The organism is Pontibacter chinhatensis (assembly GCF_900113285.1).
Taxonomy (GTDB): Bacteria; Bacteroidota; Bacteroidia; order Cytophagales; family Hymenobacteraceae; genus Pontibacter; species Pontibacter chinhatensis.
Genome location: NZ_FOOT01000001.1, coordinates 749,730 through 807,400, shown reverse-complemented (window position 1 = coordinate 807,400; position 57,671 = coordinate 749,730). Strand labels below are relative to the sequence as shown.

Below are 57,671 nucleotides of genomic sequence, written 5' to 3'. Positions count from 1 at the left end.
GTTCGCCACGTACCCCATGCTGGCCGGCGTGGAGCAGGCGGGGATGATTTTTAACATCGTGTTCTTCATCGTGCTGATATCGGTAATGTTGCAGGGCACCACCCTGAAAGTGGTAGCCGAATGGCTGGGGCTGAGTGAGGAGGACAATGCACCAAAGCGCCTGCAACTGGGGGAGGAACTGGGCTATAACGCCAAAAACGAACTGGTGGAGTTGCAGTTAGGCCCGGGAGCCTCGGGTGTCGGGAAGTCGCTGGTACAGTTGCAGATGCCCAGAAATTCGCTTATCGTCCTCATCGACAGGGGAGGTAAATTCGTGACGCCCAATGGAGCCACCGTGCTGGAACCCTACGACAAACTGATGGTGATGATTGACAACGAGGAGGAGCTAAAGCATGTGCGGGAAGTGCTGCTATAAGTTATACTTTGGCCACCGCTACAGAGCACGATTTATACTTTGGTCTTGTTAGGCAGGTATGAAGCATTTCGTGCAGCCAAACTCGGTGGTGCGCCAAATCTGGGGCAAGAGCGATACCATTCTTTTCATATTTGCCGGGGCCTCCGCAGAGTTCGCCCTCAACAAGGCAGTGGACTGGCTATACTTTACCGGCCGCCTTCCCGCCGATCCGCTGGGCAGGCTTTTCTCCACGGTTGGCTACGCCCGCCGCATTGTTTTCTCGGATGAGGCCGGTGCCCACCGCGCCATCGACGGCATGGCCGCTATCCATGCCGGGGTGGAGGCCAAGCGCGGCTACTCCATACCCGACTGGGCCTACCGGGACGTCCTTTTTATGCTCATTGATTATTCTATCCGGGCTTATGAACTGCTGGAGCGCCGCTTGACAACAGCTCAAAAGGCCGAGGTGTTTGAGGTATTTAACCGTGTAGGTACCCGCATGGGCATAAAAGGCCTGCCGGAAACCTACCCGGCGTGGCTTAAAGCTAGGGAAGAGCACCTGCAGCAGAACCTGCAACGGAGTAAGTATACTTCTGATCTGTACCGCCAGTACAGGACGCACCTGGGTAACCTGCGCTACTGGCTGCTGTTGCAGGCGCAGGTGCTGGTAGTGCCCGAACTGGTGCGTAGACAGCTGAACCTCTGGCGTGTGCCCATCCTTAAACCCGTGCTGGTGGCCTACAAACTAAGCAGGGCATTCAACGGCGACCGCCTTCTGAAAGAGCTTATCCTTCCGCCTGCCTACAAACGGGAAATAAAAGAGCTCGATGTGGATAGGTTGTAGTTGGTTTGTTATGTTAAATACAAAGTATAAGTAGCTGCTTGTGATTCCCCTGTCATATTAGGGGATGTTGTTAACAAGAATTCTCAGTTGAGTAGGAACTAACGTTATTAGAAGTATAACGATAGTTGCCTTTGTTGAGAAAACTGGTTGAAAAAGAGGACCGCTTCATACTAGAGATTAAGCCTATGCAACTGGCCCACAAGATCCTTTCAGGATGACAAAATGAAAAGGAACTTTCTGTTGAGTGCTTCTCGCAAATAAAGAATTCCCGTTCTCACTTGTCCTCAAGGGGGCAGTTTATACTTCATACTTTCCTTGTCATATCGGGCTGCGCAAGAGATCTATTTGAACTTCTAGTTAGATCTCTCACAGCTACGCTGGCTCTCTTCGGCTCTCGCCTCAAGTGTGGTCGAAATGACAGCAGGGGCCGTAGCTATCGATTCTATTCCCAGCCTTTGGGTTGAGCGCCTTGTGAGATCCGGTGCCCGTCAAGGGCATGCCGAGCGCGAGCGAGGCAAGGAGGGAACACCGCGCGATGCCCGAAGGCGAGGCCTCCCGGCCTGGGAGGGCAGAAAGCAGGAGGTGCAACGAGACGTTTGTGCGAACTAGAGGTGGAACGGTCGCTAGTAAGAATAGCTTGTGTCCATTTGCAGGAAGCGACGGCTATGGAAGTATAACCAGCAAGTATAGGTGTCATTTAAAGTTCGCGCTTCCCATCCTGAAACCCCTCGTTCAATACACTACCAAAGTAAAAACCATACTAATAACAATTGTACTTGCCACCAATCTCCCAAAGTATAAATCCGCAAACAAATTCCAGTGGTTAAAGTATAACCGTTGTACAAATTACAGATGATGCCGCTGAAAAGTATAGCTACTCATTTCCGTGCTTTTATAACCTGCAGCATCACCACCTACTAACCACTGATAATTTATGGATATAAAAAGTTACCCCGGCAGGCCGTTCCCGCTGGGCGCCACCTGGGATGGTGAGGGCGTGAACTTTGCACTTTATTCAGAGAATGCCACTAAAGTAGAGCTCTGTCTCTTTGACAAGGACGAATCTGAAGTTGCCCGTCTGGAGGTGCCGGAGCGAACCCACAACATCTGGCATGTGTACCTGCCTGACCTGAAGCCTGGCCAACTTTACGGGTACCGTGTGCATGGGCCGTATGAGCCGCAGAATGGCCACCGGTTTAACCCCAACAAGGTTCTGCTCGACCCGTACGCCAAAGCCATCTCGCGCACCATTGAGTGGCACGACTCGCTTTTTGGATATGAGCTGGGGCATGCGGAGGAGGATCTGAGCTTCAGCAAAACAGACAGCGCGCCCTATATCCCTAAATCCGTGGTGATAGACACGGCCTTCGACTGGGAGAGTGATAAAAAGCCCCGCATCCCGTACCATAAGTCTATCATTTACGAGACACATGTAAAAGGCTTTACCCAGCTGCACCCCGACATACCGGAGGAAATCAGGGGCACTTACGCGGCACTGGCACACCCGGTAACGATTCAGTACCTGAAGGATTTAGGTATAACAGCGGTGGAACTGATGCCGGTGCACCACTTCATCAACGACAGGCACCTGGTAGAGAAAGGGCTCTCAAACTACTGGGGCTATAACACGATTGGCTATTTTGCCCCTGATGTGCGCTACTCCAGCAGTAGCACCCACGGCGAGCAGGTGGTGGAGTTTAAGCAGATGGTGAAGGAACTGCACAAGGCAGGCATCGAGGTGATTCTGGACGTGGTGTATAACCACACAGCAGAAGGGAACCAGATGGGGCCGACGCTCTCTTTCCGGGGTATTGACAATGCGGCGTACTACCGCCTGACGGAGGACAAGCGCTACTACATGGATTATACCGGCACGGGCAACACGCTGAATGCCAACCTGCCCAACGTGCTGCGCCTGATCATGGACAGCCTGCGCTACTGGATTCTGGAGATGCGGGTGGACGGCTTCCGCTTTGACCTGGCAGCCACTCTGGCCCGCGAACTGCATGAGGTGGACCGTCTGAGCGCCTTCTTCGACATCATCCACCAGGATCCGGTAATCTCGCAGGTAAAGCTGATTGCTGAACCCTGGGACATTGGCGAGGGCGGCTACCAGGTAGGGGAGTTTCCGCAGGACTGGGCCGAGTGGAACGGCAAGTACCGCGACTGCATCCGCGATTACTGGCGTGGGGCCGACAGCATGTTGGCCGAGTTTGCGGAGCGCTTTACGGGCAGCTCCGACCTGTATAAGAACGACAACCGCCGACCGACGGCAAGCATCAATTTTATTACTGCCCACGATGGCTTTACCCTGCACGACCTGGTGGCCTATAACGAGAAGCACAACGAGGCTAACGGGGAGGATAACAACGACGGCGAGAGCCACAACCGGTCCTGGAACTGCGGCGCGGAAGGGCCGACGGATGAGCCGGAGGTGCAGGCGCTGCGGGCGCAGCAGAAACGCAACTTTCTCACTACTTTATTCCTGTCGCAGGGGGTGCCGATGCTGGTGGCCGGCGACGAGTTGAGCCGCAGTCAGCAGGGCAACAACAATGCCTATTGCCAGGATAACGAAATCTCATGGCTTAATTGGCAGGAGGCCGACAAGGAATTGCTGGACTTTACCAAGCGCCTGATCCGTTTCAGCAGGAAGCACCCGGTGTTTAACCGTCGTGGCTGGTTTCAGGGCAGGCCGATTAAAGGCAACGACCTGAAGGATATTGCCTGGTTTCTGCCAGAGGGCCGCGAAATGACGGAGGAGAACTGGAGCCACGACTTTGCCAAGTCGCTGGGAGTGTACCTGAACGGCAAGGGCCTGCACTCCAGAGGTCCCAAGGGCGAGCTAATAACCGATGACAGTTTCTATGTCATTTTCAACGCGCACCATGAGCCGCTGAAGTATAAACTGCCGCCCAAGAAGTACGGCGAAACCTGGCGCAAGGTGATTGACACGGCCACCGGAACAATGGATGAGCAGGGAGAGGAGTTTGTCTACAGCAAAACCCTGGAGGTAGCGGCCCGCTCGGTAGTGGTGCTGCAGCAGCCTCAGTAATACAAGTATAAGAAGTATAAAGGCCGGTTCTCACCGGCCTTTATACTTTGCAGGGCGCTAAACGGCCACCGCTTTCTCCAGTTTCTGAAACTGGAGTTGGTCCTCGACCGCCAGCAGTTCGTCGAGCATGATGGCTTGCTTTTCCAACTGATCTTTAAGCATGGCCGGAATGAGCTGTTTGTAGTAGCTGATGCCTTGCAGCAGGTTATCGCGGAAGGTTTGCAGGTACTTCAGTTGCTTGTCCGTCAGCTCTTCCAGCTGCTCTTCCTTCTTCTTTGTCCAGTAGTCTACATACATCGCCAGCTCGTTGATGAACATGTGCGGGCGGTAGGTGTGGTTCAGCGCGTTAAACCGGCCGTAGATGTGGCCCACCATTTCGTGCAGCTTAAAGATACCCGAGAAGTATGCCAGGTTCGGGCCAGGGCAGATGGTGACTGCCTTCGTCGCAGCCTTTTTGGTCATGTTGAAGAGCAGCAGGGCCGAGGTGGCCAGGCCATCGCAGAGGCATTCTTTGGCCAGTACCTTGGCTTCTTCGGCCTGGTATACTTCGGGCGCCAGTTGCTGCGACTTCAGCTGCTCCAGCTTGCGGCGTTGGTACTTGCGGGAGGCCGTGCAAATGGGCTCAGCCGTGAACTCGGTGTTAGAAACCAGGTGCTTTTTCTCGCATGGGCTGCCGGGCTTGCCGCGGTCTATGCGGTCTAATTTCTGCTGCTCGCTGGAGGTGCCACGCATGGCGTTAAAGGGCACGCCGAGTGGCGAAATAGGGCTTAGGTACAAATCATCTGAGGTGGCCTTTACCAGTTGCTGCAGCGTTGGCTCATCCACCGTGGTCGCCTCGGGCACCAGCAGGAACGGTGTTCCCCAACCGGTGGCGTCCACCCCATAGTGTTGCCTTAAGAAGGCGTCTTCCTCTGCCGTGCCGATGCCGCCCTGCACGGTCAGGCGCTGCGCCGGAATGGTAGCAGGAACGTGGATTCCCCTGGAGGCTAGGGCCGAGCTGAAGAGGCTGTAAAGCTCCTCGCGCAGGGCCTCGCGGCTCTGCCTGAACTCCTCCAGGATGGGGCCGAGCAGGTAGCCGTCGGTGGCAAAGGCGTGGCCGCCGCAGTTCAGCCCCGACTCGATCCGGAACTCCGATACCCAGACGCCTTTCTTGGCCAGTATCTTGCCCTGCACCATTGCCGAGCGGTAGTCGCTGACCTTAATTATCACTTTCTTCCGGAAATTGCCGGCTGCATCCGGCAAAAAGCAGGAAAACTGCTCCAAATACCCATAGAGGCGCATGTTCATACCCGCCGAGAACACAATGGACGACCTGACGGTGCTTTTGGCAAACCCACGCAGGGCGGCCAGTGCATCGGTATACTCCTGCGGCAGCGGCTCCCCGTTTTTGCTGTAGTTCACGCGGTCCAGCTTCGTCATGATGTTCACATCTATACTTCCGGGTACCACAGCGCTGCGGAGCTGCTGCTGCAGCGCTTCTTTCTGCTGCGCATCTTCGGTTTGCAGCATCTGCTCATAGGTCGCCTTTAGCGGAGAGGCATCGGGCAGCAGGGTAAAGTACTTATCAAGCTCTGTGTCGGCACCGAACTCCTGCTGGCGAAGCTCCTCCACCTGCTGTGCCACCAGCTCCTCTGCCAGGTTCAGAAAAGCCTCCACACGGCGGGCCCTGTAATCCTCCTCTTTCTGGGTGATAGGCAAGTATGGCCTGTTGTAGAGCTTGCTGTAATGCTCGCGGGTGTATTCCAGCAGGGCATCGTCGCTGAGTGAGGCAACAGAGGATATGCCATAGCGGGCTACCTTAAGCGCAGTGTCAATGGAGAAAGCAAGTCCCATTACGGGGATGTGAAATGTGTGCGGAGAAGTTTGAACCATGGTGGTTGAGTAGAACTAAGTATAAAATGAAGAATTATCGTATGTTTAAGTGTTTTCCTGCTTGGCCAAAGTATAAACGCCGTGGCAGGCATGTGCAAAAGCAGGCCCCAAGGCATCGGGAAAACGGTTTCACAAGGTAGGCACATGCCGTGCAGGCTTAAATGAGTAGCGTCAGCAGCATGAATGACATACGTCATTTTATATGTATATTTATTAATGTATGCGCTTTTGCAGGATGTCGCATTTGTCTTTATCTTTAGAGTAAAAACACACCCCTTTGGAAGAAAAACAGCATCAGAAGGACCATAGCTTAGAAAGCAGGAGCAGGCTGAAGGCCATTATCGAAACCGCCGTGGATGGTATCATTACCATAGACACACGCGGTATAATGGAGAGTGCGAACCCGGCAGCGGCCCGCATCTTTGGCTATGAGCCGGAGGAGATGATTGGCAGAAACGTGAGTATGCTAATGCCCGAGCCCGACCACAGCCTGCACGATGGCTACATTACCCGCTACATGCGTACCGGCGTGGGACAGATAATCGGGAAAGGGCGCGAAGTGCTGGGCAAGAAAAAGACCGGCAAGCTGTTCCCCTTCTTCCTGAGCATTGCTGAGGTAAAGCTTGAGGACCGCATCATCTTCACCGGCATCGTGCACGACATCACCGCCCTGAAGAAAACCGAGGCTGCCCTGCGCGAGAGCGAGAGCCGCATCAACTCCATCATCCAAACAGCGGTGGACGGCATCATCACCATTGATACACGGGGGGTAATTGAGATGGTGAACCCGGCTGCCGCCAAGCTCTTCCAGTACGAGGAGCGCGAGCTGATTGGGCAGAAGATAAACATGCTGATGCCCGAGCCGGACCGCAGCCTGCACGACAACTACATGCAGCACTACCACGAGACCGGCGAAAGGCGCATCATCGGCATCGGCCGCGAAGTATCGGGCCTCAAGAAGAACGGCATCGTTTTTCCGCTTTACCTAAGTATAAGCGAGGTGCAGCTAACCGACCGCAAAGTATACACCGGTTTTATCCACGACATAACGCAGCAGAAGCTGAGTGAGGAACGCCTGCGCCGCTACGCTGCCGAGCTGGAACGCAGCAACCGCGAGCTGCAGGATTTTGCCTATGTCTCGTCGCATGACCTGCAGGAGCCGCTCCGTAAAATACAGGCCTTCGGCGACAGGCTGAAGACGAAGGAATACGAAAAGCTAAGCGACCAGGGCAAGGATTACGTGGACCGGATGCTGAACGCAGCCATGCGCATGCAGAACCTGATCAACGACCTGCTGGACTTCTCCAGGGTTACCTCTAAAGCCAAGCCTTATGTGCAGGTGGACCTGGAGCAGGTGCTGCGCGAGGTGCTCTCCGACCTGGAAATCATGATCGAAAACACCAAGGCCAGCATAGAGCACACGCCGCTGCCCTTCATCGATGCCGACCCTACCCAGATGCGCCAGCTGTTCCAAAACCTGATTAGCAACGCCATTAAGTTCCGGAAGGAAGGCCAGGCGCCGCAGATACACATCAGCTCCCGCGACCTGCAGCTAAAGGAGCGTTTAACCTCTACACCTGGCGATGAGCTGGTGGAGATCCGGATTCAGGACAACGGCATTGGTTTCGACGAGAAGTACCTGGACCGCATCTTCAATATTTTCCAGCGCCTGGAGGGGCAAAAGTATGAGGGCTCCGGCATAGGGCTGGCCATTTGCCGTAAAATTGCCATCCGGCACGGGGGCGATATTACCGCCCGCAGCAAGCCTGGAGAGGGGACCACGTTTATTATAACCTTAGCGAAGAAGCACTTCAATAACTAGTTATGATTCCAAATAACAGAAGAACTATAGTGATACTTATTGCTGACGACGACGCAGAAGACCGCATGCTGGTTAAAGAGGCACTCGATGAGAGCCGCCTGAAGAACCAGGTGCAGTTTGTAGAAAACGGGGAAGACCTGCTGGATTACCTGCACAACCGCGGAAAGTATGCCGACAAAGAGCAGTACCCTACTCCGGGGCTGATTCTGCTGGACCTGAACATGCCCAAAAAAGACGGGCGCGAGGCGCTGAAGGAAATAAAGTCCGACGAGCGCCTGCGGGTGATTCCGGTGGTGGTGCTCACCACCTCCAAGGCCGAGGAAGACATCCTCCGCACCTACGACTTGGGCGTGAGCTCCTTCATTACCAAACCCGTAACCTTTGCCTCGCTGGTAGACGTGATGCGAACCCTGAGCAAGTACTGGTTCGAAATTGTTGAATTGCCAAAACCCTAAGAAGTTTAGGAGTTTAAGAGTTTAAGAGGTATAGTTTGAGTTGAATTCGCGGCTCAGCTGGTAAACATATTCTATGTTTCAAAAACCCTTACTTCCCAAACTCCTAAACTCTCTAACTCCCCAACTCTCTAACTCAAACTATGCCTGATAAAATCAAAGTACTGCTGGTTGATGACGACGAGGACGATTATATCATCACCCGTGATATAATGGACGACATTCCCGGCCGTCTTTACCAGCTCGCCTGGACCTCCTCGTTTGATGAGGCGCTGGAACTGATACGGCAGGAGAAGTATGATGTATACCTGGTGGATTTTTTCCTGGGAGCCCACAACGGCCTGGAGCTGATTGAGAAAGCGGTGGAGGAAGGTTCCAAAGCCCCTTTTATACTTCTGACCGGCCAAAGCGACCGCGAAACGGATGAGCGGGCCATGCGGGTCGGGGCGATGGATTGCCTGGTAAAAGGCACTTTCAACCCCTTTGACCTGGAGCGATCCATACGTTATAGCCTGGAGCACGCCAAAAGCCTGGCCGAAATACAGAAGCTGAACGAGGAGTTGGAGCAGCGCGTGGAGGAACGCACGCAGGAACTGGCGGAGGCTATCAAGGAACTGGAGTATACCAACCGCAGCCTGGAGGAGGCCCAGCATGAGATACAGAAGGCACTGCAGAAGGAGCGGGAGCTGAACGAACTCAAGTCACGGTTCGTGACCATTGCCTCGCACGAGTTCCGCACGCCACTGAGTACGGTACTGTCGTCGGCCTCGCTGCTGAGCAAGTATAAAACCGAGCAGGAAGACGAGAAAAGGCAAAAGCACGTGGACAGGATAAAGTCAGCGGTGAGCAATCTCACCACTATCCTCAACGACTTCCTCTCCATCAGCCGCATTGAGGAAGGCCGTATCTACAACGTGCCAAGCACCTTTCACCTGGAGCCCTTTACCCTCGAAACAGTGGAGGAGATGAACGGCTACCTGAAAAAAGGCCAGCACATAGCCTACCACCACAGCGGCTCTAAGGACACCGTAACCATAGACAAGCAGCTGCTCAAGAACATATTTTTAAACCTGCTCTCCAATGGCAGCAAGTACTCTGCCGAAGGCAAAACGGTTTTCCTGGAGACGACCCTGAACGACGATACGCTTACGGTAAAGGTACGGGACGAGGGTATTGGTATTCCGAAAGCCGACCAGGCGCACCTCTTCACGCCATTTTTCCGCGCCCAGAACGTGACCAATATTCAGGGAACGGGGCTGGGCCTGAATATCGTTAAAAAGTATGTAGAGATACTGAGCGGGACGCTTACCTATGAAAGCGAGCTTGACAAGGGTACCACATTCACCATCACATTTCCAAACATTGCTGAAGCATGAGAAAGATCTTATTGATAGAAGACAACCCTGAAATCAGGGAGAACACGGCTGAAATTCTGGAACTGGCTAACTACAACGTACTGCAGGCCGAGAACGGCAGAGTAGGCGTAGACCTGGCCCGGAAAGAACAGCCCGACCTGATTATCTGTGATATCATGATGCCGCAGCTCGATGGCTATGGTGTGCTGCACCTGCTCAGCAAAGAACCCGCCACGGCCAGTATCCCATTCATTTTCCTGACGGCTAAAACAGAGAAAGAGGACTTCCGCAAGGGCATGAACCTGGGCGCCGACGATTACCTGACCAAGCCCTTCGATGATGTAGAGTTGCTGGACGCAATTGAAATGCGCCTGAAGAAGAACGACATCCTGAAGACCAACTTCCGGAAGACGGCAGAAGGCATGGAGGAGTTTATAGAGGAAGCCAAAGGCTATGAGGAGCTGGAGAAACTTATTTCCTCTGAGCGGCGCACTTCTATACTTAAGAAAAAGCAATACCTGTTTATGGAAGGCAACAGGCCCAACTCGCTCTTCCTGCTCAACAAAGGCCGCATCAAAACCTTTAAATCTAACGAGGAGGGCAGGGAGTACATCACCCACCTTTACAAGGAAGGCGAGTTTATAGGCTACCTGGATCTGCTGGAGGAAACCAACTACCGCGAGTCGGCCATGGCCCTGGAGGATTCCGAAGTATACGTAATTCCGAAAGACGATTTCTTCTCGCTCCTGCACCGCAACCGCGATGTGGCTGCCAAGTTCATCAAAATCCTATCCGACAACCTGGCCGACCGGGAGGAACGCCTGCTGAAGCTGGCCTATAACTCGGTGCGCAAGCGCGTGGCCGAGGCGCTGCTGCTTGTAGAGAAGCAGTACCAGCGCGAGCAGGGCAGCGTGCAGCAGATCACCATCTCCCGCGACGACCTGGCCAGCATCGTGGGCGCCTCTAAGGAGACCGTTATCCGCACCCTTGCCGACTTCAAAGACGAAAAACTGATAGACAGCCAGGGCAGCCGCATCACCATCCTGAACCAGACGAAGCTGGAGCGTATGCGGAATTAGGATTCTGCACGATTTTCATACAGCAAACAGAGACGCAATGGAATGCGTCTCTGTTTGTTTTTAGAGCGTTTTGGGTCCCGCCCTTTGCTTTAAACTGTACACAATTTTCGAGCTTGTATACTCGCTTAAAGTTGAAGGCCTCGCGGTGTCCGCAGGTCCCGCGAGTGTCTGGCGTTGGCTATACTTTATACTTATTCTGTATCAGGATTTACAGGATTTGTGGATAAGCAGGATTTCTGTAGTACCGGGTCCAACCACCCCTGCCCCTCCTTATCCAAGGAGGGGAGTCTGTCTTTACTTTGGCTGAAGTATAAGCTTCGTTGCTGCCATTCTCGCGCGGACAGGTCGCGACCTGTCCCTACAAAGTATAAACCCAGTAGGCGATTACACCCCTATTGAGCGAAGCTCGCAAGTTTCGAACTCCCGTTCTCACTTGTCCTCGAGGGGACAGCTTATACTTGCTACTTCTATCGTCATCTCGAACTCAGTGAGAGATCTATCCCGAATTCTATTCAGATCTCTCATTTCATTCGAGATGACAGCAGAGGTAGCGGCTATCGATTCTATCCCAGCCTTCGGGTGGAGCGCCTTCTAGATTTCCGGTTTCGCTTCAGCGAAATTGCGACCGAAGGGTAGCAAAGGAAATGTAGACAGCGCGATGCCCGAAGGGGAGGCCTCCCGGCCTGGGAGGGAGCCAAGTTGGAGGTGCAACGAGGCATTTGTGGGAACTATAGGATGAACGGCAGCTAGTAAAGATAGCTTGGTTCAAGTTATGAGAAGCGGCGGCTCAGGAAAGTACAAAATGGCAAGTATAAAGTATAGCCAAAGTATAAAATCCCATTCAGCGTAAGAATCCTGATCTAAACAAGCATACAAAACCGACTAAAACTGTAACCAAAGTATAAAACCAGCATCTTATACTTTAAACTGACATAAAACGCCTGATAGGTTGACAAATGTCATGTTGTTGAACGGACGGATTGTAGAAATTTGCAACGTTAATAATGAGACACGACACCATGCAGCAAACATTCAGGGCCCTTACACTATCTTATAAAGTAGCTCCCATTGCCGTACGCGAGGCAGTATCGCTTAATGAAATAGCCTGTAAGAACCTGCTCGACAAGATTGGCGAGTTTACCGATGCCCGCGATGTGCTGGTGCTCTCTACCTGCAACCGCACTGAAGTGTATTATGCTTCAGAGAAGGATCTCTCCAAAGAGCTGATAAAACTTATCGCTATAGAGAAGGGCTTTATTGCCACAAAGGATGTGTCGCCATACTTTAAAAGTATAAGCGGCCACGAGGAGGCTGTACAGCACCTGTTTTATGTGGCGCTGGGCCTGGAGTCACAGGTGGTGGGCGATATGCAGATTATGAACCAGGTGAAGAAAGCCTACCAGTGGGCAGCGGATGCCAACATGGCCGGACCGTTTCTGCACCGCCTGATGCACACCATCTTCGCCGCCAACAAGCAGGTGGTAAACGAAACCGCTTTCCGCGACGGGGCTGCCTCTGTATCTTATGCCACCGTAGAGCTGGTAGAGGAACTAACCAGAGGGATGGAAAACCCGCGCGTGCTCATGATTGGGGTAGGAGAGATAGGTGCCGACGTGTGCGACAACTTCCGCAAGTCTTCTATCCGCAATGTGGTTATCGCTAACAGAACGCACCATAAGGCGCTGGAACTGGCCCAGAAAACAGAGGCCACTGCCGTTTACTGGGAGCAAGTATGGGAAGAGGTGCAGAAGGCTGACGTGGTGGTTTCTTCCGTTCCAGGCGATTGTTTCTTCATCAGTAAAAGCGCCCTGCAAAACCACGAAGCAGGCAAGGCGAAGTTCTTTATCGATCTGTCCATGCCGCGAAGTATAGACGCAGCGCTGGAAACGCTGGAGGGCGTGCGTGTGATCAACATCGACAACATCCGCAACCGCTCTACCGCTGCTCTGGAAAGGCGCATTGCCTCCATTCCTTCGGTTAAAGAGATTGTGGTGGACGCGATGGCAGAATTCCAGACCTGGACCAAGGAAATGGCCATGTCGCCGGCGCTGCAGCAGTTTAAGAGCCGCCTGGAGGAAATACGCCAGCAGGAACTGGCCCGCTACCTCAAAAACCTGGGCGAGGCGGAGAGAGCGGCTGTTGAGGCCATCACCAAAAGTATGCTGAACAAAATCGTGAAGCTGCCCGCCATAGAACTGAAGGCTGCCTGCATGCGCGGCGAATCCGAAGAATTACTTAATGGGCTGAGCACGCTGTTTCAACTGGAGAAACAGGAAGCCTAAAATTATACTTACATACTTGCCTAAGAAGCCAGGTTATACTTTATTCAGTAGGCCTGGCTTCTGTGTTTTCACGCAGTTGTTTGGCGTGTTCCTGAAAAAGCTTCAGCGCTTCCTCGTTGCCCTGCTGAATGGCCAGGTCGAAGGCGGTAAGGCCGCGTATGTCGCGCAGGGTGGCATCGGCTCCGCTATCCAGCAAAGTTTTCACGAGCACGTTTCGGCCAAACAAAGAGGCGAACATCAGGGCCGTGCCGCCATTGCCGGTCTGCAGGTTCAGGTTGGCATCTTTGGAGATCAGCATCCTTGCAATTTCATCATAGCCTTTAAAGCTAACTCCCATCAGGGCCGTGTTCCCGCCTGCATCAGCGGCATTTACGTCGGCACCGGCCTCCAGCAGTACTTTTACCGCTTCCAGGTTGCCGTTGTAGGCGGCCAGTATCAGGGCCGTGTAGCCGCGTGCGTCGCGGGCCTCCACGTTCATACCCGATGCGATTGCTTGCTTCAGGTACGCAACATCGCCTTTGCGGGCAGCATCCAGGAAAATATCTTCGGGGTGGGTTGAGTAGAAAGTCATACGCGCGTTTGGTTAAGGGTTTCCAGCTAAGTACGGGAACAGGCGCAAAAAGGTAAACCGGGCGTTTTTTTTCTCAGAAAGCAAGTATCCTCAAAGTATAGTTTTACTGTGGCAACAGGCCAAAATGAGTTGAAAGGATGCGGTAAAAGTCTTGTTCGTTCTGGAGCCAGGGGAAGTGGCTGCTCCGGGCTATAGTCGGGTAATTGGCATAGGGGTAGCGCTCCTGCACATACTTTTTGCTCTCGCCGTAGATGTCGTCATCTCCGTAGGTGATGGTAAACGGAAATCCCTGGTCTATCATGGGGTCCTGCTCCGGCTCTTTAAGTATGGCCCGGCGGGTGCGGTTAACGGCTTTGGCGCTGATGTGGTCTACCATTACAGGAATAGGTGTGCTGACGTTGTAGCCTTTGTTGCAATTGTTACAGAACTGCGTGAATAGCCTCTCGTAGGCCTCGTCTTTGCCCAGGAAACCAAGTATGGCATCTTTCACCATGTTCATCCACTCGTTGCCGGCACATTTGTTTTTATTGTAGTGGGCTGCCTCTTTCATCATCTGGGCCCATTGCTTGCCAGTGCCGGAGGCGGGGCTGCAGAGGAACAGGCTCAGGATGCGGTGGGCATTTTGGTAAGCGTACAACTGGGCATAGAGACCGCCCCAGGAGTGGCCCAGCAAATGGAATCGCTCTGCCTTGAACCGCTCTGCTACTTTATCAATGTCAGATAGGAGGGCGGCGATGGAGTAGTTGCTGTTGTAGCAGGGAGAGCTCAGGGTGCCGCGCTGGTGAAAAGTGAGCACCTGGAAATGGGGTTGCAGAAACTCGGCCACTGGGCCCAGCCCATCAGGCACGCCGGGTCCGCCATGCAGCAGGATTACGGTTTCCTTTCCCGGGTTGGGGTAGGCCACGGTATACAACCTCGTCTCCTCGTTTTTGACTAAGATCTCCATCGTTTTTTCCATGGTAGTCTCTTACGTAAGTTGCTGGCTTAGAGTGGCTTCTAAAGTATAACTTAGGAAACGTAGGAAGTATAAGGATAGGTGTTGCTAACTGTCAGATGCCTCAGCCACAAAGTATAAATGGGGCTTGAAAGTTGGGCAGGTTCATAAATAAGCTGCGCGACTCCTGTGTTCGTAAGGCTAGGTTTCAGAAATGGCCTACGAGAAGCCTTTGTTATCCCTCTTTCAGCTCGTTTGCCCTTCTTTTTGGTTTTCAGGGTCAGGCCAAATCCAATTGCAAGAAAAGCCGCGAAGGTTGGATAGATAGTGTAAAAAGCTGTATGTGCGGAAGTGACCGACAATCCTAAAGCCAGAAACATATGCAGGAGAGAGGTTACAATCATTCCTACTGCTCCGATAACGAAGAATGTATGGAGGTTTTTCATACTGTTTTATTTAATCGTTGATGGATAAGCTGTTGGTAAACTGTACAGTAGTATAGGTAAGGTTGAGGTTGGTAGTAATGTGCTGGGCTAATGCACGACTTGGTGTGGTTTAGGTTGTATTCTGTGAAACATTTATTTTCTCTTGGCCTATATGATTCTACAGTACAGCTTCCTGTTTTTTTATTTGCCGAAACTTAAGAAATGTTGCTATTGCTCCAGCTGCTGCAAATGCCATGAAAATCTTGTTTACTATACCTTCTGGCTCTACATAAAGTAGCTCAAAGTGATTAGGGTTAGTGCTTCTGATTATTTCTACAGTTATGCTGAATAGTGCCAATGCCAAGAAATAAAAGAGAGTCCCATAGTATACCTTCTCTTTTCTTATTTCATCCTTCGCTGACATAAACCATATTGTTAAGACGATTAGAATCAGAGCGAAGGATATTCCCATTAGTTGTCCCCCATGCCCATAGGCTGTCCAGATGTAGCCGAAGCGAAGACAATAGAGTACCGATAGTATGGTAAAGATTGATAAGGTGAATCCCTTCATTCTATAATTTTCACTTTCGTTAACGTTTCGCGTGTAGCAGAATGGCGAAGCGTCAGCAAGCCGTACTGCTACACTTTGTTATGGTACGTTATTCTTCTTCTCAATAAAGCCCCTGCTGCTAATACCGCAGATGAGCTTAACCAAAGCCAGTAACCTGCTTGATAGCCTACAATCTTATTGTAATGACCTGCTTCATTATCAATAACTTCATCAAACATTAAAAATGATAACATTAATGCAAGAGAAAGTATAGAGAATACGTGGGAAGTAGTTCTACTCTCCTTATAAGTCAGCCAGGCGATGAGCAAAGCTGGATTAGCCAACCAGCTGAAGGTTGCGCCAATTGCATAGTCTACTTCACCAATCGTTTTGATGTCAAGATACTTGTCCGTTAAGGCTCCGATTTCAAAGAGAACTCCAAGCCCGCCTACAAGGAAAACTGCTAAAGAGTCACCACATTGATTGGTACAATATGACTCCTGTGTCAGAGAAATAATAAACAGTGCAAATGAAGTATAAAAGATATAGCTATCTACTTTTTTATTGTCCATTATCCTTTTACTTCATCTCCTTTAATGCCCCACAACTCCCAGCTACACGAAAACATACGCATATCTGCACTATGTGCGTAGTAGGTTAGCCTGAAAAGCTATTGCCCCTGGTACAGGATTATATCGTCGGAGTATACCACGTTGCTCTTGTTCAGGGCGCGATCGTAGATGAAGACCTCGAAGCGGACGGTGTCGCGGAAGGGGTAGCTTTCGGTGGTGAAGCTGGTAATGGTGTAGCGGATCTCGCCCTCCAGCGCCTCCGGCTTTTCGTCGCCGGACAGCCTCGGGAAACGGCCGTTGAAGTTGACAAAGCTAGGCTCGTAGGTATTGCCACGCTTCACCTGTAGGTTTACGATGAAGTTATCGAAGTATTGGGAGCCGGGGTTGAATGGAGGTTCAAAGTCGGGGCCGGTTTGCGAGCCGTTATCGCCGCGGCTCAGGCCTAGGTCGCCGTCGCCATCCTGATAATCCACCACTACCACCAGCGAATCGAAAACCACCCGGTTCTTAGTATAAGTATACTGTTCCACCCTGTCGAACGTAATGGCAGGTATGTCGCTGTAGTTCGGTTCTTCGCGGCAGCTGCTCAGGGCAAATGCCAACACCAGCAGCAGGAGGCTATACTTTAGCATGTATTTCATGTGGAGTATCAGAAAATGAAGCTAAATTTACTAAATCAAACGCAGGAAATATAGCAATTGTTGTATTCAATGGAATTTAAGACCCAGCACGCCAGTTTATTGACTCAGCCGCAACCGTTCGACTTTCTTTCTACGGCTTTGGCGCTGTTCCGTTTCCAGGCGCAGCACAACCTTATCTACAAAAATTACCTGCAAAACCTGCACGTAAACCCGGAGGAGGTACAGGCGCTGGAGCAGATTCCGTTTCTGCCGATTGAGTTCTTTAAAGAGCAGGAAGTGGTGACCGGTACCTTCACACCTGAGACCGTTTTCTACAGCAGCGGCACCACCCTGCAGGCGCGTAGCCGCCATCTTGTCTCCAGCCTGGAGCTGTACCACCGGGTTTCAGAACGCATCTTCGAAAGCTTTTACGGTCCGTTGCAGGACTATGTGGTGCTGGCTTTACTGCCCTCTTACCTGGAGCAGGGCGGTTCCTCGCTGGTGGCCATGGTAGACCATTTTATAAAACGGACCGGGCAGGAGGAGGAAGGCTTTTACCTGCGTAACCATGCCCAACTGCTGCAGGCGCTGCGGCAGGCCAAGACAAAAGGCAAAAAGGTGCTGCTGATGGGCGTGTCTTATGCGCTGCTGGATTTGGCGGAGGAGCTGAAAGGGCAGGAGGATTTTGCAGGCGTCACCGTGATGGAAACCGGTGGCATGAAGGGGCGCCGTCGCGAGATGATTCGGGAGGAGCTGCATGCCCAGCTTACGAAGGGTCTTAACGTGCCTTCCATCCACTCTGAGTATGGCATGACGGAGTTGCTCTCACAGGGCTACTCCAAAGGCAAGGGTATTTTCTGGCCCGGCTATACCATGCGCATCCTGCTCCGCGACCTCAACGACCCCTTCGACATGAGCAACAGCACCCGCAGCAGCGGCGGCATAAACGTCGTAGATCTGGCCAACGTAGATTCCTGTGCTTTTATCGAGACAAAGGACATCGGCCGATTGCACCCGGACGGTAGCTTCGAGGTGCTGGGCCGCTTCGACAACTCCGATATCCGGGGCTGTAACCTGCTCGTGAGCTAAGTATAAAGTATAAACTGCACCCATGGGATATCTTGCCTTCATACTTTTCGTGGCCGTGGTTGGGTTCGTTTTTTACCGCTGGGCCACCCGGAGCAAACGGCACCGTAGGAAGGTGCTGGCAACAGCGTTTCCGGTGGAGTGGCGAAACATCCTGCAAAACCGCGTAGGCTTTTACCATACTTTGAAGTCCGACGAGGAGAAGCAGCGCTTTGAAAAAATGGTTCAGCTTTTCCTCTCAGAAAAGCGCATCACGGGTATCGATGTGGAGATTGACGACCTGACGAAAGTGTTGGTTGCCGCCAGCGCCATCATCCCCATATTCGGCTTCCGCGATTGGGAGTACCGCAACCTGGGCGAGGTGCTGGTGTTTCCGGGAAGTATACAAAGGTATAAAGATGAGAAAAGCGAGGTTGTTAGTGAGGTGCTGGGCCGCGTAAATCCTTTTCAGAACGACCACTACGTTACCCTCTCCAAGCCGGCCCTGGAGCAAGGCTTCCGGGACATGGCTGACCGCAAGAATGTGGGCATCCACGAGTTTGCGCACATGCTTGACCAGGCCGATGGCGAGATAGACGGCACGCCCGCCGCCTACCTGCCGGAGGAACTGGTGCAGCCATGGCAGGAACTGATGTACCGCAAAATTCAGAAGATCCGCCAGGGCAAATCGGATATAGACAATTACGGTGCCACCAGCGAGGCCGAGTTCTTTGCCGTAGTTACAGAATACTTTTTCGAAAAACCAGGCCAGCTGGCTGAGAAGCACCCGCGGCTGTATGAGCTACTCACGCAAATCTTTCAGCAAAACCCGAAACGCCGCTTCCGCATCAATTTCAGGGAGCTGCTAAACCCGAACGGCAAGCGCCTCGGCCGCAACGAGCCTTGCCCGTGTGGCAGCGGCGAAAAGTATAAGAACTGCTGTATGCTGAAGCGGAAGTAGGTGTTGCTTACCGCAAGTGTACATTTACCTGCGGGGTTATACTTTGGCTATACTTGATATCATCATCTCCAATTGCTGGTGCGGGTTTGCAACCCGTGCCTACTATGATGTTGGGTTTGTAACCCAACTGGCTTGAAAAGCCATACTTTATACTTCGGCTATACTTTATATTTTTCTGTTTATACTTGCCGGTTTATACTTTCGTAGCCGCTGCTTACTACAACTGGACACAAGCTATCCTTACTAGCTCCCGTTACTCCTCTAGTTCACACAAACCTACAGTTGCACCTCCTGCTTTGGTGCCCTCCTAGGCCGGGAGGCCTCGCCTTCGGGCATCGCGCTGCTTTCGCTTCCTTTGCTCCTGACGTCGCAAAGGCGGCACCGGAACCTCTCGAGACGCTCCACCCAAAGGCTGGGAATCAATCCAATAGCCCGCTACTATGCAACAAGTATAGACTGTCCCCTTGAGGGGACTACAGGGGTGTAAAGCCAGTGGTAAAAGTTTTTGCTAAAAGTAAACACCCCTATGGTCCCCTCAAGGGGACAGCTTCTGTAAAACTTAACAGCCGAAGTTCTCCCTTGAAGGGGCAGGGGATACCCATAATTCCCCTCCTCGGAGGGGCGGGGGACACTTGTAGGGACAGGTCGCGACATGTCCGCACGATGTCCGCGACTATGGAACTCATACCTTGAGAATAGTAATCACAGACTCCCCGCCTTAGCCAAGGAGGGGTAGGGGTGGTTGGACCCAGTCTTACAAAAATGTTAGCAAGTGTGCTTACTGCAAAAATCTTCCGAGCCAAAAAGGATGGAACAGCAAAGCATAAAACTATTAAGTAGGCACAGGAAAATAAGTCTTCTTCATGCAGCCTATACTTCAGCCAAAGCTCTTTTCCAGCTATAAATCTCCCCAGCCAAGTACAAAAAAGCCCCGGCAACACATTGTCGGGGCTTTTTTAACATTCATACTTAAATAACGCTACGCAACTACTGGCCTGGCATAAGCCTTGGCGTCTTCCGCTGTTATTTCCGGACCACTCATAATCACCAGGCGCTCTACCACGTTGCGCAACTCGCGCACGTTGCCGCGCCAGTCGAGTTCCTGCAGATACTGCAAGGCCTCCGGTGTGATGGCCTTTGGTTTGTTGCCGTAGTCGTTGGCGATGTCGTTGAGGAACTTCTGCACCAGGTCCGGGATGTCCTCGCGCCGCTCGTTCAGCGGGGGCACGTGGATCAGGATGACTCCCAGGCGGTGGTACAGGTCCTCGCGGAAGTTGCGGGCCTCGATCTCCTCCAGCAGGTTCTTGTTGGTAGCCGCCACTACGCGCACATCCACCTGAATGTCCTTGTCGCCGCCTACGCGGGTGATTTTATGCTCCTGCAGGGCACGCAGCACCTTGGCCTGAGCCGATAAACTCATGTCGCCGACCTCATCCAGGAACAATGTGCCGCCGTTGGCCTGCTCAAACTTGCCAATGCGCTGCTTTACCGCCGAGGTAAAAGAGCCTTTCTCGTGTCCGAACAGTTCACTCTCGATCAGTTCACTGGGGATGGCGGCGCAGTTTACCTCAATCAGCGGACCGTGGGAGCGGTTACTGTGCTCATGAATGGCGCGCGCCACCAACTCCTTGCCCGACCCGTTCGGGCCCGTAATCAGCACGCGGGCATCGGTGGGCGCTACCTTTTCAATTGCTTGCTTCACGCGGGTGAGGGCAGGGGAGGCGCCCACCATCTCGTAAGTTTTAGAGATCTTCTTTTTGAGGATTTTTGTCTCTGTTACTAGGTTCGATTTGTCGAGGGCGTTGCGTACGGTCACCAGCAGGCGGTTCAGATCCGGTGGTTTCTGCAGAAAGTCGTAGGCGCCTTTTTTGGTGGCCTCCACAGCCGTGTCAATCGTGCCATGGGCCGACACCATGATAAAGGGTGTGTCGGGCGTCATCTCCATGGCTTTCTCCAGCACCTCGATACCGTCCATACCAGGCATTTTAATGTCGCAGAGTACCACGTCATACTTGGACTTGCCGAGCAGTTGCAGGCCTTTCTCGCCGTCTTCAGCTTCGTCCACGTTATAGTTCTCGAACTCCAGGATCTCCTTCAGGGTGCTTCGGATGGCCCTTTCGTCGTCTATGATCAGAATTTTGGGCATATAGTCTTCTTTTAAAATCAGGTTAAGTATAGCTATTTCGCAGCCTCCAGTCAAGGCGGCCGTTATACATTTACACCAAATCTAACGCTGCTGCAGGTGTTTGACATACGTATGGGGGCAACAGCAGTTTTTAAGTATAAAGTATAGAGCGGCTTACGCCTTGGCAGCCTTCAGGCCGCTGGCTACCACAAGCGCATCTTCCAAAGCTCCGATAATAGGGTCGGCTATGTCGGTTTTCTTGCAGAGGAACTTGCGCAGGTAAAAACTGGCATATGTGGCTGCCACAGCTGCCACCGCACCCAGCGCGGCCCCCTCCGCTATACTTTTATGGCGGCCAGCGTATACCACGGCACCAACTGCTGCTCCTGAGGCTGCCCGCATCAGCAGGGAAGGTGCTATTGTCCGATCCGGGGCCATGGGCAGCTTGTCGCCCAGCAGTTCGGTGGCGGCGAGCCCGGTAAGCGTGTTGGCCACATACCTGTGCTGCAGAAACTCGAAAGGTGTACCCGATAAGCTGTTGTTGTGTTTATCCAGCAAGGCCCTGCTTAATAATGCCGGAGCCGATAGGCTGCGCATGCCTGCCAGGGCACCCATTGCAAGTGCTTTATATGTTGTTTCCATAGTTTTATACTTTGTTTTTCCCGTGTACGGGTAAGTACGCGCGCTGGCTGCTTAAAGCAGGCAGCCCAGCGTAATGCATGCTGGAAAATAATTTATAATCATAAACAAGTTCATTAAAAACACAGTTTGGGATAAATGGCGTATAGGAATAGCTAAAATCGAAGAATATCGGGTTTTACCATTCCCTACATAGTAAAAATACTTAATTTAGCTGCTCGTTAGCAGCCCGAGGGGCTTAAGATACATACTGGATACAGACCTTAATGGAGTTAAAAGATAATAATGCCGGAACCGGCAGAAAGCGTAATTACTTTGTATCACGGCGTATAGACCGCATTTTTCTGGAGCTGTACAAGATTTATGCTTTCCACGTCCGGTTTTTTAAAGAGGTGTTTGTGCCACCTTACGAGTTTAAGGAGGTGGTGCGCCAATGCTATGAGGTAGGTGTCCGGTCTTTGCCGCTTATCTCACTCACTGGCTTCATCATCGGTATTGTATTTACCAACCAGTCCAGGCCGTCCCTTTCTGAATTTGGGGCTACCTCCTGGCTGCCCTCGCTGGTTTCTATTGCCATTGTGCGGGCACTGGCCCCGCTGGTAACGGCCATTATCGCCGCCGGCCGGGTGGGGTCTGCTATCGGAGCAGAGCTTGGGTCGATGCGCGTAACCGAGCAGATTGATGCCATGGAGGTATCGGCTACCAACCCCTTTAACTACCTGGTGGTGACGCGTGTGCTGGCTACTACCTTTATGGTGCCGGCACTGATGATCTACACCGTTTTTGTTTCCCTGATGGGGGCCTACCTCAACGTGAACCAGAATGAGCTGACAAGCTTTACCACCTACATCACACAGGTTTTTGAGGCCATTTCCTTCCTCGATATCTTCTCCTCCATCATCAAGACCTTTATTTTCGGTTTCACGATAGGCATGGTAGGCTGCTACAAGGGGTATTATTCGTCTAAAGGAACCGAGGGCGTGGGCAAGGCAGCCAACTCATCGGTGGTAACGGCCATGTTCCTTGTTTTTATCGAGGAATTATTGTCGTTGCAGATAATCAACCTGTTCCGGGCTATGTAAGCGGGAAGTATGAAGAAGATCAATCCAAACATAATTTACGATAATAAGGTAATCGAAATTAAGGGGCTTAAAAAGGCCTTTGATGATTTCGAGGTACTGAAGGGCGTGGATCTGGACCTGTACCAGGGCGAAAACCTGGTGGTGCTGGGCCGCTCCGGAACGGGCAAGTCTGTTCTGATTAAGATTATTTCCGGTTTGCTTACCCCTGATGAGGGGATGGTAAAGGTGCTGGGCCAGGAGGTGGATAAGCTGTCGACCAAAGAGCTGGAGCAGTTGCGCCTGAAGGTGGGGTTCTCGTTTCAGAACAGTGCCTTGTATGATAGTATGACTGTGTATGAGAACCTGGAGTTCCCGCTTGTCCGCAACTCCAAGTCGCTCACCAAGGCGGAGCGCGACCGCAGGATACATTTCGTGCTGGACGGTGTAGGGCTGCTGCAAGCCATCAACCAGATGCCGTCTGAGCTTTCCGGTGGCCAGCGCAAACGCATCGGTATTGCCCGCACGCTTATACTTAAGCCGGAGATCATGCTCTACGATGAGCCCACTGCCGGCCTGGATCCAATCACCTGTATCGAGATCAACGCGCTGATAAACGATGTGCAGGAGCGTTTCAATACCTCTTCCATTATCATCACCCACGACCTTACCTGCGCCCGTGCCGTAGGCGACCGCGTGGTGATGCTGCTGGACGGGCAGTTTCAGCGGCAGGGCACCTTTGAGGAGGTGTTTAACTCGGATGATGAGCGGGTGAAAATGTTTTACGACTACAACTTTGTTAACTAAAGTATAAAAATGACAGAAAATAAACGTTCCATCATGGTGGGCATCTTTGTCCTGATAGCCATCGTGATTTTCGTGATCGGTATCCTGACACTTGGTGGCCAGCAGAAACGGTTTATAGAGAGCATCACCGTAAGTACGGTGTTTGATGATGTGGAAGGCCTGAAGGTGGGCAATAACGTATGGTTCTCCGGCGTGAAGATCGGCACCGTGAAAGGGATTGAGCTTTTTGGCGAGGCGCAGGTGAAGGTAGTGATGAACATCGAGCAGGAAGCCCAGAAGTATATCCGCCAGGACTCCAGGGCCCGTGTAAGTTCGGAAAGCCTTATTGGCAACAGGATCATCGAGATAATTGGCGGCACACCTTCAAGACCTGCCGTGCAGGATGGGGCTATTCTTGCTGCCGAGCCCGGCATGAACACCGACGACATCATGAAAAAGCTGCAGCAGAACAACGAGAACCTGGCAACCATTACAGGTAACTTTAGCTTGATAAGTGAAAAGCTGGTGCGTGGAGAGGGTACTGTAGGAACGTTGCTGACCGACACTACACTGGCAAAGGATTTCAGGAACATGGTGGCCAGCCTGGAGAATACCTCCCGCAACGCCTCCCGCGCGTCGCAGGAGCTGAGCCGCTTTAGCCGGAAGCTGAACACAAACGGTGGCCTGGCCGACGAACTGCTGACAGATACTGTTGTCTTTAGCAGGCTGCAGCAATCCATGACAGAACTGGAGAAAGCCACGCAGTCGGCTACCCAGATGGTGCAGAACCTGGAGCAGGCAAGCTCCAAGGTTAACAACGACAATAATGCCGTAGGTGTGTTGCTGAACGACCCTGAGTTTGCCCGTCAGCTGCAGAGCACCATGCAAAACCTGGAAACCAGCACCGAGAAGCTGGACGAGAACATGGAGGCCATGCAAAGTAATTTCCTGCTGCGCGGCTTCTTCAGGAAAAGGGAAAAAGAGCAGCGCAAAGCTGCCGAGAAAGCCCAGGAGCAACAGCAGCAAACTGAGCAAATCCCTGTAAAGCAAGAAAATTAGAAGTATAAAGTATAAAAGCCGGCATTTGCCGGCTTTTATACTTTATCCCGCTTAGTACCCGATATCGTAGATACAAAGTATAACGAATGACTAAAAAGACGCAAAGTGTTGCGTCTCTACAACTCCCAAACTTTTTAACTTTCTAACTCCTAAACTCTCTAACCTCACCAACTCCCATGCCTTCTCCCTACGAAACACAGGCTATGTATGAGCTGCGGCGGTGGCAGTACGAAGTGCAGCGCGAACCCTCCTTCTTCAACGATCTGGCTCATAAGACACAGGTGAAGATAAACAGCTATATACCGGAGAAAGTGCATCGAGCCATTACAGCGGCCATGAAGCAGATGATCCGGGGCGTATTGTTTGGGGCGGAGTATATCTCGCAGAAGCCGCTGGAGCAGGCACCCCTGGAGGTTCGGGAGGCACAAGTGCGTGGGCAGATAAAGTACTACCAGCAGGCGGCTGCGGCCGAAGGAGGCGTAACCGGTGCGGGCGGCATTTTCCTAGGCCTGGTCGATTTCCCGCTGCTGCTAAGCCTCAAACTAAAGCTCCTCTACGATATTGCCGCCAGCTATGGCTACGACGTGCGGGATTACCGCGAGCGGGTGTACCTGCTGCACATCTTCGAACTTGCCTTTAGCTCCCAGCAGCACCGCCGCAACGTCTACCGCCACCTGGCCGACTGGGAGACACAAAAAGAGCTCTTGCCGGAGGATATCAATGCCTTCGACTGGCGTAGCCTGCAGCAGGAGTACCGCGATTACATCGACCTGGCTAAAATGGCGCAGCTGATTCCGGTGATAGGCGCTCCGATAGGGGCCGTGGTCAACTACCGCCTCGTCACCAAGCTGGGCGAGACGGCCATGAACGCCTACCGCATGCGCTGGAAAGAGCAGGGGTATCTGCTGCAGTAGTAAACTTATAATAAATCAAAAGGCCGGTAGTTATACCGGCCCTTTGAATTATTGTATGCTGCAGTATCGGCTAACGCACGTACAGTTTGTAAGTAAACAGGCCGTGGTTGGTGTGCAGGTGCACCAGGTAAATACCAGCCTGTGATTTGGGTAGACGCACGTGCAACATGTCTGGCCGAGGTGTAGCTACACGTTGCTCTAGCACTAGCTGTCCCAGGCTATTGTATACCTGCAGCTGCTGCACATCAAAATCAGCGCGGTTCAGGTCCAGTGTGAAGCTGCCGTTGCTTGGGTTCGGGGAGATGATGACAGCCTCGGCCAGCGTCAGGTCTTCCACCACAAAGTCTGCAGAGCTGTGCGCCTTACCGCCATAGCCCGTTATCTGTACCTTGCCTGTGGTGGCACCGCGTGGCACCCTGACCTTATACCTGTCGCCGGAGGCTTCCAGCACCAGCGCTTCCTGCCCGTTAAAGGCTATTTTATCCTGCAGCCCTCTTACCCCGAAGTGCTGTCCGCTGATCTCCACCACTGTGCCTACGCTTCCCTTTGCCGGCTGCATGGCTGAGAACCTCGGCCCCGGAATCACCTCGAACGTGGCAAAGGCCGGGCCGCCCGGTGTCTCCACCACCAGTACATTAGAGTCGGCCTGCTCCGGCACCTGCACTACCAGGTGCCCGGGGCTTGCCTCCAGCACCTGCGCCTTCACCAGCCCGAAATGCACAAGAATCCGGGCTTTGTCAGCGGTAAAGTTCTCGCCCGTGATGGTGAACGTGTCCCCCACGATGCCGCTCTCCTGGCTCAGGCTGCTGATGGCAGGCCTGTACCAGACGGTAAAAGGGGTGATGTTCTCCGTCTCGCCCCCTTTGGTGCGGATGGAGAAGGGGCCTGTCACGGCTCCGGCAGGCACCTGCACGGACACGGTGTTGTCCTGGTGGTGGACAATCTCGCAATCAAGGTCGCCGAGTTTTACAGCCTCTATCAGTTCTGGCAGCACGTGCAGCCCGTGCAGGTTAATTATATTTCCCACCATGCCCTCCGCCGGGCTGTAGGAGTTAAGCACAGGCGGCTGGTATACTTCAAAGGCTTCTGAGGCAGTTACACCGCCGTCCGGGGTAATAACTTTCAGGGCCCCTGTCGCAGCGCCTGCAGGCACGAGTATGCGCAGTTCTGAGCCCGTGGCGCTGACCACGGTAGCAGCTGTGCCGTTCAGGTATACTTTGTTGTCGGTGGGGGTGGAGGCAAAGCGTTTGCCCGTGATGGTGACTTCTGCGCCCACTTTACCCGCAGCAGGTTCAAAGGCTGCTATGGATGGCGTGGCCAGCACATCCTCCAGGTGCACCCGCACTGCCTCGTCCACCACGGGCGGCATGTCGTAGATGCGGTTGAGGGTAACGTTGGTGCGGACAGGGGAGTTAAAGTCGAAGAAAATGTTGGCAAAGTTCTCCACAGCGGTCTTCTCGGGCAGGTCTGCTTTTGGTTTGATGCTGAACTGGATGTAGCCGTGGCTGCCGGGTTCATCGGCCGTGGAGTCGGGCAGCATGATGTTGTCGAAGGTCCAGGTAAGTACGGGCCGGCCCTTGCCGCTCACCTCAAAGCGATGCGTGTGCGACGCAGCCCCCAGCTGCAGCGTGCTCAGGTCCAGGTGCTCGGAGAGCGTGTCCACGACCACCACGCGGTAGGCCACGTCGGTTCCCGTGTTCTGGAAGCGGATTTTATACTTGAGCGCCGTGTTGGTGGGCGTATAGTTTTCTTCTGTCCTTCCAACCGGCGTTACCAGCTTGTCGTTCGGGTCGAAGGAGTCGGTGATAAGCAGGCACTCTTCCGACACCTCGGCCTCCTCGTCGTCTGTTGGCATCAGGTTGACCAGGCCGGAGCTGACAGATGACGAAGTGGCGTCGGTACAGGCCTCCATCGTGACACTAGCTGTTTTATTGTCACCGTTGCCTTCCGGCTGGTCCGCCTCCAGGCGCCAGGTATAGCCCATGGAAGGCACCCAGAGCACCATGCTGTCGCCGGCAGCCAGCTGGAACTGCTCCACGGAGGCCAGCCTGCCATCCCTGTACTTGCGGAACAGCTCGTGTTTATCCATAGCAGCCTTGCCCGAGTTTCTGATCACAAAGCGGATCATCCCTGTCTGGGAGTCGCAGCGGCCCGTGATGGTAACCGTTGGCGTGGGTTGGGCGGGCGCGTTGTTCGATGGCGTGATCCAGGCGCGGGTGCAGACGGTGCGGCCGCGCACGCTCTCATCGCCGCAGGTCACGATGTCTGTGATGGTGATGGTGCCCTGCTGCCCGGCCGCCAGGTCGCCGACAGCGAATTCATAGGTCCCGTCAGAAAGGCGTATATAAGCTTTATCCGCGGAGAGCAACTCTACCTCGGAAGGCAGTTGCAAGTATACTTTGGCATCGGGGGCCGTGGCAAATCCGGAATTTAGGTAACGCACGGTGGTCGTGCTCTCGAAGCAGCGCCGGCGGCGGTCGGAGGAGACGCTGACGGAGAGGTGAGGGGAGAGGGTGACCTGGTTGCCATGGTGAAGCGTTTGGGTCTGCCCAAGCGATGAGAAAGTTACTTGTACGGCTTCGTCCTGGCAGGCAACGATTTTTTTAGTAGCCTCTTTTGCTGGCAAGATTTGCTTTACCTGATAGGCTCCGGAGCCAACGGGTAGTGAATAATTGCCGTTATTGTCCGAAAACGAATAGTAAGGCCCAGGGGTGGCCTCGACTAAAATCCCCGAAAGTGGGCTGTCGTTCTCGTCGAACGTGCAGTTATTGTTCTTGTCGTGATATACAGTACCGGTTATATTGTTCGTGTCGGGCAGGGTAATTGGCTTGTTGTTCGTAAAGCTTGCTACTGTATTGTTCGGGCTTAATACGAGGATACGGGAACCCAACTTGTTTACCGAAAAAGAATTTTGGAGAATGTGGAAGATATAGGAGTAGTTCCTTGAACTTCCCACCAGGGCTTTTGTATGGGCATCATACTTGTAAATGTGCCCCCAGTTGGAAAGGTACATGTTGTTTTGCCCGTCAAAATCCATATCATAGGCCGTAAACCCGTCCGGATAAGCGTTTGGTGGCACAAAGTCTCCTAGGAACTCGCCATTCAGCGTAAACTTTTTAGATTTCCGGACAAGTAAAATGTAAAGCACCCCTTCTTTATCTATACTGAACTTAAGCCGGCTGTTAAACACGCCTTCCTTAAAACTAATAGGTGCACCGGTTTCATTGTTGACATAGGATTGTCTTTTTACAAGCTTCCCATCAGGGCTAAACTGGTATAGATAGATGTCATCAGAGACATAGGTATTACCCTGCGGGTCCAGTTTAAGGTATATTGGGTTGGCTAAGGCTGTTGGGCTCGCTGTGCCAGTGCTGGAAGCAGGCGCAAACCTGGAGATAAACACACCGTTTGGCGTGAACTTTTGAACGCTGCCCGCAGTCTCCTTCGAAAGCACGTAAAGGTTACCTGCCTGATCTATTTCCATACTTGTAATCTGGCTTGTAAACTTTCCGTTGTCCGTGCCCTTGCCTCCAAAGGCGAACAATAAGTTTCCTTCCGTGTCATACTTCTGGATGATACCATTGCTGAACGCAACATAGTAATTCCCCACTTGGTCCGACTTGATGGCATAGGGGTACAGTTTATCGGCGCTTCTGCTTCTGAAATTGCCGAAATCTAACAGGAACTCGCCTTCCGGAGAAAACTTTTGAACACGGCTATCATTACCCCTGTCGGCTACATATATGTTTCCTTCCGCGTCCAAAGTCAGGCTCATACTAGAGCCGGTAAACTGACCGTTCCCGGTTCCTTCAGACCCGAAGTTCATATGCCAGTACCCGGTAGTATCAAACTTAATAACCTGATGGGAAGAAAGCTCGGTTATATAGACATACCCTTCCGCATCTAAGGCGATATCATCAGGATAAATTGCCCAGCCACTACCGAAATACGTGAGGAGTTTGCCGGTCTTATCAAATATCTGAATGCGGGCATTATAGGGGTCGGTTACGTACAGGTTCTCTTCCTTATCGAGGGCAAGGCTGTTTGGCAAGTTGAATTGCCCGGGCAGCTCTCCAAAACTCCCAATCACGGAAAGCAGATTTCCCTGCTGATCGAACTTTTGAATACGGTGGTTTTCTGTGTCAGCTATGATGATGGTGCCGTCTTTGGTTACGACTAAGGCTTTGGGATCATTTAGTTGGCCGGGTAAGCTGCCTTCTTCTCCAAAGCTGAGTAGTATCTCGTTGTCAGGACTAATCTTCTGGATGCGGCTGCCAAAGCTGATGGTGTACATGTTTCCCTCGCTGTCCAGGCTGGTTGCCATGTGCGAGTTCGAGTCATGGTAGCGACCGGTCAGATGGTACTCGTCCAGCATAGTGCCGGAGAGGCTGAAAACGCGTGTGCTGTAATCATCGGCAAGGTATAATTTATTGTCTGGGCCAACGGTGATATCGTAGGGAAAGGAAACAGTGTTCCCGATGACGTAACCGAGCTTGTAGTCTTGCGCAAGGGCAGCAGAAACAGAAATACACAGAAAAATTAGAGCAAGTAAAGTTGTTCTCATAGGCTAAAAGTGAACGGTGGTGATGAAGTATAGGTGGTTCAGTAACAGGGGCTAAAGGTATACATTTTGATTTAAATATATACCTCTTTAAGCTAGGGCAGCGGTTAAAATATACTTGCAGGAGTTGGTGAATGCCTGCCAGCAAAAACAGCGGCCTTTATACTTTCTGAAGTATAAAGGCCGCTGCCAAAGTATAAATCGTACTGTTTACCGGTTATCCTCCGCGTACCACTCGGCAAAGGAGTTCTGCGTTTCCCAGAGCTTGAGGTGGTGCAGCTGCACATGGCCTGGCAGGCGCTGCTGCAGGCGGTGCTGAAAGTCGATGAGCATGTTTTCGCAGGTGGGCTGGTAGGGGGTAAGTACTAGTTTATGGTCATACTTGCGCAGCTGCTCCAGCAAGTCCTGCGGGCTTTCCTGTGCCAGCACCAAGGCATGGTCGAAGGGTTGCACAATGTGCTCCTGCACCAACTGCTTCAAATCCCCGAAGTCCATCACCATGCCGTTCTTGGGGTGCTCTTCCTCCACCAGGGGCGTGCCGATAACCGTAACCTCCAGCTTGTAGGAGTGGCCGTGAATGCGGCGGCAGGGACCGTCGTAGTGCAGAAGGGCGTGCGCCGTCTCAAACGTGAAAAGCCTGGTGAGCCTGATCTTCGTCATGAAAGTATAAAACTATAGTATAAGTATACGCGCAAGGTAGCGCCGAGGTAAAGAGTATAAAATGACGCCGGTCATTGCAGGGGAAGGGCAAAAGAAAAAGGCCGACCCGAAGGCCAGCCTTTTCTGTTTTATACTTTAAACCGGATTAGCGGTTCTCTACGGCTACGTAGTCGCGCTTGGTAGCGCCGGTGTAGATCTGACGCGGACGGCCGATTGGCTCTTTGTTCTCGCGCATTTCTTTCCACTGTGCAATCCAGCCTGGTAGACGGCCCAGGGCGAACATCACCGTAAACATGTCGGTTGGGATGCCCAGGGCACGGTAGATGATGCCGGAGTAGAAGTCCACGTTCGGGTAAAGCTTGCGCTCCACGAAGTATGGATCGTTCAGGGCAGCCTCTTCCAGTTCCTTCGCGATGTCCAGTACAGGGTCGTTGATGCCCAGGGCGGTCAGCACTTCGTCAGCGGCTTTCTTGATGATTCTGGCGCGTGGGTCGAAGTTTTTGTACACGCGGTGTCCGAAGCCCATCAGGCGGAACGGATCATCCTTGTCTTTTGCTTTAGCGATGAACTTCTTCGAGTCGCCACCGTCTGCTTTAATGGCCTCCAGCATCTCAATCACAGCCTGGTTGGCACCTCCGTGCAGCGGTCCCCACAGGGCGCTGATACCGGCCGACACAGACGAGTACAGGCTGGCGTTGGCTGAGCCTACCAGACGCACGGTTGAAGTAGAGCAGTTCTGCTCGTGGTCGGCGTGCAGGATCAGCAGTTTGTTCAGCGCGTCCACTACCACTGGGTTCAACTCATACTCCTCAGTTGGATAGGCGAACATCATGTGGAGGAAGTTTGAGCAGTAGTCGAGCTTGTTCTTAGGGTAGTTTACCGGGTGACCGATGGAGTTCTTGTAAGACCAGGCAGCGATAGTTGGCAGTTTTGCCATCAGGCGGATGATGGAAAGGTCCACCTCCTCTTTCGTCTGGTTCGGGTTAAGCGACTCTGGGTAGAACGCCGTAAGCGAGCTGATCAAAGCCGACAGGATGCCCATCGGGTGCGCCGCAGACGGGAAACCGTCCAGGATCTTGCGCATGTCCTCGTTTACGAGCGTGTGCAGCCTGATCTTGTTGCTGAAGTCGTTTAGCTCTTGCTGGGTTGGCAGGGAACCGTAGATCAGCAGGTAGGCCACCTCTATAAAGTTCGACTTCTCGGCCAGTTGCTCTATCGGATAACCACGGTAGTGCAGAATGCCTTGCTCCCCGTCGAGGAAAGTGATGGCACTGGTGGTAGCGCCTGTGTTTTTATATCCTGAATCCAGGGTAACGTAACCTGATTGAGCGCGCAGCGCAGAAATGTCAACCGCTTTCTCATTTTCTGTGCCCTCTACAACAGGTAGCTGGTAGGATTTACCATCTAAAATTATTTCAGCAAATTCTGACATGTGTATTAGCTTTTTATTGCGTAGTAGTGTCTTTTAATGTACAGCGAAATTAGACAAAATTGTTCTAAAATGAAACGAACCAACGGCTTTATATCTCCTTTTAGCAATGTTTTAATATAGGCGTGGAACGTTGCTAACATCATAAACGATAAAAGGGCAGAATGTTTCGGAATGCAAACGTAAAAAGTAAAGTCCTTGCCACATCCTAATTAATTTATACTTCAAGTATAAATTTACCTAAATGGATATTTGTGGCTTGTAACCAGAAGTATAAGTGCAATGAGCTAAATCTATAGATTAAGCTTATTTTGCCGCTGTTCACTTTTGGGAATACGTTAGTTTACCTACTTGGGCTGCATTTAAGCCCTCTTGCTGGTACCCCGTTCAGTTTATTTAAAACAACAAGGCGTGCAGCTTACATTTCCGGTCTATGAGATGGCCCGATTAGGCTCCTATCTTTGTTAAATCAAGCTTGCCGACGTTGCTACTTAGTGGTCTGATTTCTATAGAGTAATAACCGTTAGAAGAGACTGATTTAGCTGTTGCTCGTTCCTATACTTTGCTTCTACGGATAACCAGGCAAAACTGTCCCGCCTTCTGTAGCAGAAGCCATAGATCGCAAGTCTCCATACTTGCTGTTTTACGAGTAGTCGTATACGGAGAGATTGCTAAAGTGAGGTTGGAAGGGTACTGGAAAGCATACCAGCCGAAGGTAGTTTTAAAGTATAGAATCCGCTATTTTTGCAGCATGTATACCCGCGAGCAGGCATCCCAGTTAAGGCAGCAGTTCTGGACCACCTTCGGCCAGTACCTCTCACCGCAGCTTTCGGCGGAGGGCTGGAAGGTGAACTGGCTCAACTATAAAACCGGGGTTAAGGATGTATACTTCCGGATGAATGCTGACAACAAGCGCGGCTACATTGCCATCGAGCTGACGCACCCGGACACGGAGTTGCAGCAGCTGGTGTTTGAGCAGTTTGAGGAGCATAAGACCATGCTGCACGAAACGCTGGGCGAGGAGTGGGAGTGGGTGCTGCATGCCTCGGACAGTACGGGGCGCGTGGTGAGCCGCATCTACAAGGAGATTGCTCCGGTAAACGTGTTCGACAAAGAAGACTGGCCGGCGCTTATCTCTTTTCTGAAGCCCCGCATCATCGCCCTCGATGCCTTCTGGAGCGATGCCAAGTATAGCTTTGAAGGATAGGCCTACCAGGTGGTGTCGTCGTCGGATTTGGTAAAGCCGATGCCGGGGCGGAAGCGGGTTCCCTTGCCGTGCAGGTGGTTCCAGATGTCGAGCTCCATTTTCTGCTTGTCCAGCCGCATAAACTCTTCCCAGCGCTCCTTATCTTCTTCGCTCAACTCGTTTACCAGCTGCTGCAGGTGCATGGTGGTGTTTTCCTGCTGCTGTGCCACTAAGTGCGGGTTAGTGCGCAGCATGAGCTCGATTTTGATGCGGAAGTAGGTGTTGAGTTCTTTATAGCGTTCCTCGTCCCAGTTCTCCAGGTTTGGGTTTTCCATCATAGTGTGCGTGCTTGGGTTTTATAGTATACCTTTTGCAGCCGGCTAAGTTATACTTTATACTTCACCTTTCCTGGCGCAAGTCTTCAGACTTGTGTCCTACAGTGGTGTCGGGTTTGTAACCCGGCTGGCTTGAAAAGCCATAGTTTATAGGTTGGCTACACTTTTATACTTCTAACTGCTCCGTAATCCCCTATTGCTGGCGCGGGTTTGCAACCTGTGCCTTCCTATCTTCTCGGATTTGCAATCCGAGTGGCTTGAAAAGCCATACTTGCTTCTGCTATACTTTTATACTTGCTGGACTTTTATACTTGGGCTATACTTTCCTAGTTACTGCCTCCTGCAACTTGACACAAGCTATACTTACTAGCCTTCGTTCATCCTCCAGCCCCACATACCTATAGTTGCACCTCTTGCTTTCTGCCCTCCCAGGCCGGGAGGCCTCGCCTTGGGGGTAGGGGCCCTCGATCAGGGCATCGCGCGGTGTACATTTCCTGCCCTCGTGCCTCGGGCTGCCTGCGGCACCGGAAATCTAGAAGGCGCTCAACCCAAAGGCTGGGAAGCATTCGATAGCTACGGCCAATACTGTCATCTCGACCTTTGGGAGAGAACTGGTTAGAATTCACTGATAGTTCTCTCACAGCTAGGCTGGCTCTTTTCGGCTCTCGCCTCAAGAGTACTCGAGATGACAGAGAAAGGGTAAGTATAAACTGTCCCCTTCAGCACAATTGAGAACGGGAGTTCGAAGCTTGCGAGCAACGCTCATAGGGGTGTAAATCGTTAACAGAAAATTCCCTTCCTCGGAGGGGCAGGTTTATACTTTGTAGGGACAGGTCGCGACCTGTCCACGCGAGAACTGTCGCTACAGTACTTATACTTCAGCCAGAGTAACAACGGACTCCCCGCCTTAGGCAAGGAGGGGCAGGGGTGGTTGGACCCGGTACTACTTTCTCCCGCGCTGCAAAGTCATTATTATGATTTGCTCCTCCTTCGAGAAAATACCATATGCACAGCCAGCGCCAGCGCAGAGAAAATAAGGCCTACAGCTACCACGCCGTTCCAGCGCCATACTTGCCAGGCCTGGGTAGCGAGGATGGTTCCGGTGGCCCCGCCGATAAAGTAGGTAAACATGTAAACGGTGTTCAGGCGGTTGCGCGCCTCCGGGTGAAGGGCAAAAATCTGGGTTTGGTTAGAGATGTGAGAACCCTGCAGGCCCAGGTCCAGCAGTATAACGCCTACCACCAGGCCAATCATGCTCTGGCCCGAGAAGCCGAAGACTAGGTAAGACACCACGAGCATAGCCAGCGTTACTATCTGCACAGAACGGGTATCGAACCTGTCGCTGAGGCGGCCCATAACGGAGGCCATGATGGCTCCTCCCGCACCCACCAGCCCGAAGGCACCGGCTACGTCACTGCCGGCAAAGAAAGGCGGGCCCTCCAACAGAAAGACGAGCGTGGTCCAGAAACCGCCGAAGCAGGCAAAGGACAGCGCCCCTCGCGCCGAGGCCAGCCTGAGCAGAGGCTCTGTGCGGAACAAGTGCACCAACGACTTCATCAAACTTTTATAGTTTCCTTTAAACTGGGGCTGTATCTCCGGCAGCAGAAAGTATAGGGCCAGCCATAACAGTACCATTAACCCGGCAGCGATCAGGTACATGGCCCGCCAGCCCAGGTGCTCACCCACAAAGCCGCTGAGCGTGCGCGAGAAAAGGATACCCACCAACAGGCCACTCATGACGGTACCCACAGCTTTGCCGCGTTCCTCCGGCCTGGCCAGGTGCGCGGCCATGGGCACAAACAACTGCGGCACCACGCAGGTGGCGCCGATCAGCAGGCTGGCTGCCATCAGCGTATAAATGTTGGTTGAGAAGGCCGCCAGCAGCAGCGAGAGCACAATCAGCACAAAATCTATCAGGATAAGCCGCTTGCGGCGCAGCATATCGCCCAGCGGAATGATGAAGAGCAGGCCAATAGCGTATCCCACCTGTGCCAGCATGGCTACCATCCCCGCGCTCGCCTCCGACACCTGAAAAGTATCCGCCATTTTTACCAGCAGCGGCTGGTTGTAGTAGTTGTTGGCAACCACCATACCGGAGGCAATGGTCATCAGCCAGAGGGTAGTACGGGTAAGCTGAGGGGCGGGGGCAGAAGTAGGGGCAGGCGTCATGGCAGGGGTTTTATACTTTGCGTAAGTTCAGGAGCTGCAAAAGTATAAAGCAGTTCTTTACAAACCCTGCTTTTACGGAGGAAGGTGGAAGTCGGGTGTAAGAAAGTATACTGCCCCACATCCTGGGCAATACTTAACCGAATAAGAGAGAAGTATCTTGGAAAAAAAGTCTACAGGTTATCCTCTTTTGTAGCGCCCGGAGGGTTAAACAGGCCCCAATCGTCCCAGAAGTAGTTCCAGGGGTCGAAGGTGGCAACCCACGCTACAAACAGCACCCTGTATTCCTCGATGGCGTTGCGCAGCAGGGGCAGGTAGGTGGATTCCTCAAAACCATACATCTTCAGGGCCGTGCAGTTGGTGAGCAGGTCGCGGGCAGCCTTTCGGATAAGCACTGCGCTCTCCATCTGCATGTCGTAAATGTCTGCGCCCACCGCACTGGCTACCTTAACGGTCAGCATGGCGGCGTCGGTCAGCATTATCTCCCGCAGGTGCTGCAGCAGCGCATTGTCTTCCGGTATCAGCCCCACAATAGAAGTGGTGAGGTGGAAAATCTCTTCTCCTTTGCGGTAGATGGGGAGGTCTTCTGGTTTTAGCATAGGAACCGGATTTAAAAGTATAGCGCTGCTGCAGCAGGGGCGGTCCTTAGTCGTTAAAGTGGTACAGGAAGGTGATGATGCCTGTGAAGGCGGGCTTCCTGCTGTTCTCAATCTCCAGCGTTACCTCCAGCCGGGCTTTGGCAATGCCGCGCAGGTTCTTTACCGACAGCAGCTTGGCGCGCAGGCGCACGCGGTCGTTTACCACAACCGCCTGGTTAAAGCGCAGGCTCTCGATCTCGTAGTTCACCTGCATCTTCAGGTTCTGGATGGAGGTAATCTGCGACCACAGGTAAGGCAGCAGCGAAACGGTCAGGTAACCGTGGGCAATCGTAGCCCCAAACGGCGACTCAGTTTTGGCCCGCTCTGCATCCAGGTGAATCCATTGGTGATCCAGGGTGGCATCGGCAAATTTCTGTATCTGCTCCTGCGTAATGGTATGGTAATCCGAAACGCCCATTTCGGTGCCCTCATACTTGGTAAGTTCGTCGAGGGTGCTAATTACTAACTGGCTCATATCTGTTGTTGTTTGTGTTGGCGTGGCTGCAAAGGCTGAGGTTATACTTTCGGAAATTTAACTTTCCTTGCTACAACGCGCCTTCGCGAGGCCCAATATACAAATTAGCCTATAAACTTCAGCCCAAGTCTTAGTTGTGCATACTGGTATTTGTACCTAAACAGGCACTATTTTCCTGATGGTGGCAAAAATTTTTAGCAAGGAGGTATACTTTTTATAACCTTAATAGTATAAAATATAAACCTTTTTGAATCTAAAGCAGAAAAGCGATGTTTCTAAGGTAGTCACTATTGCCACCCGTAAGGCAATAAATGCAGGCTCTTCCTCAGGGAGCGGCAGGTGACGGGGAGCAGGTCCCTGTAGTCTGTAACATAAGGCATAAGGCGTCAGTTGGGTGCTGTTTGGCTGTAAAGTATAGGCTAACGGTGTAGCAGATGGTATGTAAGGCCATAGCTGCTTTATCATCAGGGTAACAAGTCCCGCTTAAGGGATGCTTCTTAACATAGAAGGCACGGGCTGCCTCTCATTCGTTTGGAAATCAGCTTATAAAAAAGACCTACAGTTATGCTCAGATTATTTGCTTAGCAGCGCTTCGGAACTTTAGCCACTCTCAAAGGTGCTGCTCTGTAATCTTGATGGAAATGATTCTGACATGTAAGAAACACCCGATATGAACATTTTAGAAAAGATTAAAACGAATTACAGCGCCTCCCTGAATGAGATGACAGTAGCTGCCTATCTCGAGGAGTGTAAACAGGACCCGACAATGTATGCCAAGCCCGCAGAGCGGATTCTGGATGCCATCGGGGAGCCTGAAATTCTGGATACCCGGCAGGACCCGGTGCTCAGCCGCATCTTCTCGAACAAGAAGATAAAGATTTACCCTGCCTTCCGGGATTTTTATGGCATGGAGAGCACCATCGAGCAGATTGTTTCTTACTTCCGCCACTCGGCGCAGGGGCTGGAGGAGAAGAAGCAGATCCTCTACCTGATGGGACCCGTGGGTGGTGGCAAGAGCTCGCTGGCTGAGAAGCTCAAGCACCTGATGCAGCAAAACCCTATTTATGTGCTGAAGGCCGGCGAGGAAGTCAGTCCCGTGTTCGAGAGTCCGCTGGGCCTGTTTGCCGACTATACAGACGAGTTGGAAAGTGAGTATGGCATTCCTTCCCGTTATGTGCCCAGCTGCATGAGCCCTTGGGCCTCTAAACGCCTGCGCGAGTTCGATGGCGATGTGAACCGCTTCAAGGTGATTCGGTTGTACCCCTCCATTCAGGAGCAAGTCGCAATTTCCAAAACAGAGCCAGGCGACGAAAACAACCAGGACATTTCTACACTGGTAGGTAAGGTGGACATCCGCAAGTTGGCCGAGTACCAGCAGAGCGACCCGGATGCCTACTCTTATACCGGTGGCCTGTGCCTGGCCAACCAGGGCTTGCTGGAGTTTGTGGAGATGTTTAAGGCGCCGATAAAGGTGCTGAACCCGCTGCTCACCGCCACCCAGGAGAAAAACTACAAAGGCACCGAGCCCATTGGCGCCATTCCCTTCGATGGCATTATCCTGGCGCACTCTAACGAGTCGGAGTGGGCTAAATTCCTGAACGATAAAAAGAACGAGGCCTTCCTGGACCGTATATACAAGGTGCAGGTGCCTTATGTGCTGCGCGTAAGCGAGGAGATTAAGATCTACGAAAAGCTCATCCGCGAAAGCTCGCTTCGTGACGCGCCTTGCGCTCCCAAAACCATTGAGCTGCTGGCCGAGTTTTCGGTGATGTCGCGGTTAAAAGAGCCGGAGAACTCGAGCATATACTCCAAGATGCGCGTGTACAACGGCGAAACGCTGCGCGAAACCGACCCCAACGCCAAATCCATACAGGAGTACCGCGACGATGCCGGTATAAACGAAGGCATGCAAGGCATTTCGACCCGCTTTGCCTTCAAGATCCTCTCCAAAGTCTTCAACTTCGACAGCGAGGAGATTGCCGCCAACCCGGTACACCTGCTGTATGTGCTGGAGCAGGAGGTGATCAAGATGATGCTTCCGCCGGAAACCGAGACCAAGTACCTGCACCTGATAAAATCGGTGCTGGCCAGCAGGTATGCCGAGTTTATTTCGGATGAGATACAGAAGGCTTATATCGAGTCATACAGCTCGTATGGCCAGAACATCTTTGAGAAGTATGTGATTTACGCCGACCATTGGATGCAGAACAACGATTACCGCGATCCGGACTCGGGCGAGATCTTCGACAGAAGCATCCTGAACGAGGAACTGGAAAAGATAGAGAAGCCGGCCGGCATTGCCAACCCGAAAGACTTCCGATCCGAGGTGACAAACTTCTTCTTGCGCTACAAAGCCAACCACGGCGGGCAAAGCCCACGCTGGGATTCCTATGAGAAGATCAAGAACGTGATTGAGAAGAAGATCTTCACAAACACCGAAGATCTGCTGCCGGTGGTTTCCTTCAACGTGAAAACGAACGAGGAAGACGAGAAGAAGCACCGCGACTTCACCCGCCGCATGCGCGAGCGCGGCTATACCGACAAGCAGATCCGCATCCTGGTAGACTGGTTCATGCGCGTACGCAAAACGATGGCCTAAATAAGTTAGAGAGTTGGGGAGTTTAGGAGGGAAGAGTCAGAACTCGATTAGCTCCAAATTTCTTAGACTCTCTAACTCCTAAACCCTTTAACTCCCAAACTCCCATGTCCCACATCATCGACAGACGCAAGAACGATAAGGGGAAGTCTACGGGCAACCGGCAGAAGTTCCTGAAGCGGGTGGAGAACCAGATTAAGCGGGCCATACCGGACATCATGGGCCAGGAAAGTATAACCGACAGCAAAACCGGAGGCAGCGTAAAGGTGCCGGTCCGGGGGCTGGACGAGCCGCATTTCCACCACGACCCTAAAACCGGCAAGAAGTACATTGTGCAGCCCGGCAACGACCGCTACAGCGAGGGCGACCGCGTGCCAAAGCCTAAAAGCGGCTCTGGAAGTGGCAAAGGCAAGGGCTCCAATAGCCCCGAGGTAACGGAGGACGAATTTACGGTGGTCCTTTCCCGAGAGGAGTTTCTGAAGTACTTTTTTGATGACCTGGCCCTGCCCAATATGGTGAAGAAGCTGATGGAGAGCACCGAGAGCTTCTCGATGCGCCGCGCCGGCTATACCCGCGACAGCGTGCCTTCCCGGCTCAACATCAAAACCAGTTACCAGCAATCGCTGGGGCGACAGCTGGCCCTGCGGGGCGTGTTCGAAAAGAAGCTGAAGACGCTGGAGGAACAGTTGGCCAAAACCAGGAAAAAAACGGAGCGGGAGGCACTGGAACTGGAGTTAGAGAAAGTCAGGAAGCAGGCCGCTACCGTTCCTTTTTTTGAAGACATCGACCTGCGCTACAATAACTTTGAGCGCGTGCCTGTGCCGATAACATCGGCTGTCATGTTCTGCATCATGGACGTGTCGGCCTCAATGGGCTACCACGAGAAGGACATCGCCAAACGCTTTTTCACGCTGCTCTACCTCTTCCTGACGCGGCAGTATAAAAACGTGGAGCTGGTCTTTATCCGGCACCACACCGAGGCCAAGGAAGTCAACGAGGAGGAGTTCTTCAACTCGCGCGAGAGCGGCGGTACGGTGGTGGCCCCATCGCTGAAACTAATGGACAGGATCAGGCGCGAGCGCTACGACGAGAGCTGGAACGTGTACTGCTGCCAGGCCTCGGACGGCGACGTGTGGTCGAAACAGGATGCGCTGGAGTGTAAGAACCTGGTGCTGGAAACCATACTTCCGGCAGTGCAATACATGGCCTATATCGAGATCAGCAACAAAGACCGCGAAAGCGACCTGTGGCAAGCCTACAAACGCATCAGCAACGACGAGGACTTCTCCATCAGGCATGTGTATGAGCCATACGAGATCTGGCCCGTGTTTCAAGGGCTGTTCCGGAAGCGGAGCGAAGCAGTTTCCTGACTATTTGACAAAGGACTTTGTGACAAAGGACAGAGCACATATTACTGCTAGTGCGAGCTTGTAACTCGTCCTGCAATCACAAACTACCGCTCTTTCGGATCCGCAATCCGAAAGTATATGGCCCGCTGATTTGTAATCCGCTTCACAATGGCGGTGGCTACAGGCAGAAAATTGGATTACAAATCCTTATAGTATGTGGTTCCGGATTGCAAATCCGGAGCAGCAGTAGGTGAAAGTATAAATGTGGTAAAAAAAGCCAGTTGTGGACCGCCCATACTTACACGATGGCTGAATCTTAAGAATTGATAAAGACTCAGGTCTTTTGTCCTTTATCAAACAGTCCTTTGTCTAAGAAAAACCTGCAGGCGTCGTACTACATAACACGCATAAACACCCTGAAAATGACAGATAAAGATAAATATAAGGCGATGTTCTGTAACCCCAACTGGGATTATCAGACACTGGAAGCTGCGGATGGGGTTATCAGCAGGATAGGGAAGGAGTACCTGAAGCTGAAGACTTACCCCAATCAGATAGAGATTGTCACCTCGGAGCAGATGCTGGATGCCTACGCCCTGACCGGTCTGCCCACTTCGTACCCGCACTGGAAGTTTGGCAAGGACTTCGTGCTGAACCAGAACAACTACACTAAAGGCCGCATGGGGCTTTCGTACGAGCTGGTGATCAACTCCAACCCCTGCATCAGCTACAACATGGAGAACAACTCTACCTGTATGATGCTGCTCGTGATTGCACATGCCTGCCAAGGACATAATGCTTTCTTTGCCAACAACTACATGTTTCTCGACTGGACCTCGGCCGACTCGATTGTAGACTATATGGCTTTTGCGCGGGAGTATATTCTAAAATGCGAGGAAGAGTATGGCGAGGAGGAAGTGGAGCGCGTGCTGGATGCGGCCCATGCGCTGATGTACCACGGGGTAGACAAGTATAAAAAGCCTTCGAAGGTATCGGCCCTGCAGGAAAATGAGCGCCTGAAAAAGCTCACCCTGATAAAACGCGAGAACTATAACGAGCTGTGGCGCACGCTTCCTGCCCAGTCCGAGGTGCCGGAAACCAACAGCAGCGACGAGCACAAATTCCCGAAGGAGCCGGAGGAGAACATTTTATACTTTATAGAGAAGTATGCACCCGCCCTGCCGCAGTGGAAGCGTGAGATCATCCGGATTGTGCGCAAGGTGGCGCAGTATTTTTACCCGCAGGGGGCTACCAAGGTGATGAACGAGGGCTTTGCCACCTTTTCGCATTACCACATCATCAACAAGATGTTTGAGGAGGGCTACCTGAACGATGGCTTTATGCTGGAATTCCTCAAGAGCCACAGCGGCGTGCTCTACCAACCGGAGTATAACAGCAAGTTTTACTCCGGTCTAAATCCCTACACGCTGGGCTTCAATATTTTCATGGACATTAAGCGCATCTGCCAAAACCCTACCGCAGAGGACAAGCAGTGGTTCCCTGACCTGATTGGTAAGGACTGGCTGCAGCAAGTGCATTACGTGATGGAAAACTTCCGCGACGACAGCTTTATACTGCAGTACCTCTCGCCCAAGGTAATCCGTGACATGCGCCTGTTCATGATCATAGATAACGAGCACGAGGAGGAGTATGAGATCGGAGCTATCCACAATGAGCGTGGCTACCGCCGGGTGCGCGAGCACCTAAGCAACCAGTACGACCGCGCCTCGCTGGTGCCCAACATCCAGGTAACCAAAGTAGACCTGCACCGCACCAGCAAACTATACCTGACCCATTACATCCAGAAGGACCGCCGCCTGGATACTAAAAGTGCCAAGGAAACGCTGGAACACATCCGTTACCTGTGGGGCTTCCCGGTGGAGCTGCACTCCAAGAACAAGTTGGGCATTAACGAGACAAATATTGAGGTGAAGTAACCTCTTCTTGCCAAGTGCAGGCTAATTCATTTTATCATTTCTGAAAGGTTCTTGCTGGCGCGGGTTTGCAACACGTGCCTTGTTATGAGGTCGGATTTATAATCCGACTGGGGCGGAGGCCCAAAAAAGCCGGTCACTAGCGAGTTTACCAAAAGGTCTTACATGCTAGAGCGAAATCAACCTTTCCAAATTCTCTTCCTACACGGGATTGTTGACTTCAACTCCCAGTTTCAAAGCGCTGTGAGCACACTTTCTGCTTCTTCGCTGGCAACCATCTATACTTTTACCAGTTATGTATACTTTAGCAAATCATCAAACCAAGGGTATGAAGTATAAACAACTCGGAAAATCAGACTTAAATATTAGTGAGGTTAGCTTTGGCTGCATGTCGCTGCAGGGGGATGAGGAGGAAAGTATAAAAATGCTGCACCAAGCGCTGGACAAGGGCATCAATTTTTTTGACACCGCCGATCTTTACGACAAGGGGCAGAATGAAAGTGTAGTGGGCAGGGCTTTTAAGGGGATGCGCGAAAAGGTAGTTCTGGCCACCAAAGTAGGTAACCAATGGCGCCCCGATGGCAGCGGCTGGGACTGGAACCCGAGCAAAGCCTACATCCTGCAGGCGGTGGAGGAGAGCCTGAAGCGACTGCAAACCGATTATATCGATCTCTATCAACTGCACGGCGGCACTATTGATGACCCTATCGATGAAACCATAGAGGCCTTTGAGCAGCTGAAGGAGCAGGGCAAGATCCGGCATTACGGCATCTCGTCCATCAGGCCAAACGTAATTCGGGAGTATGTGAGTCGCTCCAATATAGCTAGCGTCATGCTGCAGTACAGCTTGCTGGACCGCCGCCCCGAAGAGGAGGTGCTGGAACTACTGCAGCAGCATCAGATTGGGGTGCTGGCACGCGGAAGTATGGCACAGGGACTGCTGGCCGATAAACCTGCCAAATCCTACCTAACTTATACTTTGGAGGAAGTACAGCAGGCCGCCGAGGCCGTCAAGGTTGTGGCCGGCAAAACCAGGAGGGCCTCTGAAACGGCTGTCCGGTTCGTGTTGCATCACCCATCGGTTACCTCTGCCGTGCTCGGCATCCGCACGGAGCAGCAACTGGAAGACGCACTTTTGGCTGCCCAAGCCGAGCCGCTGACAGATGCGGAAGTAAGGCAGTTGCAGGAAGTGCTGGCGGCTGGTAAGTATGAGCAGCACCGGTAGTTTCTTCAGTTTCTCTTAAAACAAGAGGAGTTTCTTGCTCGAGTAAGTCATACTTATACTTCGGCTATACTTTATACTTTCCAGTTTATACTTTCCCGAGCCACTGCTTCCTTTCTACTTGAACTAAGCTGTTCTTACTGGCTACCGTTCCTCCTCCAGGCTTACTTAAGCTATTGTTTCATCTCCTACTTGGCTCCCTCCCAGGCCGGGAGGCCTCGCCTTCGGGCATCGCGCTGTCTACATTTCCTTTGCTACCCTTCGGTCGCAATGCCGCTGAAGCGGCACCGGAAATCTAGAAGGCGCTCAACCCAAAGGCTGGGAAGCATTCGATAGCCACGGCCACTGCTGTCATCTCGACCATCGGGAGAGATCTGGATGGTGGAATTCCCGATAGATCTCTCACAGCTACGCTGGCTCTTTTCGGCTCTCGCCTCAAGAGTACTCGAGATGACAAGAAGAGGGGCAAGTATTATTCCCCTCCTCGGAGGGGCTGGGGGTGGGTTTATACTTTGTAGGGACAGGTCGCGACCTGTCCGCGCAAAGGCTAAAGCTACCTAGCTTATACTTCAGCCAAAGTAACAACAGGCTCCCCTCCTTAGACTACCGAGAACGCGAGTTCGAAGGTAGCGAGCGTAGCTCTGAGGGGTAGGGGTGGTTGGACACAGAGTAATGAAGTATTATACGGTCCTCCAAATACAGCCACCCACAAAAAAAAGCAGCAGCAAAAACATTTGCTGCTGCCTTATGTATGCCAGCGCCATACCTTGCAGCAAGGCGCCCAGAGATGCTTAGTCGTAGCTGTTCTTCTTCTTTTCCAGCTTAGCGGCTTTCTTTTCCTTGTCGGTTTTAGCCGGCTTCTTTTTAACTTCCTTTTTCGCGTCTTTAGACTTTGCCATAAGTTTAGGGTTAATGGTTTACCGAAAGGTACACTATTTTCGGATGCTTTGCTTGTGGCTCAGGCCATCCCGGAAAAATTTCTCAACTTTCCGTAAAGCCTGTCCAGGAGTAATGTACTTCTAGCTCGTTGGAGTCGAGGCCCAGGGCGATGCCCTGCAACAGGATGCGTGCACTGGGGTGAGTTGGGTCGCTCAGGTCGTTTTCGATGTCGCTGATGGTGGTTTGGAATGGGTCGCCGTTAAAGAAACGGAACCACAGCACTTTCCCCGTTTCCTCTTCTGCCTCATCGTCGTGCATCACCTGCAGCTCAATCTCCCGCAGTCGTGCAATCAGATCGTCCAGTTCTATCCGGTTGTCCAGGTAATCGTTAAAAGCCACACTGGCGATGGAAGTATAATGGGGGAGTTGGGTCATGCTTAAGTATGATTTAAATAAAGTATATATGTGCCGCTAAAGTATAGAACTAATCACAAACTTCGGTTTATACTTCTGCACTGATTTCTGATAAAACCATTTTTGCTCCCCGTTATGCAGCTCTACCACAAAGCGCCAGCCCCTTTTGGGAGTATGTTTTATTTTCCGTACTACACCCAGGGCTCCGAAGGTTACTTTTCTTCCTTCTAAAGTATATGATCCGTTTACAGTTACTTCTTCGCCAACACGGAATTTGGCTGAGTAGGGGAGTTTGTTTTCTGCGCTCATACTTTAAAAATAGGTTAGGTTGAAATTAATTATTTGCGTGAAGAAGTACTTAACTCCGGATGCAGCTCAGTTTCAGCATTGCCTGACATAGACTACTGCCACTGTACTTTATTTTCTAATGTACCTAAGCTGCACTTAGAATGGAGGTTTAGAGAGGGAACGGGATTGTATAGAAGAGCTTTAAAGTATAGATTGTAAGTATAGAAAGTATAAACTTACGAATCTCTGTAGCCTCCTTTAAACACCTCGTTCACATGCCAGGCAGTATACTCGGGGTTGGGATAAAAGGCTTTCTTTTGCGGCGGTTTGATAGATTTCCCATCATGCCGGATTAGCCAATCCTGCGCACCAATACCGTTTACTTCGTCCGACACCAGCATTTTTAGTTCTTCTGTTACCGTAAAGGCTCCCATATCGAACAACTTATGATGGGTTGCGCAGAGGGCCAGTCCGTTCACTTCGACATCAGGGCCTCCAGCCTGGTGCCACATAATGTGCGCAGCCTCTAGGGCCAACAGCTGGTGCCGCAGCCTAACACTAAAACCACAAACAGCGCACTGGTACTCGTATGCCCTCAGAATGCTTTCCCGGAAGAGCGGGTCGCGTTTACGGGTACGCTTTATGAGTTGAGTTGCAGGAGTAACTGAGATATCTAGTCCAACAGCATCCAGTATGTCCTGGTGCAGTGTCTCCGGAAAGTTTTGCTCCAGTATATTTTCCGCCACACTTCTTAATAAGTCCGGATTTTGCTTCAGCTGCTGGGCAACTTCGTCCGGAAACTTCCCCTGCAAGTCATGGTCGCGAAGGAACTTCGAACTGTAGTCCTGCCTGGTGTTTAGCAAGTCAGGTTTATTAAACTGCCAAAGCCCATCGTTAGCAAGCTTTGTGAATGGGAAGTTGGGGTGATAACTCTTTCGGTAAGGTCCAAAGTCAATTAGGAGATCCTTTAGCTTAGGCTCAATAGAAGTATAAGGTATAAAGCCGGTGTTGCCTCTTTGCATTTCTCCCAAGGCCATAAGTATTAGCAAGGGCTTGTGCGGCGCACGCGTGCCCTTGCTTTTCCAGGTGTTGATGTTCTGGAAGTGGGAGAGAAGGTCTGAGCCAGGCATTAACGGATAAACCTGTTGTTACTGTGATTTTCAAAAAATCCATGAATGATATAAATCATATAGTAAATATAAAATTAATTTTTGAAAATCAGGAACGCCTCTAAAGTCACATAGCTATAAACGGCCTATCTTGCTGCCCATTTTATCAGCGAACTCTACTTCTGTGGTTGTGCCGGTCTGTTCCAAGGCTTTAATAGATAACCGCGCGCAGGCATCGGCGTCTGATGCTGCCCGGTGGTGCAGGAAGTTGATGTGGTGCATGTTGCAGAGTGTTTTCAGGTCATACTTGCTCATGCCTTTCCAGATGTTCTTGGAGAACTTGAGGCTGCAGGCATAGCTGGCTTCGGGCAAGGGGATGTTGTAAGTAGCCAGTGTTTTGCGCAGCACGCTCATGTCAAAGCTGGCATTATGGGCTATCAGGAACTGCCCCTCCAGGTAGGGTTGCAGCACCGGCCACAACTCCCGGAAGTCCGGCTGGTCTTTCACATCGGCTGGTCTGATGCCATGCACGGCCACATTAAAGGGGTTGAAGTGCGGATAGTACAAAGGCTTGATTAGCCAAGAGCGCGTTTCTACAATCTGCCTGTCCCGGACCACCGTCAAACCTATCTCACAGGGGCTATCGCGTTGCGGCGTGGCCGTCTCAAAATCAATAGAAATAAAATCCATGGCCAAAGGTAGGGAATTGTACTGATACGTGCCGCTGTAGGGTGGGACAGCAGCTTAATTTTAAAGCATGGATAATGCACCGGTTTATACTTTCTCTCGCTTAACAGTGAAGCATGCTTATACTTTTACTGCTTCATTTTTTCAGGGAAATGTTACCCCAATCGAAGAAGTTTTTTAGCACTTTACCGATGTGTACTTTATTGGATGTTAGTAGCGACCTGAAAGTCTGTTACTTACTGGTGCTGCTAGGTGCGCCGACGATTTATTATTAAATATTACATAGCAACCGGCTATATAAGAAGGCACGTATATTGCCCGTTTACTACCAAACTAACATACTTATCATTATGATGAAGAAGTTTTTCTTTGCAGCAGCCCTGGCTTTTGGCACATTTACCGCTGCGCAGGCGCAGGCAACATTGGGCGTAAGGGGCGGTGCTAACCTCAGCAACCTGTCCGGCGACCTGAAAAACGAAGACAGATTCGAGAACAAGGTGGGCTTTCACGGAGGTCTTACCGTGAACTTCCCGGTAGTGGAGGATTTCTTCTCCATTCAGCCGGAACTGTTATACTCCAGAAAAGGCTTCAAAAACAACAGCGAGGAGTATACGAACCTGCTGTTGCAGAAAAGAAGACGTGAGGGCAGCGTAGACTACAACTACCTGGAACTGCCGGTGCTGGGCCACTTCAATGCCGGTCCGCTATACTTTGAGTTTGGCCCGCAGCTGAGCTACCTGCTGAGCGTGAACAACAAAACCGAACTTTATGACGGCGACGGCACCCGCATCTCCAGCGAGAAAGATGCCAAGAGCAAAGACGGCCTTTCGGAGTTTGAGGTAGGTTACGCGGCAGGTCTTGGCTTTAAAGCCAGCAACGGCATCAGCCTGGGCATCCGCTACAACGGCGCCTTCTCCGACTTCGTGAAAGAGGACGTGAACTTTGAGGGGGACCTGACAAACGCCCGCCACTCAGTATTTATGCTGACGCTGGGGCTGCGTTTCCCATCGGGTAACTAAAAATCAAGTATAAACGATAGAACCTGCCAGCCTCACCCTTTGGGTGGGGCTGGCTTTTTTTATTTGCTTACATGGTCCTTCTGATTCCCTGCCGTTACTGCTCGCTCTTAGCTTCCCGGTGCTGGATTACCCTGAAATTCTCCACCAGCTTCACAGCCTCAGGTATGTCCTCAGAGAAGAGCGCAATGAAGGAACCTTCCGGCGCATACTCCAGGGCATAGGCCAGGGCACGGGTTTCCTGGTTAATTTCCTTCGGCTCCAGTTCCGGCTTCACCATGTAAATGCCTTCTTTAAGCAAGTGGTTTATTTCTTCGCCGTTGCGGCCACGCAGGTCCTTGTCCTGCCGGATGATGATCTCGTCGAATACCTCGGCAGCTAGCCTGCCCACCTGCTTCACATCCTCGTCGCGGCGGTCGCCGATGCCTGCAATAATCCCAATCTTAGGGGAAGCATCTGTGTGCTTGATAAAATCGCTGATAGCCTGCATGCTAGCAATGTTGTGGGCATAGTCAATAAGCACCTCCGCCTTAGGCAGCCTGAACAGGTTCATACGTCCCGGAGTGGTTTCCGGTGAGGGGATAAAGGTGCGCAGGGCAGTCCGGATTTCGTTTATTTCCAAGTGCGAAATGTACGCGACCAGAGTGGCTGCCAGCACATTATAGATGTTGAATTTGGCCTTGCCTCCAAAGGTGAGCGGTATGTCGGCCACCCGATCCACCCTTATCTTGTAGGTGTTTTTAAAAATGGAGATAAAACCTGCCTCGTACACGGCAGCCAGCCCGCCCTTGGCAATGTGCGCCATAATGCGCGGGTTTTCCTCGTCAAGGCTGAACAAGGCGATTTTGCAGCGCAAGCCATGACTCATCTCGTAAACCAGTTCGTCATCAGCATTCAGAACGGCATAGCCCTGCGAGCATACGATTTTCGGGATAACGGCTTTCACACGCGCCATATCTTCCACGGTATGGATGTCACCCAAGCCCAAATGATCTTCCGACACGTTCATCACAACACCGATGTCGCACTGCCTGAAAGCCAGTCCGGTACGCAACATTCCCCCGCGCGCGCACTCCAGCACGGCATAGTTCACGGTGGGGTCTTTTAGCACGAACTCGCTGCTATAGGCGCCGGTCGTGTCGCCCTTTACTACCCGTTTGCCCTGTATGTAGATGCCGTCGGTGGTGGTATAGCCCACTTTATGGCCCTTAAAGTTGAGGATGTGTGCCGAGAGGCGTGTCGTAGTGGTTTTGCCGTTGGTGCCTGTTATGGCCACGATCGGGATGCGCGACGGACAGCCAAACGGGAACAGCATGTTGATGATCGGCTCGGCCACATTTCGCGGCAAGCCTTCGGTAGGGGAGATGTGCATGCGCAGTCCAGGGGCGGCATTGACTTCTATCACGGCCCCGCGAGCCTCCGGTAGCGGGATAGCAATGTCGGAGGCTATGACGTCTATGCCGCAGATGTCCAGGCCTATGATACCGGCGATGCGCTCCGCCATCAGCACGTTGTAGGGGTGCACCAGGTCCGTCACATCGGTGGCGGTGCCGCCGGTGCTCAGGTTGGCGGTCGTTTTCAGGTGCAGTACCTCACCGGCCGGCAGCACGGCCTGCAGGGTAAGTCCGCGCTCGCGCAGAATGCCCCTGGTGATTTTATCCACCTTGATATGGGTGAGGGCTTTCTCATGGCCAACCCCACGGCGCGGGTCTTTGTTTACCTGGTTTATCAATTGCCGGATGGTGGATTTGCCATCACCCACCACCAGAGCGGGCGTTCGTCTGGCGGCGGCCGTAAACTTACCGTCTATCACCAATAGCCTGTAGTCATAGCCCTGAATAAACTGCTCTACCATCACCTCCTCTGAAAAGCGCTGTGCCTCGGTAAAACCTTTCAACGCTTCCTTCCAGGTATGCAGGTTTATACTGGCGCCTTTACCCTGGTTGCCGTACAGGGGTTTGGTTACTATGGGATAATCCAGCTCGTCAATAGCATGCTCCAGCTCGCGGGATGTTTTAACAATCCTGCCCAACGGCACAGGTATACCTGCCTCTTCCAGAATGAGCTTTGTCTGGTTTTTGTCGCCTGCATTTTCCACGGCAAAGCAGGAGGTATTGCTGGTCATGGCCGCCTGAATGCGCTTTTGGTGTACGCCGAAGCCCAGTTGGATAAGTCCCATCTCCTTGTTCTGGATGTAGGGGATGTTGCGGTTCACCGCTTCGCGTACAATGGCCTCGGTGGAAGGGCCAAAATACTCGTCCTCCCGTATCTGGTGGAGCCTGGCCACGTCCTGTACCACACTTACCCGCTCACCGCGCACCAAAGCCTCGGTAATGCGCACGGCTGCGTGGGCGGCATATTCGCCCGCCCGCTCCTGCTGGTACGAAAACACGACAATATCCACTCCGGGCTGATCGGTGGCGTAGCGTCTGCCATAGCCACTGTCCATGCCAGCTACTGTTTGTAGTTCCAGGGCGATATGCTGTACTACCTTGCTCAGGGAGGTGCCTTCATTCAGCAGCCGTACAAAGCCGCCTTCTGTGCCCACATAGGAGCGGTGCTTGTGCAAGCCCGGGAACAGCCTAAGGAGCCTCTGTGCCAGGTTCGGTATCTCGTCGGTGTGGGTGTTTTGCAGGTCCTCCAGGTCCAGCTTGAGCACAATGATTTTCGGATGCTTAATGGACCAGTAGTTTGGGCCACGCATTATCTTAAGTTCTAGGATTTTCATAGTTTCAGGATATAGAGGCCTGGCATCGCCGTCAGGAAGTATGTGCCATAGTTGGTCGCCTAAAAGGGAGGATGACAATGAAGATGTATATTTCTATACGTAATTCTGTCTGCAAGAGAAATGCGTGCCCGAGGAAATTAGTAGCGACGGTCTGAAATTAAGTATGAATGCGGCTAAGAGTTGGGTGATACGTACTTTTATAGGGGCGAGGGCTGCTGGTGGCTATCAAAGCTTCCGGCAGCCCTCGCCTGGATAATGTTGGATGATGCCTGGTTTGATTAAGGACGCCACCAGGCGGTTTTCGGAGCAGAACCATTCAGGATAACCGGTTCTCCTATTAGGGGCGTGGTGATGGGCACCTGTCGTGCTGCCGCCTCTTTGGTAACGCGTTCGATGGGGTCGGTCCAGCTGTGCATGGCCAGGGAGAAGGCTCCCCAGTGGATGGGCATGAGCAGCTTGCCCTTCAGGTCGAGGTGGGCCTGCACCGTTTGCTCGGGCATCATGTGGATGCTCTGCCAGAGCTCGTTGTACTGCCCGCACTCAAGCAAGGTAATATCGAAGGGGCCATACTTTTCGCCGATTTCCGAAAAGCCCGGGAAATAGCCCGTGTCGCCGCTAAAGAAAATCCTGTCCTCCTTACCCATAATAACCCAGGAGGTCCAGAGAGTTTTCATCCTGTCAGTAAGACCGCGGCCGGAGAAGTGCCGGGAAGGCGTCGCTGCAAAGGTGAGCCCCTGCCAGCTTGCCTCCTGCCACCAATCCATTTCCGTTATCTTATCAGCCGGCACACCCCAACGCTCCAGGTGGGCGCCCACGCCCAGTGCTACATAAAAATGACCGGTTTTCTCGTTGAGCGCTTGTATCGAGCCATAATCGAGGTGGTCGTAGTGGTCATGAGAAATAAGGACAGCATCTATGGCGGGCATCTCCGCGGCAGTGATGGGTAAGGGAGCAAACCTTTCTGGACCCATAAAAGACAGCGGGGAGGCGATATCGCCTAGCATGGGGTCCAGCAGCAGGCGTTTGCCGTCTATCTCCACGATAAAGGAAGAATGCCCCAGCCAGGTGACCACGGTAGCTGTATCCTGTGTCGTCTTGGTATGGGCAGCTTTTACAGGCAGGTAGGGGATGGGGCGGTCTGGTAGTTGCTCGACTGTCTCTCCAAAGATCCGCGTGTGTAACAGCTTGAGGTATCCCTTAAAGCCGATGTCCATGTTGGTAGGCACAGGGTTTTGGAACACACCCTCTGCGTAGTTCGGCGACTGCTGCATCTTTTCCAGGCGCGCACCCTTTGCCTCGGCCCCAAACTGAGGAGATAGCCGTAGAAAGGAGCAGCCGGCTACGGTAGCCAAAAGTATGAAAAAGCTAAGGGTGTAGAGTATAAAGCGGGTCATGAAGGCGAAAGGCTTGTTGCTGCCGGCGTGGTTTTGTTTCCGGTTTGTAGGGCAAAGGTACAAATTAGTTAGGAATGAGTCTTGTCAGGAATGAGGTGGCTGTATAGCTTCAGAACGGCGTTAGCTATGCTTTTATACTTTGGCTATACTTTTATACTTTGCTAGTTTATATTTTCATAGCCCCTGCTTCCTTCTGTTTGGACTAAGGTATTCTTGTTAGTTACTGTTCATCCTCCAGATTTACGAGCCTAAAGTTGCATCTCTAACTTGGCTCCCTCCTAGGCCGGGAGGCCTCGCCTTCGGGCATCGCGCTGTCTACATTTCCTTTGCTCCTGCGTCGCAATTTCGCTGTGGCGAAACCGGAAATCTAGAAGGCGCTCAACCCAAAGGCTGGGAATCTTTCGATAGCCCCTGCCTTTGCTGTCATCTCGACCTTTGGGAGAGATCTGTGTAGAATCCCGGGTAGTTCTCTCACCGCTCAAGATGACAGGAGAAGGAGCAAGTATAATTCCCCTCCTCGGAGGGGCTAGGGGTGGGTTTATACTTTGTAGGGACAGCAGCTACAGCGCTTATACTTCAACCTCAGTAACTACAGACTCCCCTCCTTGGCTAAGGAGGGGTAGGGGTGGTTGGGCCCGGTACTGCAAAACTTCCTGCCCTCTTGGGCTACACTTAGTAAACAAGTATAGCAGCGGCATTTCTATACTTTAGGTTTCCAACCTGGAATACAAATAGGGCCTATAATTCGCGAGCGTACGTATGGCAATCATTTTAAAGTTCCGCCAGTTGAAAACTGGCCACATAATAGCTCCATGTTGAAAACTTGAAGCAGCAATGGAATTGTGGCTCTTAGGGGAGGGCTGGGGATCTGTAACATCTACACAACATCACAAAAACCTGGCACAGCCATTAGAACTTTCAGGATTTGTTCCTGTTCTTAGCAGTGGCGGGAGGCGGTTGAAGCGCATCATCTACCCAACCTTAATCGCCGTATAAAAAAGTATACACGCAAACATCAGCTAAAAAGTACAATCATATATGCTACTCTTTTGGATATTCGTTATAGGGGCAGTACTGGGCTATATGTATGGTCATTACTTAAAACCCAACCTCAGCCTGCGCAAAGCTATTCAGCAGGCACGGGAGGCCAGCCAGGCTGTGCTGCAGGAAGGGCATCAGGGCGTCTACCGGACCGTCGTGTCAGACCATAACGAGCAATCGGAGCTGGTAGTGGAGGTAAAGGAGCTTGCCATAACGCAGGCTGGTATGGTGAAGGTGGAATACCTGAGCGCTTATTACAAGAACCCCTCGTTCCGTACAAAAAAAGGAGAGGCCCTGATGCGGGAAGTGCGCGAATTATTAGGAGATTATCTGCCATTATCCGATATTGAATGGTACGAAACGACGGAGCGCCAGGACAAGGCCCGCAAAAGCCTGCACACACTGGACGCCCTGGGTAAAAATAACGTTGGCTAAATAAAACCATGGAAAATAACACAGATATCACCATCACCGAAAACAAGGAGCTGCTACAGCAGCGCGCCGCAGATCTTTCTAAGACTATCGACCCGGAGAAACCCGAGAGCCTCACCAATTTTGGGGTGGAGACACAACGCAAGCTCGGGCATTACTCCAACGAGTTGCTGGCAAAGGTGAAGGCGAAAGACTCCGGCGATGCCGGTACAGCCATTAACGAGCTGCTCACCCAAATCAACATGATCAAGATCGACGAGGGGGAGAAGCGCAGTTTCCTGTCCAGGCTACCGTTTGGCAAAAAAATAGAAGACCGCTCTAAAAAGCTGGCCATCCAGTACAATTCCATCTCTGAGAATGTGGACGATGTGGTAATAAAGCTGGAGAAAACGCGCCAAAGTATACTTAAAGACTCGACCAGCCTGGAAGTGATGTTCAAGCAGGCCGTGGAGTACATACACGAGGTGCGCGCGGTAATTGCTGCCGGCAAAATGAAGATAGAGGAGATTGAAAACGAGCTGATTCCGAAGTTACAGGGCGAGGTAGAGAGCAGCAACCAGGATGAGCTGGTGGTGCAGCGCCTCAGCGACCTGATCGCCTTTAAGGACAGGCTTGAGAAGAAGGTGCACGACCTGACCCTCTCCCACACCATCGCCACGCAGTCCATGCCGCAGATCCGTATGATACAGACTACGAACGATGTGCTGGCCCAGAAGATTCAGAACTCGATCGTAACTGTCATCCCGGTGTGGCGCCAGCAGGTGGCCATTGCCCTGGGGCTGGAGAAACAGCGCAAGGCCCTGGAAATTCAGAAAAAGGTAACCGATACCACCAACGAGATGCTGCTCAAGAACTCGCAATTGCTCAAAACTAACGTGGTAAACGCTTCCAAGGAAAACGAGCGCGGCATTGTGGATGTGGAGACGCTCAAAAAAGTGAACCGCGACATGGTGGAGACCCTTGATGCCGTGGTAAAGATATCGGAGGAGGGAAGCCGCAAACGCCTGGAAGCGGTAAAAGAACTGGCTGCGGTACAGGAAGAACTCAACAACAAGATCATTGGCTCGTTCAGCAGCAAGACTAAAAAGATTGAAACAGAATAATGGCTGCGGAGAAAGATAAAAAGCAAACACCTGATAAGCTCCTGACAGGGGAGCAGGAGGAGTTGCTGGATTTATACTTGCACAAGCTCGACTTTTACATGGAGGAGCTAAAAGCTGCCGATGCCGTACAGGTAGAAATTGAAACGCAGCACCTGAAAAAGATCCTTCATAAATGAAAAAAATACTGCGCGCTCTTTTCGGGCTGAACGGACAAACCGGCAACAGGAAAGTAGTCGGTAGCCCCGAAAGCACAGATACGGGAAGTATGCCTTACCTCCGCGAGTCGGAACAGCGGCTGATGGCGCTGGAGGACCTCTATGCCAGGTATAGGCACACCCCCCATGCTGCGCAGTTTAAGCTAGTTATCGAGAAGACCAGGCGCATCCATGCCTATTTAGTGTCGCGCGGCAGAGTGAATGAACTGGAGCTTTTTCATGTACAGCATACTGACCATTTTCTAAGCACCTACACGGCCATTCTGGATGCCCAGCAGGAAGCGAAGGAGCATGTGATGTCACAGCCGCCGAGGCGGGCGCCGCAGCCGGTTAGTAAGCCGGGTGGGGTGTTGGGCCGGACAGTGGTGTTTGGCCCGTTCCGCAGCGAGCACAAGGAGGTGAAGGCTGCCCGCACCGTGAACCGGGAAACAAGCCAGCGGGCTTACCAAGCCATTGCCGAGGCGAAGATTGAAGTGCCGCGACTGGCCCTGCCTGAGATCGCCATCAACACCTACGCCACGATAGTATACTTGCGGGAGGATCTTTCGGATGGGCTTACCACGAGTGAGATTGGGTTTACCTCGACGCCGGAGGAAAAGGAGGCCTTTGTGAATTACATCAGTTCCCGCTTGGGCATTGACCACCTTACCTATGCGGGCAACGCCATGGTATACGTGCCCACCCACGATAGCAAGCATCCGGCGGAGATGCTGCCGGTACTGCACTGGCATGGCACGCCCTATGTGCTGAGTCTGGAGGATTACCGCCTCTACCCGGTGCGCACCTACAGAACCAGGCGCTGAGGCAAAGCATGTACGGCACTTCTATACTTTTTCGGGGTAGTTATACTTTATAAGGCCAGCGAGAAAGTTAGAAACAAAGCATCCTTTTGCTGGTTTTCTAGCTTTAAATAATCTGTCTTATTTCTGCCACCCAACACCCCGAGCCATGCCGGACAAGCGTTTCTACAAGGGCCTCTATGGCACCAACTCCATCGAGTTTGCGAAAGGATTGATTAACGTGCACCCCTTTGGAGAGATTGGCAGGCAGTACGATGGGCAGGTAAAGCTGCACGCGCATAATAACCTCTTCCAGATATTTTTGGTGGAGCAGGGGACTACCGTCCTTTACCATGCCGCCGCGGAAACCACCATTGAGGGACCTGCCCTCATCACGGTTCCCAAGAACTACGAACACGGCTTTTTGCACCAGGGCGAGGTATCCGGGTGGATCATCAGCTTGTCTGACACCGTGCTGGAGCATATGCTGCAGCGGGAGGCGGAGGTGGTCTATACCCTCGATAACATTTACCTGTTCACGCTATCATCAGACTTCCCGGAAGCCATGGCAGTACGCCATACTATTCAGAAGTGCGTGCAGGAGTATAACCAGCAGAACCCGGGGCGATTGCTGATGCTGCACTACCTGGTGGGGCAGTTGCTGGTGCAGCTCTTCCGCCTCTCCATCGGAAGCGGAAAGCAGGTAATGGGGGCTGACAATGTGAGCAAGATATACTTCCGCAGGTTCCAGCAGCTCATCAAAGAAGAGCATTCCTACAAAAAAGGGGTAGAGGCGTATGCCTGCCAACTCCATATCTCCGCCGGTCACCTCAGCCGGGTGTGCCGAAGTATAGCCGGAAAATCTCCCAAAGACATCCTGATTGATTACTTTATTACCGAAGCGCAGCTAGCTTTGGCAGATGTGGAAAAATCCGTGTCGGAAGTATGCTTTGCGCTGGGTTTTGATGACCCGGCATACTTTACCAGGCTCTTCAAGAAAAGAACCGGCCTGACACCCATGGCCTTCCGGAAGCAAATCGGCGTGAAGCACACTTAGGTGCTTTTTCCCCTGAAAATGTTCGATTTGTCATACTATTAAATAGAAAGTCCTACTCCCTAGAGACAAGATCGGGTAAATTTGTTTATATCAGTGAGTGCTTACTCCCTTAATGAGTTAAGGCGCTTACTATTAAATGATTATCCCGTATTGTTATACTATGAGAGAAGCGAGGATTGAGCGGATAGAAACCCTTATTGTAGACCTGCCTACCATCAGGCCGCACCACCTGTCGATGGCTGTGATGCGCAACCAGACCATGGTGATTGTGCGCCTGTTTTGCAGCGACGGCATAGAGGGGATTGGCGAGGCTACTACCATTGGTGGCCTGAGCTACGGGAACGAGTTTCCGGAGGGAATGAAGTTTACCATCGGCACCTACCTGGCTCCACTGCTGGTAGGCAAGCCGGCCACCAGCATAAATGCGGTAATGGCCGAACTGGAGCACCAGGTACAGGGCAATAATTTCGCCAAGTCCGCCATCGAAACCGCCCTGCTCGACGCGCAGGGCAAGCGCCTGGGCGTGCCGGTATCCGATCTCTTGGGA

General features: G+C 52.2%; 48 protein-coding genes (2 of these 48 cut by a window edge). 26 read left to right on the top strand and 22 right to left on the bottom strand.

The features are described 5' to 3' along the window. The 3 genes from BM040_RS03405 to glgX all read left to right on the top strand — a co-directional run. Window positions 1-415: the final stretch of a potassium/proton antiporter gene (locus tag BM040_RS03405; protein WP_092099021.1), read on the top strand. The gene continues 1,043 nt to the left of window position 1, outside the view; only the last 415 of its 1,458 coding nucleotides appear in the window; its start codon lies beyond the left edge, outside the window; the stop codon is at window positions 413-415. Window positions 416-473: 58 nt separating this feature from the next. Further along, complete coding sequence (locus BM040_RS03400; RefSeq protein WP_092099020.1) at window positions 474-1,238, top strand: oxygenase MpaB family protein; 765 nt, start codon at window positions 474-476, stop codon at window positions 1,236-1,238. Window positions 1,239-2,172: 934 nt separating this feature from the next. After that, the gene (glgX, locus tag BM040_RS03395) at window positions 2,173-4,290 is read left to right on the top strand and encodes a glycogen debranching protein GlgX (RefSeq protein WP_092099018.1); all 2,118 of its coding nucleotides are present in this window, start codon (window positions 2,173-2,175) and stop codon (window positions 4,288-4,290) included. Window positions 4,291-4,347: 57 nt separating this feature from the next. Here the strand turns inward: glgX and BM040_RS03390 are convergent, their stop codons facing one another. Beyond that, window positions 4,348-6,162, bottom strand: a complete 1,815-nt coding sequence (locus tag BM040_RS03390; RefSeq protein ID WP_092099016.1) for a hypothetical protein — start codon at window positions 6,160-6,162, stop codon at window positions 4,348-4,350. A gap of 277 nt (window positions 6,163-6,439) precedes the next feature. On the opposite strand from BM040_RS03390, the gene BM040_RS03385 reads away from it, so the two are divergent. From BM040_RS03385 to hemA, 5 genes are all read left to right on the top strand, one after another. Next, window positions 6,440-7,984: a sensor histidine kinase gene (locus BM040_RS03385; RefSeq protein ID WP_092099014.1), complete on the top strand. Its 1,545-nt coding sequence runs from the start codon at window positions 6,440-6,442 to the stop codon at window positions 7,982-7,984. Between the two features lie 2 nt (window positions 7,985-7,986). Continuing rightward, window positions 7,987-8,439 (top strand): response regulator, encoded by a 453-nt coding sequence (locus BM040_RS03380; RefSeq protein ID WP_217646686.1) that lies wholly within the window; start codon window positions 7,987-7,989, stop codon window positions 8,437-8,439. A 140-nt stretch (window positions 8,440-8,579) separates the two neighbouring features. Then, window positions 8,580-9,812, top strand: a complete 1,233-nt coding sequence (locus tag BM040_RS03375) for an ATP-binding response regulator (protein ID WP_092099012.1) — start codon at window positions 8,580-8,582, stop codon at window positions 9,810-9,812. Then, a complete protein-coding gene (locus BM040_RS03370) occupies window positions 9,809-10,870 on the top strand; it encodes a response regulator (RefSeq protein ID WP_092099010.1) in 1,062 nt (353 codons plus the stop codon). The genes BM040_RS03375 and BM040_RS03370 overlap by 4 nt, the downstream gene beginning before the upstream one ends. Before the next feature lie 1,019 nt (window positions 10,871-11,889). Further along, window positions 11,890-13,152: a glutamyl-tRNA reductase gene (gene hemA / locus BM040_RS03365; RefSeq protein ID WP_092099455.1), complete on the top strand. Its 1,263-nt coding sequence runs from the start codon at window positions 11,890-11,892 to the stop codon at window positions 13,150-13,152. A gap of 40 nt (window positions 13,153-13,192) precedes the next feature. Here the strand turns inward: hemA and BM040_RS03360 are convergent, their stop codons facing one another. The 6 genes from BM040_RS03360 to BM040_RS03335 all read right to left on the bottom strand — a co-directional run bounded on the left by BM040_RS03360 (window position 13,193) and on the right by BM040_RS03335 (window position 16,845). Continuing rightward, window positions 13,193-13,723 carry an ankyrin repeat domain-containing protein gene (locus BM040_RS03360; protein ID WP_092099008.1) on the bottom strand — a complete coding sequence of 177 codons (531 nt, stop codon included), beginning with the start codon at window positions 13,721-13,723 and terminating at the stop codon, window positions 13,193-13,195. Between the two features lie 103 nt (window positions 13,724-13,826). Beyond that, on the bottom strand, window positions 13,827-14,669 hold the full coding sequence (locus BM040_RS03355) for an alpha/beta hydrolase (protein ID WP_175490962.1): 843 nt from the start codon (window positions 14,667-14,669) through the stop codon (window positions 13,827-13,829). A gap of 62 nt (window positions 14,670-14,731) precedes the next feature. After that, window positions 14,732-15,103, bottom strand: coding sequence for a hypothetical protein (locus tag BM040_RS03350; protein ID WP_092099004.1), 372 nt, complete (start codon window positions 15,101-15,103; stop codon window positions 14,732-14,734). A 157-nt stretch (window positions 15,104-15,260) separates the two neighbouring features. Beyond that, window positions 15,261-15,653, bottom strand: a complete 393-nt coding sequence (locus tag BM040_RS03345; protein ID WP_092099002.1) for a hypothetical protein — start codon at window positions 15,651-15,653, stop codon at window positions 15,261-15,263. A gap of 68 nt (window positions 15,654-15,721) precedes the next feature. Then, the gene (locus tag BM040_RS03340) at window positions 15,722-16,204 is read right to left on the bottom strand and encodes a protein kinase family protein (protein ID WP_092099000.1); all 483 of its coding nucleotides are present in this window, start codon (window positions 16,202-16,204) and stop codon (window positions 15,722-15,724) included. A 98-nt stretch (window positions 16,205-16,302) separates the two neighbouring features. Next, on the bottom strand, window positions 16,303-16,845 hold the full coding sequence (locus tag BM040_RS03335) for a hypothetical protein (protein ID WP_092098999.1): 543 nt from the start codon (window positions 16,843-16,845) through the stop codon (window positions 16,303-16,305). 69 nt (window positions 16,846-16,914) lie between these two features. On the opposite strand from BM040_RS03335, the gene BM040_RS03330 reads away from it, so the two are divergent. Next, window positions 16,915-17,913 carry an acyl-CoA synthetase family protein gene (locus tag BM040_RS03330; protein WP_092098997.1) on the top strand — a complete coding sequence of 333 codons (999 nt, stop codon included), beginning with the start codon at window positions 16,915-16,917 and terminating at the stop codon, window positions 17,911-17,913. 22 nt (window positions 17,914-17,935) lie between these two features. Continuing rightward, the gene (locus tag BM040_RS03325) at window positions 17,936-18,850 is read left to right on the top strand and encodes a M90 family metallopeptidase (protein WP_092098995.1); all 915 of its coding nucleotides are present in this window, start codon (window positions 17,936-17,938) and stop codon (window positions 18,848-18,850) included. A 979-nt stretch (window positions 18,851-19,829) separates the two neighbouring features. Here BM040_RS03325 and BM040_RS03320 read toward each other — a convergent pair. Next, the gene (locus BM040_RS03320; protein ID WP_092099454.1) at window positions 19,830-20,996 is read right to left on the bottom strand and encodes a sigma-54-dependent transcriptional regulator; all 1,167 of its coding nucleotides are present in this window, start codon (window positions 20,994-20,996) and stop codon (window positions 19,830-19,832) included. A 153-nt stretch (window positions 20,997-21,149) separates the two neighbouring features. Beyond that, complete coding sequence (locus tag BM040_RS03315; protein WP_139217750.1) at window positions 21,150-21,617, bottom strand: DUF4126 family protein; 468 nt, start codon at window positions 21,615-21,617, stop codon at window positions 21,150-21,152. A 263-nt stretch (window positions 21,618-21,880) separates the two neighbouring features. On the opposite strand from BM040_RS03315, the gene BM040_RS03310 reads away from it, so the two are divergent. The 4 genes from BM040_RS03310 (at window position 21,881) to BM040_RS03295 (ending at window position 25,431) form a co-directional block, all read left to right on the top strand. After that, entirely contained in the window at window positions 21,881-22,696 is an 816-nt protein-coding gene (locus BM040_RS03310; protein WP_092098991.1) for an MlaE family ABC transporter permease, read from the top strand. Window positions 22,697-22,705: 9 nt separating this feature from the next. Next, a complete protein-coding gene (locus BM040_RS03305) occupies window positions 22,706-23,479 on the top strand; it encodes an ABC transporter ATP-binding protein (RefSeq protein WP_092098989.1) in 774 nt (257 codons plus the stop codon). 9 nt (window positions 23,480-23,488) lie between these two features. Further along, window positions 23,489-24,517, top strand: coding sequence for an MlaD family protein (locus tag BM040_RS03300; protein ID WP_245756081.1), 1,029 nt, complete (start codon window positions 23,489-23,491; stop codon window positions 24,515-24,517). A gap of 176 nt (window positions 24,518-24,693) precedes the next feature. Beyond that, on the top strand, window positions 24,694-25,431 hold the full coding sequence (locus BM040_RS03295; protein ID WP_175490961.1) for an EcsC family protein: 738 nt from the start codon (window positions 24,694-24,696) through the stop codon (window positions 25,429-25,431). Window positions 25,432-25,501: 70 nt separating this feature from the next. Here BM040_RS03295 and BM040_RS03290 read toward each other — a convergent pair whose 3' ends face one another. The 3 genes from BM040_RS03290 to BM040_RS03280 form a co-directional block, all read right to left on the bottom strand. Next, entirely contained in the window at window positions 25,502-29,995 is a 4,494-nt protein-coding gene (locus BM040_RS03290) for a DUF7619 domain-containing protein (protein WP_092098985.1), read from the bottom strand. 207 nt (window positions 29,996-30,202) lie between these two features. After that, window positions 30,203-30,652, bottom strand: coding sequence for a 6-pyruvoyl trahydropterin synthase family protein (locus BM040_RS03285; protein WP_092098983.1), 450 nt, complete (start codon window positions 30,650-30,652; stop codon window positions 30,203-30,205). Between the two features lie 145 nt (window positions 30,653-30,797). After that, a complete protein-coding gene (locus BM040_RS03280) occupies window positions 30,798-32,084 on the bottom strand; it encodes a citrate synthase (protein ID WP_092098982.1) in 1,287 nt (428 codons plus the stop codon). A 679-nt stretch (window positions 32,085-32,763) separates the two neighbouring features. Between BM040_RS03280 and BM040_RS03275 the strand changes: the two genes are divergently transcribed. Continuing rightward, window positions 32,764-33,288, top strand: coding sequence for a DUF4268 domain-containing protein (locus BM040_RS03275; RefSeq protein ID WP_317040152.1), 525 nt, complete (start codon window positions 32,764-32,766; stop codon window positions 33,286-33,288). 2 nt (window positions 33,289-33,290) lie between these two features. Here BM040_RS03275 and BM040_RS03270 read toward each other — a convergent pair whose 3' ends face one another. The 4 genes from BM040_RS03270 to BM040_RS03255 form a co-directional block, all read right to left on the bottom strand. Continuing rightward, complete coding sequence (locus tag BM040_RS03270; protein ID WP_092098978.1) at window positions 33,291-33,605, bottom strand: hypothetical protein; 315 nt, start codon at window positions 33,603-33,605, stop codon at window positions 33,291-33,293. Between the two features lie 969 nt (window positions 33,606-34,574). Beyond that, window positions 34,575-35,771 carry an MFS transporter gene (locus BM040_RS03265; protein ID WP_217646685.1) on the bottom strand — a complete coding sequence of 399 codons (1,197 nt, stop codon included), beginning with the start codon at window positions 35,769-35,771 and terminating at the stop codon, window positions 34,575-34,577. A gap of 170 nt (window positions 35,772-35,941) precedes the next feature. Then, window positions 35,942-36,367 carry a hypothetical protein gene (locus tag BM040_RS03260; protein WP_092098976.1) on the bottom strand — a complete coding sequence of 142 codons (426 nt, stop codon included), beginning with the start codon at window positions 36,365-36,367 and terminating at the stop codon, window positions 35,942-35,944. 46 nt (window positions 36,368-36,413) lie between these two features. Beyond that, a complete protein-coding gene (locus tag BM040_RS03255) occupies window positions 36,414-36,881 on the bottom strand; it encodes a MaoC family dehydratase (RefSeq protein ID WP_092098974.1) in 468 nt (155 codons plus the stop codon). 670 nt (window positions 36,882-37,551) lie between these two features. On the opposite strand from BM040_RS03255, the gene BM040_RS03250 reads away from it, so the two are divergent. From BM040_RS03250 to BM040_RS03235, 4 genes are all read left to right on the top strand, one after another. Further along, a complete protein-coding gene (locus BM040_RS03250) occupies window positions 37,552-39,480 on the top strand; it encodes a PrkA family serine protein kinase (RefSeq protein WP_092098972.1) in 1,929 nt (642 codons plus the stop codon). 104 nt (window positions 39,481-39,584) lie between these two features. Further along, complete coding sequence (locus BM040_RS03245) at window positions 39,585-40,847, top strand: YeaH/YhbH family protein (RefSeq protein ID WP_092098970.1); 1,263 nt, start codon at window positions 39,585-39,587, stop codon at window positions 40,845-40,847. A gap of 401 nt (window positions 40,848-41,248) precedes the next feature. Continuing rightward, window positions 41,249-42,763, top strand: coding sequence for a SpoVR family protein (locus BM040_RS03240; protein WP_092099451.1), 1,515 nt, complete (start codon window positions 41,249-41,251; stop codon window positions 42,761-42,763). Between the two features lie 325 nt (window positions 42,764-43,088). Next, window positions 43,089-43,985, top strand: coding sequence for an aldo/keto reductase (locus BM040_RS03235; RefSeq protein ID WP_092098969.1), 897 nt, complete (start codon window positions 43,089-43,091; stop codon window positions 43,983-43,985). A gap of 978 nt (window positions 43,986-44,963) precedes the next feature. On the opposite strand, the gene BM040_RS03230 is transcribed toward BM040_RS03235, so the two are convergent. From BM040_RS03230 to BM040_RS03215, 4 genes are all read right to left on the bottom strand, one after another. Further along, on the bottom strand, window positions 44,964-45,296 hold the full coding sequence (locus BM040_RS03230) for a hypothetical protein (RefSeq protein WP_092098967.1): 333 nt from the start codon (window positions 45,294-45,296) through the stop codon (window positions 44,964-44,966). Between the two features lie 36 nt (window positions 45,297-45,332). Beyond that, complete coding sequence (locus BM040_RS03225; RefSeq protein ID WP_092098965.1) at window positions 45,333-45,584, bottom strand: hypothetical protein; 252 nt, start codon at window positions 45,582-45,584, stop codon at window positions 45,333-45,335. 215 nt (window positions 45,585-45,799) lie between these two features. After that, window positions 45,800-46,693: a phosphorothioated DNA-binding restriction endonuclease gene (locus BM040_RS03220; protein ID WP_092098963.1), complete on the bottom strand. Its 894-nt coding sequence runs from the start codon at window positions 46,691-46,693 to the stop codon at window positions 45,800-45,802. 114 nt (window positions 46,694-46,807) lie between these two features. Beyond that, window positions 46,808-47,362: a 3'-5' exonuclease gene (locus BM040_RS03215; protein WP_092098961.1), complete on the bottom strand. Its 555-nt coding sequence runs from the start codon at window positions 47,360-47,362 to the stop codon at window positions 46,808-46,810. Window positions 47,363-47,709: 347 nt separating this feature from the next. On the opposite strand from BM040_RS03215, the gene BM040_RS03210 reads away from it, so the two are divergent. Then, a complete protein-coding gene (locus tag BM040_RS03210) occupies window positions 47,710-48,378 on the top strand; it encodes a porin family protein (RefSeq protein ID WP_245756080.1) in 669 nt (222 codons plus the stop codon). 94 nt (window positions 48,379-48,472) lie between these two features. On the opposite strand, the gene cphA is transcribed toward BM040_RS03210, so the two are convergent. Together cphA and BM040_RS03200 are read right to left on the bottom strand one after the other, a co-directional pair. Next, a complete protein-coding gene (gene cphA / locus BM040_RS03205; protein ID WP_092098959.1) occupies window positions 48,473-51,103 on the bottom strand; it encodes a cyanophycin synthetase in 2,631 nt (876 codons plus the stop codon). Window positions 51,104-51,381: 278 nt separating this feature from the next. Then, window positions 51,382-52,497, bottom strand: coding sequence for an MBL fold metallo-hydrolase (locus BM040_RS03200; RefSeq protein WP_092099449.1), 1,116 nt, complete (start codon window positions 52,495-52,497; stop codon window positions 51,382-51,384). Between the two features lie 1,038 nt (window positions 52,498-53,535). Between BM040_RS03200 and BM040_RS03195 the strand changes: the two genes are divergently transcribed. From BM040_RS03195 to BM040_RS03175, 6 genes are all read left to right on the top strand, one after another. Continuing rightward, a complete protein-coding gene (locus tag BM040_RS03195) occupies window positions 53,536-53,973 on the top strand; it encodes a hypothetical protein (protein ID WP_092098957.1) in 438 nt (145 codons plus the stop codon). Between the two features lie 8 nt (window positions 53,974-53,981). Further along, complete coding sequence (locus BM040_RS03190; RefSeq protein ID WP_092098955.1) at window positions 53,982-55,073, top strand: toxic anion resistance protein; 1,092 nt, start codon at window positions 53,982-53,984, stop codon at window positions 55,071-55,073. After that, a complete protein-coding gene (locus BM040_RS21645) occupies window positions 55,073-55,249 on the top strand; it encodes a hypothetical protein (protein ID WP_175490960.1) in 177 nt (58 codons plus the stop codon). The genes BM040_RS03190 and BM040_RS21645 overlap by 1 nt, the downstream gene beginning before the upstream one ends. Then, window positions 55,246-56,091: a hypothetical protein gene (locus BM040_RS03185; RefSeq protein ID WP_092098953.1), complete on the top strand. Its 846-nt coding sequence runs from the start codon at window positions 55,246-55,248 to the stop codon at window positions 56,089-56,091. The genes BM040_RS21645 and BM040_RS03185 overlap by 4 nt, the downstream gene beginning before the upstream one ends. A gap of 145 nt (window positions 56,092-56,236) precedes the next feature. Continuing rightward, entirely contained in the window at window positions 56,237-57,124 is an 888-nt protein-coding gene (locus tag BM040_RS03180) for an AraC family transcriptional regulator (protein ID WP_092098951.1), read from the top strand. A 160-nt stretch (window positions 57,125-57,284) separates the two neighbouring features. Then, window positions 57,285-57,671 carry the 5' end (the start) of a muconate/chloromuconate family cycloisomerase gene (locus BM040_RS03175; RefSeq protein ID WP_092098949.1) on the top strand. It continues 735 nt past the right edge of the window, so 387 of the gene's 1,122 nt are visible here — the first part of the coding sequence; it begins with the start codon at window positions 57,285-57,287; its stop codon lies off the right edge, out of view.

Coding starts and splice junctions, on each gene's coding strand:
- BM040_RS03210 (WP_245756080.1), top strand. CDS start 47,710: ATGATGAAGAAGTTTTTCTTTGCAGCAGCCCTGGCTTTTGGCACATTT.
- BM040_RS03360 (WP_092099008.1), bottom strand. CDS start 13,723: ATGACTTTCTACTCAACCCACCCCGAAGATATTTTCCTGGATGCTGCC.
- BM040_RS03215 (WP_092098961.1), bottom strand. CDS start 47,362: ATGGATTTTATTTCTATTGATTTTGAGACGGCCACGCCGCAACGCGAT.
- BM040_RS03300 (WP_245756081.1), top strand. CDS start 23,489: ATGACAGAAAATAAACGTTCCATCATGGTGGGCATCTTTGTCCTGATA.
- BM040_RS03225 (WP_092098965.1), bottom strand. CDS start 45,584: ATGAGCGCAGAAAACAAACTCCCCTACTCAGCCAAATTCCGTGTTGGC.
- BM040_RS03355 (WP_175490962.1), bottom strand. CDS start 14,669: ATGGAGATCTTAGTCAAAAACGAGGAGACGAGGTTGTATACCGTGGCC.
- BM040_RS03375 (WP_092099012.1), top strand. CDS start 8,580: ATGCCTGATAAAATCAAAGTACTGCTGGTTGATGACGACGAGGACGAT.
- BM040_RS03190 (WP_092098955.1), top strand. CDS start 53,982: ATGGAAAATAACACAGATATCACCATCACCGAAAACAAGGAGCTGCTA.
- BM040_RS03340 (WP_092099000.1), bottom strand. CDS start 16,204: ATGGACAATAAAAAAGTAGATAGCTATATCTTTTATACTTCATTTGCA.
- BM040_RS03200 (WP_092099449.1), bottom strand. CDS start 52,497: ATGACCCGCTTTATACTCTACACCCTTAGCTTTTTCATACTTTTGGCT.
- hemA (WP_092099455.1), top strand. CDS start 11,890: ATGCAGCAAACATTCAGGGCCCTTACACTATCTTATAAAGTAGCTCCC.
- BM040_RS03305 (WP_092098989.1), top strand. CDS start 22,706: ATGAAGAAGATCAATCCAAACATAATTTACGATAATAAGGTAATCGAA.
- BM040_RS03310 (WP_092098991.1), top strand. CDS start 21,881: ATGGAGTTAAAAGATAATAATGCCGGAACCGGCAGAAAGCGTAATTAC.
- BM040_RS03370 (WP_092099010.1), top strand. CDS start 9,809: ATGAGAAAGATCTTATTGATAGAAGACAACCCTGAAATCAGGGAGAAC.
- BM040_RS03270 (WP_092098978.1), bottom strand. CDS start 33,605: ATGATGGAAAACCCAAACCTGGAGAACTGGGACGAGGAACGCTATAAA.
- BM040_RS03240 (WP_092099451.1), top strand. CDS start 41,249: ATGACAGATAAAGATAAATATAAGGCGATGTTCTGTAACCCCAACTGG.
- BM040_RS03245 (WP_092098970.1), top strand. CDS start 39,585: ATGTCCCACATCATCGACAGACGCAAGAACGATAAGGGGAAGTCTACG.
- BM040_RS03295 (WP_175490961.1), top strand. CDS start 24,694: ATGCCTTCTCCCTACGAAACACAGGCTATGTATGAGCTGCGGCGGTGG.
- BM040_RS03285 (WP_092098983.1), bottom strand. CDS start 30,652: ATGACGAAGATCAGGCTCACCAGGCTTTTCACGTTTGAGACGGCGCAC.
- BM040_RS03320 (WP_092099454.1), bottom strand. CDS start 20,996: ATGCCCAAAATTCTGATCATAGACGACGAAAGGGCCATCCGAAGCACC.
- BM040_RS03220 (WP_092098963.1), bottom strand. CDS start 46,693: ATGCCTGGCTCAGACCTTCTCTCCCACTTCCAGAACATCAACACCTGG.
- BM040_RS03260 (WP_092098976.1), bottom strand. CDS start 36,367: ATGCTAAAACCAGAAGACCTCCCCATCTACCGCAAAGGAGAAGAGATT.
- BM040_RS03315 (WP_139217750.1), bottom strand. CDS start 21,617: ATGGAAACAACATATAAAGCACTTGCAATGGGTGCCCTGGCAGGCATG.
- BM040_RS03195 (WP_092098957.1), top strand. CDS start 53,536: ATGCTACTCTTTTGGATATTCGTTATAGGGGCAGTACTGGGCTATATG.
- BM040_RS03400 (WP_092099020.1), top strand. CDS start 474: ATGAAGCATTTCGTGCAGCCAAACTCGGTGGTGCGCCAAATCTGGGGC.
- cphA (WP_092098959.1), bottom strand. CDS start 51,103: ATGAAAATCCTAGAACTTAAGATAATGCGTGGCCCAAACTACTGGTCC.
- BM040_RS03350 (WP_092099004.1), bottom strand. CDS start 15,103: ATGAAAAACCTCCATACATTCTTCGTTATCGGAGCAGTAGGAATGATT.
- glgX (WP_092099018.1), top strand. CDS start 2,173: ATGGATATAAAAAGTTACCCCGGCAGGCCGTTCCCGCTGGGCGCCACC.
- BM040_RS03185 (WP_092098953.1), top strand. CDS start 55,246: ATGAAAAAAATACTGCGCGCTCTTTTCGGGCTGAACGGACAAACCGGC.
- BM040_RS03335 (WP_092098999.1), bottom strand. CDS start 16,845: ATGAAATACATGCTAAAGTATAGCCTCCTGCTGCTGGTGTTGGCATTT.
- BM040_RS03180 (WP_092098951.1), top strand. CDS start 56,237: ATGCCGGACAAGCGTTTCTACAAGGGCCTCTATGGCACCAACTCCATC.
- BM040_RS03255 (WP_092098974.1), bottom strand. CDS start 36,881: ATGAGCCAGTTAGTAATTAGCACCCTCGACGAACTTACCAAGTATGAG.
- BM040_RS03250 (WP_092098972.1), top strand. CDS start 37,552: ATGAACATTTTAGAAAAGATTAAAACGAATTACAGCGCCTCCCTGAAT.
- BM040_RS03265 (WP_217646685.1), bottom strand. CDS start 35,771: ATGACGCCTGCCCCTACTTCTGCCCCCGCCCCTCAGCTTACCCGTACT.
- BM040_RS21645 (WP_175490960.1), top strand. CDS start 55,073: ATGGCTGCGGAGAAAGATAAAAAGCAAACACCTGATAAGCTCCTGACA.
- BM040_RS03330 (WP_092098997.1), top strand. CDS start 16,915: ATGGAATTTAAGACCCAGCACGCCAGTTTATTGACTCAGCCGCAACCG.
- BM040_RS03230 (WP_092098967.1), bottom strand. CDS start 45,296: ATGACCCAACTCCCCCATTATACTTCCATCGCCAGTGTGGCTTTTAAC.
- BM040_RS03280 (WP_092098982.1), bottom strand. CDS start 32,084: ATGTCAGAATTTGCTGAAATAATTTTAGATGGTAAATCCTACCAGCTA.
- BM040_RS03380 (WP_217646686.1), top strand. CDS start 7,987: ATGATTCCAAATAACAGAAGAACTATAGTGATACTTATTGCTGACGAC.
- BM040_RS03345 (WP_092099002.1), bottom strand. CDS start 15,653: ATGAAGGGATTCACCTTATCAATCTTTACCATACTATCGGTACTCTAT.
- BM040_RS03290 (WP_092098985.1), bottom strand. CDS start 29,995: ATGAGAACAACTTTACTTGCTCTAATTTTTCTGTGTATTTCTGTTTCT.
- BM040_RS03325 (WP_092098995.1), top strand. CDS start 17,936: ATGGGATATCTTGCCTTCATACTTTTCGTGGCCGTGGTTGGGTTCGTT.
- BM040_RS03235 (WP_092098969.1), top strand. CDS start 43,089: ATGAAGTATAAACAACTCGGAAAATCAGACTTAAATATTAGTGAGGTT.
- BM040_RS03390 (WP_092099016.1), bottom strand. CDS start 6,162: ATGGTTCAAACTTCTCCGCACACATTTCACATCCCCGTAATGGGACTT.